At 51.2% G+C, this 57,671-nt stretch carries 51 protein-coding genes, 5 tRNA genes and 1 other RNA gene (1 of these 57 cut by a window edge); 35 read left to right on the forward strand and 22 right to left on the reverse strand.

Going from position 1 to position 57,671, the window contains the following annotated elements:
* The first annotated feature begins 308 nt into the window (after window positions 1-308).
* The 5 genes from sucA (at window position 309) to QMN38_RS07820 (ending at window position 7,626) form a co-directional block, all read left to right on the forward strand.
* On the forward strand, window positions 309-3,110 hold the full coding sequence (gene sucA / locus QMN38_RS07800; protein WP_271442215.1) for a 2-oxoglutarate dehydrogenase E1 component: 2,802 nt from the start codon (window positions 309-311) through the stop codon (window positions 3,108-3,110).
* Between the two features lie 14 nt (window positions 3,111-3,124).
* Complete coding sequence (gene odhB, locus QMN38_RS07805; protein ID WP_271450211.1) at window positions 3,125-4,348, forward strand: 2-oxoglutarate dehydrogenase complex dihydrolipoyllysine-residue succinyltransferase; 1,224 nt, start codon at window positions 3,125-3,127, stop codon at window positions 4,346-4,348.
* Between the two features lie 91 nt (window positions 4,349-4,439).
* Window positions 4,440-5,606, forward strand: coding sequence for an ADP-forming succinate--CoA ligase subunit beta (gene sucC / locus QMN38_RS07810; RefSeq protein ID WP_003022927.1), 1,167 nt, complete (start codon window positions 4,440-4,442; stop codon window positions 5,604-5,606).
* Entirely contained in the window at window positions 5,606-6,475 is an 870-nt protein-coding gene (gene sucD, locus QMN38_RS07815; protein WP_005122544.1) for a succinate--CoA ligase subunit alpha, read from the forward strand. Before sucC ends, sucD begins: the two co-directional genes overlap by 1 nt.
* Window positions 6,476-6,732: 257 nt before the next feature.
* On the forward strand, window positions 6,733-7,626 hold the full coding sequence (locus tag QMN38_RS07820; protein ID WP_323604797.1) for a PocR ligand-binding domain-containing protein: 894 nt from the start codon (window positions 6,733-6,735) through the stop codon (window positions 7,624-7,626).
* Here the strand turns inward: QMN38_RS07820 and cobA are convergent.
* Window positions 7,605-8,393 carry a uroporphyrinogen-III C-methyltransferase gene (gene cobA / locus QMN38_RS07825; protein WP_271456746.1) on the reverse strand — a complete coding sequence of 263 codons (789 nt, stop codon included), beginning with the start codon at window positions 8,391-8,393 and terminating at the stop codon, window positions 7,605-7,607. The two genes, QMN38_RS07820 and cobA, sit on opposite strands and share 22 nt — an antisense overlap.
* A gap of 404 nt (window positions 8,394-8,797) precedes the next feature.
* Here cobA and QMN38_RS07830 point away from each other — a divergent pair, with 404 nt between their 5' ends.
* The gene (locus tag QMN38_RS07830) at window positions 8,798-9,700 is read left to right on the forward strand and encodes a LysR family transcriptional regulator (protein WP_137381339.1); all 903 of its coding nucleotides are present in this window, start codon (window positions 8,798-8,800) and stop codon (window positions 9,698-9,700) included.
* A gap of 71 nt (window positions 9,701-9,771) precedes the next feature.
* Here the strand turns inward: QMN38_RS07830 and cobO are convergent, their stop codons facing one another.
* From cobO to glmS, 10 genes are all read right to left on the reverse strand, one after another.
* The gene (cobO, locus tag QMN38_RS07835) at window positions 9,772-10,374 is read right to left on the reverse strand and encodes a cob(I)yrinic acid a,c-diamide adenosyltransferase (protein ID WP_271450209.1); all 603 of its coding nucleotides are present in this window, start codon (window positions 10,372-10,374) and stop codon (window positions 9,772-9,774) included.
* 9 nt (window positions 10,375-10,383) lie between these two features.
* Window positions 10,384-12,036, reverse strand: a complete 1,653-nt coding sequence (locus tag QMN38_RS07840; protein ID WP_271450208.1) for a class I fumarate hydratase — start codon at window positions 12,034-12,036, stop codon at window positions 10,384-10,386.
* Window positions 12,037-12,129: 93 nt separating this feature from the next.
* Entirely contained in the window at window positions 12,130-13,131 is a 1,002-nt protein-coding gene (glsA, locus tag QMN38_RS07845; RefSeq protein WP_271456745.1) for a glutaminase A, read from the reverse strand.
* A 146-nt stretch (window positions 13,132-13,277) separates the two neighbouring features.
* A complete protein-coding gene (locus QMN38_RS07850; RefSeq protein WP_271450206.1) occupies window positions 13,278-14,582 on the reverse strand; it encodes a dicarboxylate/amino acid:cation symporter in 1,305 nt (434 codons plus the stop codon).
* A 168-nt stretch (window positions 14,583-14,750) separates the two neighbouring features.
* Entirely contained in the window at window positions 14,751-15,068 is a 318-nt protein-coding gene (locus QMN38_RS07855) for a DUF4387 domain-containing protein (RefSeq protein ID WP_005122536.1), read from the reverse strand.
* Window positions 15,065-16,435, reverse strand: a complete 1,371-nt coding sequence (locus QMN38_RS07860) for an acyclic terpene utilization AtuA family protein (protein WP_137381334.1) — start codon at window positions 16,433-16,435, stop codon at window positions 15,065-15,067. Before QMN38_RS07860 ends, QMN38_RS07855 begins: the two co-directional genes overlap by 4 nt.
* A 3-nt stretch (window positions 16,436-16,438) precedes the next feature.
* Complete coding sequence (locus QMN38_RS07865; RefSeq protein ID WP_137381333.1) at window positions 16,439-17,680, reverse strand: methylaspartate ammonia-lyase; 1,242 nt, start codon at window positions 17,678-17,680, stop codon at window positions 16,439-16,441.
* Window positions 17,680-19,125, reverse strand: a complete 1,446-nt coding sequence (locus tag QMN38_RS07870; RefSeq protein WP_271450205.1) for a methylaspartate mutase subunit E — start codon at window positions 19,123-19,125, stop codon at window positions 17,680-17,682. Before QMN38_RS07870 ends, QMN38_RS07865 begins: the two co-directional genes overlap by 1 nt.
* 12 nt (window positions 19,126-19,137) lie before the next feature.
* Window positions 19,138-20,532, reverse strand: a complete 1,395-nt coding sequence (glmL, locus tag QMN38_RS07875) for a methylaspartate mutase accessory protein GlmL (protein WP_271442704.1) — start codon at window positions 20,530-20,532, stop codon at window positions 19,138-19,140.
* The gene (glmS, locus tag QMN38_RS07880) at window positions 20,532-20,981 is read right to left on the reverse strand and encodes a methylaspartate mutase subunit S (RefSeq protein WP_137381330.1); all 450 of its coding nucleotides are present in this window, start codon (window positions 20,979-20,981) and stop codon (window positions 20,532-20,534) included. Before glmS ends, glmL begins: the two co-directional genes overlap by 1 nt.
* Before the next feature lie 1,217 nt (window positions 20,982-22,198).
* Here glmS and cydA point away from each other — a divergent pair.
* The 19 genes from cydA (at window position 22,199) to pnuC (ending at window position 34,213) form a co-directional block, all read left to right on the forward strand.
* Window positions 22,199-23,767 carry a cytochrome ubiquinol oxidase subunit I gene (cydA, locus tag QMN38_RS07885; protein WP_137381347.1) on the forward strand — a complete coding sequence of 523 codons (1,569 nt, stop codon included), beginning with the start codon at window positions 22,199-22,201 and terminating at the stop codon, window positions 23,765-23,767.
* Between the two features lie 15 nt (window positions 23,768-23,782).
* On the forward strand, window positions 23,783-24,922 hold the full coding sequence (cydB, locus tag QMN38_RS07890) for a cytochrome d ubiquinol oxidase subunit II (RefSeq protein ID WP_271441224.1): 1,140 nt from the start codon (window positions 23,783-23,785) through the stop codon (window positions 24,920-24,922).
* Between the two features lie 14 nt (window positions 24,923-24,936).
* Window positions 24,937-25,050, forward strand: a complete 114-nt coding sequence (cydX, locus tag QMN38_RS07895; RefSeq protein ID WP_061381940.1) for a cytochrome bd-I oxidase subunit CydX — start codon at window positions 24,937-24,939, stop codon at window positions 25,048-25,050.
* The gene (gene ybgE / locus QMN38_RS07900) at window positions 25,050-25,343 is read left to right on the forward strand and encodes a cyd operon protein YbgE (RefSeq protein ID WP_149335058.1); all 294 of its coding nucleotides are present in this window, start codon (window positions 25,050-25,052) and stop codon (window positions 25,341-25,343) included. The genes cydX and ybgE overlap by 1 nt, the downstream gene beginning before the upstream one ends.
* A 259-nt stretch (window positions 25,344-25,602) precedes the next feature.
* Complete coding sequence (gene ybgC / locus QMN38_RS07905; protein ID WP_005125439.1) at window positions 25,603-26,007, forward strand: tol-pal system-associated acyl-CoA thioesterase; 405 nt, start codon at window positions 25,603-25,605, stop codon at window positions 26,005-26,007.
* The gene (gene tolQ / locus QMN38_RS07910) at window positions 26,004-26,696 is read left to right on the forward strand and encodes a Tol-Pal system protein TolQ (protein ID WP_003022976.1); all 693 of its coding nucleotides are present in this window, start codon (window positions 26,004-26,006) and stop codon (window positions 26,694-26,696) included. Before ybgC ends, tolQ begins: the two co-directional genes overlap by 4 nt.
* 3 nt (window positions 26,697-26,699) lie before the next feature.
* Window positions 26,700-27,128 carry a colicin uptake protein TolR gene (gene tolR, locus QMN38_RS07915; RefSeq protein ID WP_137381327.1) on the forward strand — a complete coding sequence of 143 codons (429 nt, stop codon included), beginning with the start codon at window positions 26,700-26,702 and terminating at the stop codon, window positions 27,126-27,128.
* 64 nt (window positions 27,129-27,192) lie between these two features.
* Complete coding sequence (gene tolA / locus QMN38_RS07920; RefSeq protein ID WP_271456461.1) at window positions 27,193-28,458, forward strand: cell envelope integrity protein TolA; 1,266 nt, start codon at window positions 27,193-27,195, stop codon at window positions 28,456-28,458.
* Window positions 28,459-28,588: 130 nt separating this feature from the next.
* Window positions 28,589-29,881 carry a Tol-Pal system beta propeller repeat protein TolB gene (tolB, locus tag QMN38_RS07925; protein ID WP_038638949.1) on the forward strand — a complete coding sequence of 431 codons (1,293 nt, stop codon included), beginning with the start codon at window positions 28,589-28,591 and terminating at the stop codon, window positions 29,879-29,881.
* Between the two features lie 34 nt (window positions 29,882-29,915).
* Window positions 29,916-30,434 carry a peptidoglycan-associated lipoprotein Pal gene (gene pal / locus QMN38_RS07930; protein ID WP_003022983.1) on the forward strand — a complete coding sequence of 173 codons (519 nt, stop codon included), beginning with the start codon at window positions 29,916-29,918 and terminating at the stop codon, window positions 30,432-30,434.
* Window positions 30,435-30,443: 9 nt separating this feature from the next.
* A complete protein-coding gene (gene cpoB / locus QMN38_RS07935; RefSeq protein WP_048212240.1) occupies window positions 30,444-31,232 on the forward strand; it encodes a cell division protein CpoB in 789 nt (262 codons plus the stop codon).
* 164 nt (window positions 31,233-31,396) lie between these two features.
* Window positions 31,397-31,472: transfer RNA gene (locus QMN38_RS07940), tRNA-Lys, on the forward strand.
* Window positions 31,473-31,498: 26 nt separating this feature from the next.
* A tRNA-Val gene (locus tag QMN38_RS07945) sits at window positions 31,499-31,574 on the forward strand.
* A 3-nt stretch (window positions 31,575-31,577) separates the two neighbouring features.
* Window positions 31,578-31,653 (forward strand) — tRNA-Lys (locus tag QMN38_RS07950).
* A gap of 149 nt (window positions 31,654-31,802) precedes the next feature.
* Window positions 31,803-31,878, forward strand: a tRNA-Lys gene (locus QMN38_RS07955).
* 32 nt (window positions 31,879-31,910) lie between these two features.
* Window positions 31,911-31,986, forward strand: a tRNA-Lys gene (locus QMN38_RS07960).
* A 22-nt stretch (window positions 31,987-32,008) separates the two neighbouring features.
* A non-coding RNA gene (locus QMN38_RS07965) (RtT sRNA) lies at window positions 32,009-32,141 on the forward strand.
* Between the two features lie 281 nt (window positions 32,142-32,422).
* Window positions 32,423-33,466, forward strand: a complete 1,044-nt coding sequence (gene nadA / locus QMN38_RS07970; RefSeq protein ID WP_271441227.1) for a quinolinate synthase NadA — start codon at window positions 32,423-32,425, stop codon at window positions 33,464-33,466.
* Window positions 33,467-33,493: 27 nt separating this feature from the next.
* The gene (pnuC, locus tag QMN38_RS07975) at window positions 33,494-34,213 is read left to right on the forward strand and encodes a nicotinamide riboside transporter PnuC (RefSeq protein WP_271454197.1); all 720 of its coding nucleotides are present in this window, start codon (window positions 33,494-33,496) and stop codon (window positions 34,211-34,213) included.
* Here pnuC and zitB read toward each other — a convergent pair.
* Window positions 34,210-35,151, reverse strand: coding sequence for a CDF family zinc transporter ZitB (gene zitB / locus QMN38_RS07980; protein WP_202039105.1), 942 nt, complete (start codon window positions 35,149-35,151; stop codon window positions 34,210-34,212). The two genes, pnuC and zitB, sit on opposite strands and share 4 nt — an antisense overlap.
* Before the next feature lie 375 nt (window positions 35,152-35,526).
* On the opposite strand from zitB, the gene aroG reads away from it, so the two are divergent.
* A complete protein-coding gene (aroG, locus tag QMN38_RS07985; RefSeq protein ID WP_323604798.1) occupies window positions 35,527-36,579 on the forward strand; it encodes a 3-deoxy-7-phosphoheptulonate synthase AroG in 1,053 nt (350 codons plus the stop codon).
* 101 nt (window positions 36,580-36,680) lie between these two features.
* Here aroG and gpmA read toward each other — a convergent pair whose 3' ends face one another.
* The 7 genes from gpmA to modE all read right to left on the reverse strand — a co-directional run bounded on the left by gpmA (window position 36,681) and on the right by modE (window position 44,549).
* Entirely contained in the window at window positions 36,681-37,433 is a 753-nt protein-coding gene (gene gpmA, locus QMN38_RS07990; RefSeq protein WP_003022999.1) for a 2,3-diphosphoglycerate-dependent phosphoglycerate mutase, read from the reverse strand.
* 220 nt (window positions 37,434-37,653) lie between these two features.
* Window positions 37,654-38,694, reverse strand: coding sequence for a galactose-1-epimerase (galM, locus tag QMN38_RS07995; RefSeq protein ID WP_323604799.1), 1,041 nt, complete (start codon window positions 38,692-38,694; stop codon window positions 37,654-37,656).
* On the reverse strand, window positions 38,688-39,836 hold the full coding sequence (gene galK / locus QMN38_RS08000; RefSeq protein WP_271441232.1) for a galactokinase: 1,149 nt from the start codon (window positions 39,834-39,836) through the stop codon (window positions 38,688-38,690). The genes galM and galK overlap by 7 nt, the downstream gene beginning before the upstream one ends.
* Before the next feature lie 3 nt (window positions 39,837-39,839).
* Entirely contained in the window at window positions 39,840-40,886 is a 1,047-nt protein-coding gene (galT, locus tag QMN38_RS08005) for a galactose-1-phosphate uridylyltransferase (protein WP_271450200.1), read from the reverse strand.
* Between the two features lie 9 nt (window positions 40,887-40,895).
* Window positions 40,896-41,912: a UDP-glucose 4-epimerase GalE gene (galE, locus tag QMN38_RS08010; protein WP_323604800.1), complete on the reverse strand. Its 1,017-nt coding sequence runs from the start codon at window positions 41,910-41,912 to the stop codon at window positions 40,896-40,898.
* 218 nt (window positions 41,913-42,130) lie between these two features.
* Complete coding sequence (modF, locus tag QMN38_RS08015; RefSeq protein ID WP_323604801.1) at window positions 42,131-43,603, reverse strand: molybdate ABC transporter ATP-binding protein ModF; 1,473 nt, start codon at window positions 43,601-43,603, stop codon at window positions 42,131-42,133.
* Window positions 43,604-43,760: 157 nt separating this feature from the next.
* Window positions 43,761-44,549, reverse strand: coding sequence for a molybdenum-dependent transcriptional regulator (gene modE / locus QMN38_RS08020; RefSeq protein WP_137384363.1), 789 nt, complete (start codon window positions 44,547-44,549; stop codon window positions 43,761-43,763).
* 130 nt (window positions 44,550-44,679) lie between these two features.
* Here modE and QMN38_RS08025 point away from each other — a divergent pair, with 130 nt between their 5' ends.
* The 4 genes from QMN38_RS08025 to modC all read left to right on the forward strand — a co-directional run bounded on the left by QMN38_RS08025 (window position 44,680) and on the right by modC (window position 47,542).
* Window positions 44,680-44,829, forward strand: a complete 150-nt coding sequence (locus tag QMN38_RS08025) for an AcrZ family multidrug efflux pump-associated protein (protein WP_003023026.1) — start codon at window positions 44,680-44,682, stop codon at window positions 44,827-44,829.
* 189 nt (window positions 44,830-45,018) lie between these two features.
* Window positions 45,019-45,792: a molybdate ABC transporter substrate-binding protein gene (gene modA / locus QMN38_RS08030; protein WP_137384362.1), complete on the forward strand. Its 774-nt coding sequence runs from the start codon at window positions 45,019-45,021 to the stop codon at window positions 45,790-45,792.
* The gene (modB, locus tag QMN38_RS08035; RefSeq protein ID WP_005125418.1) at window positions 45,792-46,481 is read left to right on the forward strand and encodes a molybdate ABC transporter permease subunit; all 690 of its coding nucleotides are present in this window, start codon (window positions 45,792-45,794) and stop codon (window positions 46,479-46,481) included. The genes modA and modB overlap by 1 nt, the downstream gene beginning before the upstream one ends.
* A gap of 2 nt (window positions 46,482-46,483) precedes the next feature.
* Window positions 46,484-47,542: a molybdenum ABC transporter ATP-binding protein ModC gene (modC, locus tag QMN38_RS08040; RefSeq protein WP_323604802.1), complete on the forward strand. Its 1,059-nt coding sequence runs from the start codon at window positions 46,484-46,486 to the stop codon at window positions 47,540-47,542.
* Here modC and QMN38_RS08045 read toward each other — a convergent pair whose 3' ends face one another.
* Window positions 47,543-48,361, reverse strand: a complete 819-nt coding sequence (locus tag QMN38_RS08045) for a pyridoxal phosphatase (RefSeq protein ID WP_323604803.1) — start codon at window positions 48,359-48,361, stop codon at window positions 47,543-47,545.
* Between the two features lie 164 nt (window positions 48,362-48,525).
* Here QMN38_RS08045 and pgl point away from each other — a divergent pair, with 164 nt between their 5' ends.
* A complete protein-coding gene (gene pgl / locus QMN38_RS08050; protein ID WP_323604804.1) occupies window positions 48,526-49,521 on the forward strand; it encodes a 6-phosphogluconolactonase in 996 nt (331 codons plus the stop codon).
* Between the two features lie 112 nt (window positions 49,522-49,633).
* Here the strand turns inward: pgl and QMN38_RS08055 are convergent, their stop codons facing one another.
* On the reverse strand, window positions 49,634-50,566 hold the full coding sequence (locus tag QMN38_RS08055) for a LysR family transcriptional regulator (protein ID WP_323604805.1): 933 nt from the start codon (window positions 50,564-50,566) through the stop codon (window positions 49,634-49,636).
* A gap of 180 nt (window positions 50,567-50,746) precedes the next feature.
* Here QMN38_RS08055 and QMN38_RS08060 point away from each other — a divergent pair, with 180 nt between their 5' ends.
* The 3 genes from QMN38_RS08060 (at window position 50,747) to QMN38_RS08070 (ending at window position 55,645) form a co-directional block, all read left to right on the forward strand.
* Window positions 50,747-51,799 (forward strand): 4-oxalomesaconate tautomerase, encoded by a 1,053-nt coding sequence (locus QMN38_RS08060; protein WP_323604806.1) that lies wholly within the window; start codon window positions 50,747-50,749, stop codon window positions 51,797-51,799.
* An 82-nt stretch (window positions 51,800-51,881) separates the two neighbouring features.
* Window positions 51,882-53,315 carry an anion permease gene (locus QMN38_RS08065; protein ID WP_323604807.1) on the forward strand — a complete coding sequence of 478 codons (1,434 nt, stop codon included), beginning with the start codon at window positions 51,882-51,884 and terminating at the stop codon, window positions 53,313-53,315.
* Window positions 53,316-53,383: 68 nt separating this feature from the next.
* On the forward strand, window positions 53,384-55,645 hold the full coding sequence (locus QMN38_RS08070; RefSeq protein ID WP_323604808.1) for a hydratase: 2,262 nt from the start codon (window positions 53,384-53,386) through the stop codon (window positions 55,643-55,645).
* Between the two features lie 99 nt (window positions 55,646-55,744).
* Here QMN38_RS08070 and QMN38_RS08075 read toward each other — a convergent pair whose 3' ends face one another.
* A complete protein-coding gene (locus tag QMN38_RS08075; RefSeq protein WP_323604809.1) occupies window positions 55,745-57,028 on the reverse strand; it encodes a putative acyl-CoA thioester hydrolase in 1,284 nt (427 codons plus the stop codon).
* A gap of 224 nt (window positions 57,029-57,252) precedes the next feature.
* Here QMN38_RS08075 and hutI point away from each other — a divergent pair, with 224 nt between their 5' ends.
* On the forward strand, window positions 57,253-57,671 hold the start of the coding sequence (hutI, locus tag QMN38_RS08080) for an imidazolonepropionase (RefSeq protein WP_318047763.1). The gene runs 805 nt beyond the window's last position; 419 of the gene's 1,224 nt are visible here — the first part of the coding sequence; it begins with the start codon at window positions 57,253-57,255; its stop codon lies beyond the right edge, outside the window.

Here is a 57,671-nt window from a genome sequence, read left to right on the forward strand (position 1 = left end):
ATCCGGCCTACGGGTTATGTACCTTGTAGGCCTGATAAGCGAAGCGCCATCAGGCAATGGTTGCCGGATGCGACGTACCGTCTTATCCGGCCTACGGGTTATGTACCTTGTAGGCCTGATAAGCGAAGCGCCATCAGGCGAATCGTTAATGTAGGAAACCTCTAAAAACTGCCCCTTATCTCTGACAGTTTTTAAAGGTTCCTTCGCGAGCCAAACAAAAAGAGCTCGCAAGTGAACCCCGGCACGCACATCGGTGTGCGTGGTAGTATCCACGGCGAAGTAAGCATACAAATGCTTAAGGGATCACGATGCAGAACAGCGCTTTGAAAGCCTGGTTGGACTCTTCTTACCTCTCCGGTTCTAACCAGAGTTGGATAGAACAGCTCTATGAAGACTTCTTAACCGACCCTGACTCGGTAGATGCTAACTGGCGTTCGACGTTCCAGCAGTTACCTGGTACCGGAGTCAAACCGGATCAACTCCACTCAAAAACACGTGATTATTTCCGTCGACAGGCGTTGATTACCCCACGTTACTCTTCTTCTATTTCCGACCCTGATGCCAATGTGAAGCAGGTTAAAGTCCTGCAGCTCATTAACGCCTATCGTTTCCGCGGTCACCAGCATGCGAACCTCGATCCGCTGGGGCTGTGGCAACAAGAAAATGTGGCCGATCTGGATCCGTCTTTCCACGATTTGACCGACGCTGATTTTCAGGAAAGCTTTAACGTAGGTTCTTTTGCCGGTGGCAAAGACACCATGAAGCTGAGCGACCTGGTTGTCGCACTGAAACAAACCTACTGCGGCCCGATTGGCGCCGAGTATATGCACATCACCAGCACCGAAGAGAAACGCTGGCTTCAGCAGCGTATCGAGTCCGGGCGTGCCGCATTCAGTAGTGAAGAGAAGAAACGCTTCCTCAGTGAACTGACTGCAGCTGAAGGCCTGGAACGCTATCTGGGTGCGAAGTTCCCAGGGGCAAAACGCTTCTCACTGGAAGGTGGCGATGCGTTAATCCCGATGCTTAAAGAAATGATCCGCCACGCCGGTAACAGCGGAACCCGTGAAGTGGTTCTGGGCATGGCGCACCGCGGTCGTTTGAACGTACTGGTTAACGTGCTGGGTAAACGCCCGCAGGAACTGTTCGACGAATTCGCAGGCAAACATAAAGAACACCTCGGCACCGGCGATGTGAAGTACCACATGGGCTTCTCATCAGATATCGAAACCGAAGGCGGTCTGGTGCACCTGGCGCTGGCGTTTAACCCGTCGCACCTTGAAATCGTTAGCCCGGTGGTTATCGGGTCGGTACGTGCGCGTCTGGATCGTCTGGACGAGCCAAGCAGCAATAAAGTATTGCCGATTACGATTCACGGTGATGCGGCAGTGACCGGACAGGGCGTGGTTCAGGAAACCCTGAACATGTCGAAAGCGCGTGGTTACGAAGTGGGCGGTACCGTTCGCATCGTCATCAACAACCAGGTGGGCTTCACCACCTCTAACCCGCTGGACGCACGTTCTACACCATACTGCACCGACATCGGTAAGATGGTTCAGGCGCCGATCTTCCACGTGAATGCGGATGACCCGGAAGCGGTTGCTTTCGTTACCCGTCTGGCGCTGGATTTCCGTAATACCTTTAAACGTGATGTCTTCATTGATCTGGTGTGCTACCGCCGTCACGGCCATAACGAAGCCGATGAGCCGAGCGCAACCCAGCCACTGATGTATCAGAAAATCAAAAAGCATCCGACCCCGCGCAAAATCTACGCTGACAAACTGGAAGCCGATAAAGTTGCCACGCTGGAAGATGCGACCGAAATGGTCAACCTCTATCGTGATGCGCTGGATGCTGGCGAATGTGTCGTGAAAGAGTGGCGTCCAATGAACATGCACTCCTTCACCTGGTCACCGTACCTCAACCACGAGTGGGATGAAAATTACCCAAGCAAGGTTGAAATGAAGCGTTTGCAGGAATTGGCCAAACGCATCAGTACCGTACCAGAAGCGGTTGAAATGCAGTCGCGCGTTGCCAAGATTTATGGCGATCGTCAGGCGATGGCGGCAGGTGAGAAGCTGTTCGACTGGGGTGGCGCAGAGAATTTGGCTTATGCCACGCTGGTAGACGAAGGCATTCCGGTACGTCTGTCGGGTGAAGACTCCGGCCGCGGTACTTTCTTCCACCGTCACGCGGTCATTCATAACCAGGCGAACGGTTCAACCTACACCCCGCTGCAGCATGTGCATAACGGGCAGGGGACGTTCCGCGTATGGGACTCCGTACTGTCTGAAGAAGCGGTGCTGGCATTTGAATACGGTTATGCCACGGCTGAACCGCGTACCCTGACCATCTGGGAAGCGCAGTTTGGTGACTTCGCCAACGGTGCGCAGGTGGTTATCGACCAGTTCATCTCGTCCGGCGAGCAGAAATGGGGCCGCATGTGTGGTCTGGTGATGCTGCTGCCGCATGGCTATGAAGGTCAGGGACCGGAGCACTCCTCTGCGCGTCTGGAACGTTACCTGCAACTTTGTGCTGAGCAAAACATGCAGGTTTGCGTCCCATCTACGCCGGCACAGGTTTACCACATGCTGCGTCGTCAGGCGCTGCGCGGTATGCGTCGTCCGCTGGTGGTGATGTCACCGAAGTCATTGCTGCGTCATCCGCTGGCGGTGTCTACGCTCGACGAACTGGCGAACGGCACATTCCTGCCAGCCATTGGTGAGATTGATGAACTTGATCCACAAGCCGTGAAGCGTGTCGTAATGTGTTCTGGTAAGGTTTATTACGACCTGCTGGAGCAACGCCGTAAGAATGGCCAAAAAGATGTTGCCATTGTACGCATCGAACAGCTCTATCCATTCCCGCATAAAGCGGTGCAGGAAGCGCTGAAACCGTTTGCTCATGTACATGATTTTGTCTGGTGCCAGGAAGAGCCGCTTAACCAAGGCGCATGGTACTGCAGCCAGCATCATTTCCGTGAAGTAATTCCATTTGGGTCAGCTCTGCGTTATGCAGGTCGCCCGGCCTCTGCCTCTCCGGCAGTAGGATATATGTCCGTTCACCAGAAACAGCAACAAGATCTGGTAAATGACGCGCTGAACGTCGATTAAATAAAGGATAAATAATGAGTAGCGTAGATATTCTTGTTCCCGACCTGCCTGAATCCGTAGCGGATGCAACGGTTGCAACCTGGCACAAAAAACCGGGCGATGCAGTACGTCGTGATGAAGTACTGGTAGAAATCGAAACTGACAAAGTGGTACTGGAAGTACCGGCATCAGCGGACGGTATTCTTGATGCGGTCCTGGAAGATGAAGGGACAACGGTAACTTCTCGCCAGATCCTCGGTCGCCTGCGTGAAGGCAACAGCGCCGGTAAAGAGACCAGCGCCAAGTCTGAAGAGAAAGATTCTACTCCGGCGCAGCGCCAGCAGGCGTCCCTCGCCGAGCAGAACAACGATGCCCTGAGCCCGGCAATCCGTCGCCTGTTGGGTGAGCACAACCTCGAAGCCAGCGCTATCAACGGCACAGGCGTCGGTGGACGTATTACGCGTGAAGATGTTGAAAAACATCTGGCTAAAGCGCCGGCGGCGAAAGCTGAAGCGAAAGCACCGGCCGCAGCACCTGCGGCACAGCCTGCACTGGGCGCACGTGGTGAAAAACGCGTTCCGATGACCCGTCTGCGTAAGCGCGTGGCTGAGCGTCTGCTGGAAGCGAAAAACTCTACCGCGATGCTGACAACCTTCAACGAAGTCAACATGAAGCCAATCATGGACCTGCGTAAGCAGTACGGTGACGCGTTTGAGAAACGCCATGGTATCCGTCTGGGCTTTATGTCTTTCTACGTTAAAGCCGTTGTTGAAGCGCTGAAACGCTATCCGGAAGTGAACGCGTCTATCGATGGTGATGACGTGGTTTATCACAATTACTTTGATGTCAGCATGGCGGTTTCCACGCCGCGTGGTCTGGTTACCCCGGTACTGCGTGATGTTGATCTGCTGGGTATGGCCGACATCGAGAAGAATATTAAAGAACTGGCAGTAAAAGGTCGTGACGGCAAGCTGACGGTTGAAGATCTGACGGGCGGTAACTTCACCATCACTAACGGTGGTGTGTTCGGTTCCCTGATGTCTACGCCTATCATCAACCCGCCGCAGAGTGCCATCCTGGGTATGCATGCCATCAAAGACAGACCGATGGCGGTAGACGGTAAGGTTGAAATCCTGCCGATGATGTATCTGGCGCTGTCTTATGACCACCGTCTGATCGATGGTCGTGAGTCAGTAGGTTTCCTGGTAACCATTAAAGAGTTGCTGGAAGATCCAACACGTCTGCTGCTGGACGTGTAACCAAAAAGAGTATCACCTGCCCCGTAGGCCTGGACGCCTTATCAGGCCTACGGGTAAAAGATAACGATTACCTGAAGGATGGACAGAACACATGAACTTACATGAATATCAGGCAAAACAACTTTTTGCCCGCTATGGCTTACCGGCACCGGTGGGTTATGCCTGTACTACTCCGCGTGAAGCCGAAGAAGCCGCATCTAAAATCGGCGCAGGCCCGTGGGTAGTAAAATGTCAGGTTCACGCTGGTGGCCGTGGTAAAGCGGGCGGTGTGAAGGTTGTTAATAGCAAAGAAGACATTCGCGCTTTTGCTGAACACTGGCTGGGTAAACGTCTGGTCACTTACCAGACAGACGCCCATGGCCAACCGGTAAACCAGATTCTGGTTGAAGCCGCGACCGACATTGGTAAAGAACTTTACCTCGGCGCAGTGGTTGACCGTAGCTCCCGTCGCGTGGTCTTCATGGCCTCTACCGAAGGCGGCGTGGAAATCGAAAAAGTAGCGGAAGAAACCCCGCACCTGATCCACAAAGTGGCGCTCGATCCGCTGGCAGGTCCGATGCCTTACCAGGGGCGCGAGCTGGCGTTTAAACTGGGTCTGGAAGGTAAACAGGTTCAGCAGTTCACCAAGATCTTCATGGGTCTGGCGACTATCTTCCTGGAGCGCGATCTGGCGCTGATCGAAATCAACCCGCTGGTTGTGACCAAACAGGGTGATCTGATCTGCCTCGACGGCAAACTGGGCGCTGACGGCAACGCGCTGTTCCGCCAGGCTGACCTGCGTGAAATGCGCGACCAGTCTCAGGAAGATCCGCGTGAAGCGCAGGCTGCACAGTGGGAACTGAACTACGTCGCACTGGACGGCAACATTGGTTGTATGGTTAACGGTGCGGGCCTGGCAATGGGCACCATGGATATCGTTAAACTGCACGGCGGTGAACCAGCGAACTTCCTGGATGTTGGCGGCGGTGCGACCAAAGAGCGTGTAACCGAAGCGTTCAAAATTATCCTCTCTGATGACAATGTTAAAGCCGTACTGGTTAACATCTTCGGCGGTATCGTACGTTGCGACCTGATCGCTGACGGTATCATCGGTGCGGTAGCAGAAGTAGGTGTAAACGTTCCTGTTGTTGTGCGTCTGGAAGGCAACAACGCCGAACTCGGCGCGAAGAAACTGGCTGACAGCGGCCTGAATATTATTGCAGCGAAAAGTCTGACGGATGCAGCTCAGCAGGTTGTTGCCGCAGTGGAGGGGAAATAATGTCAGTTTTAATTAATAAAGATACCAAGGTTATCTGCCAGGGCTTCACCGGTAGCCAGGGGACATTCCACTCTGAACAGGCTATTGCTTACGGTACGCAAATGGTCGGTGGCGTTACACCGGGTAAAGGCGGCACCACGCATCTGGGTCTGCCGGTATTCAATACCGTACGTGAAGCCGTAGAAGCGACCGGCGCAACCGCCACCGTTATCTACGTTCCGGCACCGTTTTGCAAAGATTCCATCCTGGAAGCTATCGATGCAGGCATCAAACTGATCATTACCATCACCGAAGGTATCCCAACGCTGGATATGCTGACCGTGAAAGTGAAACTGGATGAAGCTGGCGTACGCATGATCGGCCCGAACTGCCCAGGTGTTATCACCCCGGGCGAATGTAAAATCGGCATCATGCCGGGCCACATTCATAAACCGGGTAAAGTGGGCATTGTTTCCCGTTCCGGTACGCTGACCTATGAAGCGGTTAAGCAGACCACCGACTACGGTTTTGGCCAGTCAACCTGTGTCGGTATCGGCGGTGACCCGATCCCAGGCTCTAACTTTATCGACATCCTGAAACTGTTCCAGGAAGATCCGCAGACTGAAGCGATCGTGATGATCGGTGAGATCGGCGGTAGCGCAGAAGAAGAAGCGGCTGCGTACATTAAAGATCACGTGACTAAGCCGGTTGTGGGTTACATCGCAGGTGTGACCGCGCCGAAAGGCAAACGTATGGGGCACGCGGGCGCAATCATCGCGGGTGGTAAAGGGACAGCGGATGAGAAATTCGCTGCGCTGGAAGCTGCTGGTGTGAAAACCGTGCGTAGTCTGGCCGATATCGGCGAAGCGCTGAAAGCGGTAATTAAGTAATTCTCAAAAAGCAGTATAAGGTCCGACTCTTTCGCGTAGCAGAAAACTGCTGTTACGCGAAGGAAGCAAGACTGATTCGTTTTCGACATGGTTGGCCATCTATTGATGGCCTTTTTTATTTTCTGTCATCCCGCATCATGCAATTTGATCACATTCATCTTCACAAATGAGATTATTTTTTGCGGCGAGCATCATTCTTTCTTTTGCCTGGATTTTGCATATTACCGCCTTTAGTCATATTAAGGTTGGAGGATGATGTGTCGCTGAAAATTCAGGATGATTACTTACCATGTTTTTTCTCTATAGCAGAAGTTTTCTCCAATGCGACGGGGTTAGCAACGGTAGTCGTTGATGTTACAGGCAGAGCACTCTCTGATTGCCATAACTTTAATTCATTCTGTAAGCTGATGAGAGCGAATAAACGTTACAGTGTTGGTTGCCAGGCATGCGATAAACAGTGTGCTTTTGAGGCACTGAAACAGTGTAAACCCAGAATATTCAGCTGCCATGCAGGGTTAAGTTTATTCTCCATGCCATTAATTTATGAGGGGAATCTGCATGGTTTTATTATCTGTGGTCAGGTTCGGACTAAGTACCAGGAATATAAAACCATCGTCGTTGAAGATGAATTACGGTGGATGGGCGATCCTGAAATAAAAACCGAGTGGGATCAGCTTGTTGCGGTTGAGAATAATACGCTGGTGGCATCGGCTAATTTATTGCATTTTATTGTTAATAATTTTGAGAGAGAAGAAAAACAATCTGAAGTGGTATTTGATAAACCGGTAAGTAGCGTCCGGCACTATTTAACGGAGCTTTCTCGTCATGAGAAAAAACTACTGGCGGCACTGCGATATATTGATGAAAACTTGTATAGTGACTTATCCCTGGAGTCTGTGGCAGCACATGTCTGTTTAAGTGCAAATTATTTTAGTCGATTTTTTAAGAAGCGTCAGGGTGTTAATTTTAAAACCTGGGTAAATCAGAAAAAAATGCAAAAGGCGGGGGAGTTATTACATGATCCTGTTCATTCAATAGACAGTATTGCCCGGAAACTTCAGTACGCACAAACCAGTTATTTTTGTCGCGTTTTCCGGGCGGCGCATCAAACATCACCCCAGTCTTTTCGTCACGCCAGACTCTCGCAGTAAAGATGTTCAGGGAGTTCGATAGCGGCAGGAATGAAAGACAAACGATCGCTCAGCGTGACGACATCGCCAATGACGACCAGTGCAGGCGGCGTAATGTTGGCTTCCTGCGCATTGCTCAGTAACGATCCGAGAGTACAGGTCAGTCGGCGCTGATTCTCCCGGGTCGCGGACATGATAATGGCCGCGGGTGTCTCCGCCGGTTTTCCGCCCATCAGTAGCTCTTCACAGATGAATGCCAGATTCGCGATACCCATGACGATAACCAATGTACCGTTCAGTTTGGCCAGCTGGCGCCAGTCCTGTTGCTGGTTACCTTCGCGTGTATGGCCGGTCACCACGTGAAAACCAGAGGCGTAATCGCGATGTGTTACCGGGATCCCGGCACAGGTTAATCCCCCAATGGTTGAACTGATACCGGGGACGACTTCAAAAGGAATCCCCGGCTCGATAAGCCCTTCAGCTTCTTCGGCACCACGACCAAATACGTAAGGATCGCCGCCTTTTAAGCGCACGATATTGTGATGCGTCTGGGCATACTGAACGAGAAGCGCATTGATTTCATCCTGCGGAACGCAATGAAATCCTGGATTCTTACCGACATTGATAAGCTCACAGTCAGCGGATGCCCATTCCAGAATCTTAGGATTGACCAACCTGTCGTAAATAATGACATCCGCTTGTTTAATGCACATCACTGCTTTGAGGGTGAGTAATGAAATATCACCGGGACCTGCGCCAACGAGCCAGACCTTTCCGAAAGTTTTCACATTGTGTCCTTTATCACGTCTAACAAAAAAAGGCAGAACCACCCCGGAGAATGATTAAAAGCAGTCGTTTGCCTGTAAGTTATAACGCTAAATTTTCCTAAATTATCGCAAGGATAATATTGATTAATCTCGCAAAGTTTTTTCCACAATAAACAAGATGACTTGAAAAATTATTAAGAACTTATTGGCGCTATGTGTCTGAATTTAACCTTAATTAAATTGTGTTTATTGTTGTGCTTGAGTATTATTGGTTAATATTTATCCGCCATCAGTATGAACAAATCATGGATTGGATCAATGACATCAATGCCTGAAATAAAATATAACACTCGATGTTTACTCGGGTGACATGAATTATTTTTTATAAATTAAACTATTTTTGTACGCTGCATATGGAAGAGGTTATGAGAGGAAAAATACCCAAAACGGAGTTGCTGGTAACTTTTGAAGTGGTTGCGCGTCACGAAAGTTATACCCGGGCAGCTGAAGAGCTGGCTTTAACACAAAGTGCTGTTTTCCGCCAGGTGAATGCGCTAGAGGATTTTCTTAATACAGCGCTATTTAATCATGCCAAAAAACGCATTTTTTTAAATGCGGCAGGCAAACACTATTTAACTATCGTTAAAGAGACACTGAACAAGCTTGAACGAGACACGACGACGATCATGACATGGCAGCCGACCGTACAAGTGATCGAACTGGCGGTTAACCCGACGTTCAGTACGCACTGGCTGATCCCAAACCTGCGTGAGTTCAATAAACTCAATCCGGATATTATCGTTAACATTCATTCTCTGGCGAATATTGGCGATTTTCTTAACCGGGAATATGACGCAGCGATCATGCGGGAAGATTTTTACTCTCCGTGGTCGGGGGTCGAGTACCTGTTCGAAGAGGAAATTCTGCCCGTGTGCAGCCGTTGCCTGCTTGCCGAACCGGACCGGAAGCTGTCCGTCGATGAACTGCTGAACGAATACCCGCTATTGCATCAAAGCACCCGCATCAAAGGCTGGCAGGAATGGTTTGCGCTGTCCGATGTCAGCAGTCCGCTGGTGAATAAAGGTCCGCGATTTGATCTCTTGTCGATGCTGATTGCGGCGGTACGCTCCAACCTTGGTGTCGCATTGCTACCCCGTTTTGCCATTCAGCACGATCTGGATAGTGGAGATATGGTGATTCCTTGCGATGTTCCAATGCGTACCGGGAATCGATTTATCATGACGTGGCGGGAGGAGAAATCAGAGTCCCTGCATTTGGAGATCTTCCGCAACTGGTTGCTAAATAAATCCGTGGTGTCGGCTGCCTGATAGCGGCTTGCACCTTATCAGGCCTACAGGTATTTGCCCGATACGCGTATCGGTATCGGGCAAAGGAGCGATTACCAGTCGATACCTGGCTGTGCCTGAATGCCGCTATCAAAAGCGTGTTTAACCGGGCGAAGCTCGCTGACCGTATCGGCAAGTTCAAGTAACAGCGCATGGCAACCGCGCCCGGTGACTATCACACTCTGGTCGGCAGGGCGATTTTCGATGGCGCTGATAACCTCCTGAGTATCCAGATAGTGATAAGCCAACATGTAAGTGAGTTCGTCCAGTACGACCAGATCATAATGCGCATCGGCTAGCATGCGCTTACTTTCCTGCCACACTGCCGTGGCCGCCTCGATATCGGCTTCCCGGTTCTGGGTTTCCCAGGTAAAACCGGTACCCATAATATGAAACTCCACGCCGAGAGGGTGCAGTGTGTTGTACTCGCCATTATCCCACTGGCCTTTAATAAACTGCGCGACGCCAACGGTTTTTCCGTGACCAACCGCGCGCGTCGCCGTGCCGAAGGCTGCGGTGGATTTCCCTTTACCATTGCCGGTGAAGACAATCAGAATCCCTTTTTTCTCGGTTGCTGCCGCCACGCGGGTATCGACCTGCGTTTTTAGCTTCTGCTGACGCTGACGATGTCGGTCATTGTTGGCTCGCGCTTCCATGATAGCTCCTTAATGCCCCGCCGGGCAGGTTGCGCAGCGATGCTGCTGCTCAAACTGACTGAAGAAGTTATTGCCCTTGTCATCCACTAAGACGAAGGCCGGCATATTTTTAACTTCCATCATCCAGACCGCTTCCATGCCCAGTTCGGGATACTCAAGGCAGTGCAGGCTCTTCACATATTGCTGTGCCAGCAGAGCCGCTGCGCCGCCGATGCTGCCGAGGCTAAATCCACCGTGTTTGTGGCAGGCATCAGTAACCTGCTGGCTGCGGTTACCCTTGGTGAGCATAATGAGGCTGCCGCCTTGTGCCTGGAAAGCATCGACATACCCATCCATACGCCCGCCGGTGGTCGGACCCATTGATCCACAGGCCTGATTTTCCGGGGTTTTGGCGGGACCTGCGTAATAAACGATATGCTTTTTCATGTATTCCGGCATCGGTTCGCCGTTATCCAGACGCGCTTTAATGTTTGCGTGGGCGATATCGCGAGCGACAACAATCGGGCCGCTAAGCGACAGGCGGGTACCAATGGGCAGAGCTGACAAATCATTAAGAATGTCACGCAACGGGCGATCGAGGTTGAGCTGTACCGTCTGGGCGGTGTTTTCAACGCGGTGAGAGTCGGGAATAAACTTACCTGGGTTATGTTCGAGTTTCTCCAGCCAGATACCGTGTTTATTAATTTTAGCCTTGATGTTGCGGTCAGCCGAGCAGGAGAGCGCCATGGCGATAGGGCAGGAGCCACCGTGGCGCGGCAGACGAATAACACGAATGTCGTGGGCAAAGTATTTGCCACCAAACTGCGCGCCGATGCCAAATTCGCGGCTGGCATTGAGCAGTTCGGCTTCCAGTGCTGTATCGCGGAATGCCTGGCCCAGTTCATTCCCGCTGGTGGGCAGGTTATCGTAATATTTGGTCGATGCCAGCTTCGCAACTTTTAGCGACTGATCGGCAGATAATCCGCCAACCACAAAGGCGATGTGGTACGGCGGACAAGCGGCAGTGCCCAGCGATTTCATTTTTTCGATCAGGAAAGCCGTCAATTTCTCCGGCTGCAGAATAGATTTGGTTTCCTGGAACAGCGCGGCTTTGTTAGCAGAGCCACCACCTTTGTTGACGAACAGGAAACGGTATTCGCTACCCGGCGTCGCGCTGATGTCGATTTGTGCAGGCAGGTTGGTCTGGGTATTGACCTCGTTATACATGTCCAGCGGGGCATTTTGTGAATAGCGCAGGTTACTTTCCGTAAAGGTGGTATATACACCCTTGCTTAATGCTTCGGCATCATCGCCACCGGTCCAGACCTGCTGGCCTTTGCTGGCGACAATGGTGGCGGTACCGGTGTCCTGGCAGTTTGGTAGTACGCCTTTGGCTGAGACTTCGGCATTGCGCAGCAGCTGTAATGCGACATACTTGTCATTACTGCTGGCCTGTGGATCGTGCAAAATGCTGGCAATCTGTTTCAAATGTCCGGCGCGCAGGAAAAATGAGGCCTCATAAAATGCCTGCTGTGCTAACAAGGTTAACGCTTCCGGCGCAACCTTAATAACTTCCTCTCCGTCTAACTCCGTCACAGTAATGTGTTGATTACTGAGCAATTCATATTCGGTATTATCTTTACTCTGAACAAAGAGTTCCTGCCAGACAAATGGTTTAGACATGTTTACTTCTCACCTCTTCATTTTTGCCGGATGACGGCGTAAATAAATGTGCTAATCGTAGGCCGGATAAGCGAAGCGCCATCCGGCATAGAGTTATTTTGCTAAAAAGACATTGGCTTTGGTCTCGTCAGCGACATATTCGATAGTTTTCTGGGCACGAACGCTGTTACCGGCTTCGTCCAACGGCGGAGAATAGACGGCAATCGCATATTTGCCGGGCACTACCGCAACCATTCCGCCGCCAACGCCGCTTTTCGCCGGAATACCGACGCTGTACAGCCATTTGCCGCTGCCGTCGTACAGCCCGGCAATTGCCATTTCAGCCAGCACCTGTGGCACATAGCGTTCATTCAGCAACTGCTTACCGTTGAAGGGCGACTTGCCTTTGTTCGCGAGTACGGCACCCATTTTGGCCAGTTGCTCAACGGTGATGTCCACTGAGCATTGGCGGGTATAAATTTCTACCGCTTCCTCTGTGTTGCCGTAGAAACTGTTGTAGGACTCCATCAGCTTCGCCAGTGCCTGGTTGTGCTGATTGGTTTCCATCTCGGACTTGAATACCGGTTCGTTGACCGTCAGTGAGGCATCCGCCCAGACATTCAGGTTGTTGAGGATTTTGTTCCAGCGATCGGTTTTGTCTTTGGCTTCAATCAGGCTAACGGTGCTCATTGCGCCAGCGTTAACCAGCGGGTTTTCCGGCGCGCCTTTGGTCAGTTCAACGGCTAAGCCTGAGTTGAATGGCATACCGGTAGCATTGGCCCCGAGTTTATCCAGAACAACCTGAGGACCATGCTGTTCCATGGCGAGCGCCATGGTGAAGACTTTACTCAGGGATTCCATCGGGAAGGGCTTTTTAACATCACCCACCTGGTAGATTTTTCCGTCTACTGTGGCAATGGTGATGGCAAAATTATTGGGACTGTAGCTCGCCAGGGCAGGGATATAGTCGGCGACTTTTCCATCATTGTTACTTTTGTATTTCTGATGTGCCTGCTCTATTAGCTTTGCGTAGTCCGGCGTGGTTTGCGCGAATGAGGCAGAGCTAAACAAGACGCTGAAAGCAAAGAGACTCACGCCGATAATTGTTTTGTTCATTGTGCGTTCCTGTTGATGTTGTTGGGAAAACTATCCTGTAGGCCGGATAAGGCGTTCACGCCGCCATCCGGCGTTAACACGGTATAATTGCCGGATGGCAACGCTGGCGCGTTTTATCCGGCCTACGACTAGTCGTCCTTCTGCTATCAGGACAACGCGACCTCTGTTTCGGTAACCGGGCGGTCTTGCTCCGGTGTTTTGACTGGCGCTGTTCCGCGGCAGCCTGAACCAAAGTGTTCACCTTCCCAGCGACCTACAATGGCAGCACCCATGGCATTACTCATGACGTTAGTGGCTGAACGCCCCATATCGAGGAACGGATCGACGCCCATCAGCAGGATCAGACCGGCTTCCGGAATGTTGAACTGGTTCAGCGTAGCGGCAATAACCACCATGGATGCACGTGGCACACCCGCCATCCCTTTTGAGGTCAGCATCAGGATTAGCAGCATGGTGATTTGCTCGCCCATGCTCAGCTCAATGTTGCACGCCTGGGCAATAAAGACGGTGGCAAAGGAGCAATAGGCCATGGAACCGACGAGGTTAAAGGAGTAACCAATCGGCAAAACGAAGCTGGCAATTTTTGACGATACGCCGAATTTTTCCAGCTTATCCAGCGTGCCAGGGAAGGCCGCTTCAGAACTGGACGTGGTAAAGGCCAACAGCGCCGGTTCGAAGATTGATTTGGTGAGACGTGCGATGCAAGGCCCGACTATCATGCTTGACAGGCCAATCAGAATTGCCCACAGCATACCCAGTGTCAGGTAGAACTCGCCCATAAAGATACCGGCACTGACCATTACACCCAGACCACGCTCGGCAATCAGACCGGAAATAGCCGCGAAAACGGTCAGTGGGGCAAACAGCATGACGTAGCCTGTCAACTTCAGCATGACGTGTACCAGCGAATCCAGAACCTTAACGATAGGCTCGGCTTTTTCACCGATGGCGGCCAGGCTGCAACCGAGGAAAATGGAGAACACCACGATCTGCAGAATTTCGTTACGCGCCATTGCGTCAACGATACTGGTTGGTACGGCATGTGAGATAAAGACTTTCAGCGTGAACGGCTCTGACTTAACAGCGGCAACAGCGCCTGCGTCATGAGCAACAAAGTTGATGCCTGCGCCCGGCTGGAAGATATTAACGATAACCAGACCCAATGCGATCGACAGCAGTGAGGCACAAATAAACAGGAAAAAGGTTTTAGAAAATATACGACCCAGCGTTTTGGCATCGCCCATCTTGGCAATACCGACAACCAGAGTTGAAATAACCAATGGCGCAATAATCATCTTCACCATACGTAAGAATATAGTGGTGAAAATGGAAATATCCTGTGCATATGATTTTGCTGTTTCAGCCGCGGCCATATTATTAATGGCCACCCCGGCAATCATGCCGAGTATCAGGCCTAATATGATCATCTTCGTTAAACTAATTTTCTTCATGTGTACTCCATCGGATAAAGGCTGGTAATTGGAATAATGTAGGGTGGCGTGTGCCTGAGCCCGGACAGCAGTTCAGACGCACGCCTGTTGTGACCAACCGCATGAATATTCGAAGCACTGTGATACCGCTGAACTCTGTGCTCCAATGGCTGTTATTGTGTTTTTTTGTTACAGATCGAATTCAATACTTAATAATGGTGCGTGTTGCTGCGCGCCATAAACATCATTGTCACCGACATTGCCGGAAATAATATCGCGCGGCATGACAATTTTTACTGCGTTAGCGGGATCAAACCAGACAATATTGTGAATAAAATCAGGTTCAACATTATATAACCCAGCAATAAGTTGCGGAGTTAATTGCTCCGAACGCTTTACCCGCTGATAGTCTTCCCGGGTTTTAAACAAAATATCTAAAACCAGTTCGTACGGTCCGGCATTTTTGGAGCGAATGACCTGCGCCAGTGAACAAATTGATTGTTTCATGCCTGAACTCCTTCTGGCGTCACCTGCTCAATGTGGAAATCAAACCGCAGTGCATCGCTGGCTTCAATCAGGTGATAGATCGAGAACTCATACACCGGCCCACTCTGAATATCAGATGGCGAGAATGGGAAAGCGAGGTTGCCCGCGGTCGCAATACGATTTTCATAGCCGTAGTGCAGTAGGGTAGAGCGCACCAGCGAGCAAACGCTGTTGGCGATATCCTGCGTTGGCGCGACAACGTCCAGTAAAATCCCCAGTTCATGACCGGCGGTTTTCATCGGTTCATGATTGCCCATCACGCCATTCTTACCGTAAAGGTGGAACGTCATGCGGATACTGTCATCATTCAGTGAGAGGTTACGTGCCACGCTTGCCTGTACTTCTTCGAGAATGGTGTCGATACCGGCAATCATTATCGGGTCGCGCGTCCCGGCGATAGTCAGGCAGCGGAAGCCAACCTGACGTGCGCCTTCCAGTTTCAGTGCATACGGCGTTTCTTCATGACGCGAACCGCTGACATACACTTCACCTTCGTTAACTGCGGTGAAAGTACATGCCTTCAGATTCAGTACACCGCCGGGTCCCGGCAGGAAGTACGGGTCGGACTTCTCGTACAAGGTATGCGCCGCAGCGGAGGTTTCGGTGAACTTACGCTTTGGATTGAACGCCTTCAGCGTAAAGCCGTTGTCGTCGATGATCCCCATTGCGCAATCCGAGCCGGAGCCAGGGGTTGCTGCAATGGCAGCACACTCAAGGATCTTACCGCAGTGCAGCGCCAGACCTTCATCAAAGCCTTGCATAATCGGCAGCGCCGCGAAGCAGGCTGGATCGTAAGCGCGTCCGCCCAGAACAACCTGTGCACCCGCTTTCAGTGCACGCTGGAAAGGTTCGACCCCCATCTGCGCGACGATGTAGGTGCTGTCTTCGATGGCTTCGTGCGTTAACTCAGGCACGAAATCCAGCGCGGTGATTTTGCCGTTATCCAGCGCCTGGTGAACCACGTCTTTATCAACATCAGACGGAATCAGCGCCATGGAGAAAGACAGTTTTTCTTCCTGGGCAATCTCATGGATTATCTGGCGGCACCACTCCAAATGCGGAGCAGCACCGGAACCACCGGCGGTGCCGATAACCACAGGGATGTTGTTCTTAACGCCCGCCACGATCATATAGCGCAGATCGCGTTTTACCCCAGCCCTGTCAGTGAAGGGTTTACCTGCCCCCAGGTAGTGGGGGCCAGGATCGGAGGAACCTGCGTCAACAGCAATAAGATCCGGTGACTCTTCCATGGCTTTACGAAAACTCTCTTCCGGGAAGCCATAACCCAGGATAGCCGTAGGCGATAAGATCTTAAATGTGCGTGCCATCTCTTAATCCTTAGTTTGCAACAGCGCGATGGTGCGGTTCATTTCGTTAAACACGATGTTGAGACCTTCATCGAATCCCATACCCGGTTTTACCAGCATGCGCATTGGGCGTGCGGCCAGTGCGACGTGGACACAGGTGCGAGCACTGATCTCGGTTTCGTTACAGGTACCGCCCTGATAGGCTTCCATGGCGTGTTTGTTGCAATACAGCACCGCATCAACGATGTTGTGAATACCGCCCAGGTCCGGGGTTTTGATCTGCACCATGTGGCAGCTGCCCGCGTCGGTGAAGTCCACGATGTCCTGGTAGGTGTTACACCATTCATCAGCCACGATTTTCACGCCGGAGCCCAGACGGGTCAGCTCTTTGGTGATGGCGGTCAACATGCGGATCTGATCCGGTTTGTTGCCGGCATCAACCGGACCTTCAATGTACAGCGGCAGGCCTTGCGCTTCGGCTTCCAGGCTGGCGATGTATTCGGCGCAACGCACCGGGTCCATATCAAAAATCAGGCCGATCGTGCCGTACACATCGATATGCAGCGTCGGGTGATAACGCTCGCTGGTGCGCAGGCTTAAGATACGGTCAGACAGCCAACGCACATACTCACGCAGTTTTTCGCCTTTAAAGCCCAGCTTCTCTTCAACGTTATTGATCAGCGCATGCGGCAGGACATCCACACCTTTGAGGATCATTTTGTCGACGGCGATATAGCGGTCGTCACCACTCTGACCAAATAATGGAATGGCTTCTGGTACGCACGGCAGTTGCCACTCGTCGCATACCACTTCAGTTTTCAGACGACCGGTGGCCAGTGCCGCCGCGTCAAGCAGTGCCTGAGACAGACCATAACGAACGGCGGTATGCAGCAGGTGGCCGTCAATACGCAGTTGGTCAAAGAAACGGGCATTCGGCAGGAATGCATCAACGTCACGACCTTCCAGCAGCGGTTTGATGTGATCGTTGAGGAATGGAATGAAGTTCTCAGCCAGGAACAGCGGATCACGGCCGCCGGCACCTGAATATTGCACCGCAGCGCAATCACCCACTGCGACCGCGCCGTTTTCCAGAACCAGCTGGACGGATACGCATTCACCAGCCTGACGCACGGAGGTAAAGCCTGGCGTTACCGGATCGCCGGTATAGATAAAGCCGTCATGACCTGCGCCGTTTTTGATGGCCTGCTGATCGTCAAAATAAAATGAGGAGTAGCCAGCGGTGAAAAGGGCCTGTTTGATTTTCATTATGGTCTTCCTATTAATTTACTGTGGGATACGGCGTTGATGTCATCAATGACCATCTGGAAAGAAGGTTTGCGACCTTCAAAATGTGCGCGCTCTGAGACGTAGTCGTGGTGCAGCGCGAGAATGTCTTTCGGCAGTGGAACTGCACCGGCTTCGAGAATACGGATAGCACCTGTGTTATCGCGCACCGGCAGAATTTTGCCTGCGTTGCAAGCGGCTGGGGCGAAGGGGACATCCAGAACACCGGCTTCAAAAGCCAGTACCGTACCGCGTGCAATGTCGCCATTACCCAGCTCGAAGACTTTTTTCAGTACTGCGCGGACTTCACTCTTAATCAGTTCGACTTCCTGTTCCACGGCAGCGCACTGTGGGAATTTCTGGTCGCTAACCATGTTAAGCATCTGGCGTGACGCTTTAAGACCCTGAGCATTAGCCGCGGCGGTTGGGATGCCGAAGGCTTCATGCGGGCTCTTGGTAATGACTTTTGTGGCACCGGACATGCCAGCAACCGCAGCGCCCCAGGCGATAACGGAGAAGGCTTTTGCTTCATCTTCCGGGAATCCGCCCATCCACTGGTGGAATACGGTACTCAGCTCATAATCATCGAAGCCGTGGTTATGGAAGTATTCGTGGGACAGTTCGCGCAGTGCCTGAATGGCGGCGATATCCTGCGTCAAACTACCGACCTGGCCGTAACCGACGGTAATGGACTTCACGCCTTGTTCCAGTGCCAGCAGACCTTCGATAATCGCCACCGAGTGGGACATAAACGGCGGGATCAGGGTGCCGGTCAACGGACCAAACGGTTCACGGTTGATGCGAATACCATTTTCTTCGTACAGTCCCATCAGGCGATCGCAGTACTGCCAGTCACGAATGGATTTTTCCAGAGTGACGCGTTTGGCGTAAGGGATGTTGTAGGAGATACCGCCACCTTCGTAGCTGGTAAAGCCACTGGCCATGGCGATTTCTGCCAGCAGACGTGCATCTGGCGTACCGTGGCGGACCTGGATTGGTTTCTCCAGCGACTCAGTCATACGGCGGCAGGCAGCAACCCCATGATTGACGACGGGTAAACCATTCAGTTTGGAGGTGCCCGCCTCGATAGATTTTTGGATCCCGACAGCCGCTTCTTCATAGCGGTTCAGACGGGTATAGGCATCGATTGTACTTGGCAGGAGGTCACATTCTTCCTGCAATGTTTTAAGCAGCTCAATGTGCTCATCCATGAGTGCGACGCCCGCACGCGGTTGGCTCAGCGTTTTACCTTCCTGGTCGGCCTTCAACAGCGCGAGGGAGAAGCGTTTTGAATCTGGAATTGATTGCTGGTACTTCACGCCATCTTCGAAGTTCTCAACGTCTTTGCCGGTTTCCCAGGTTTGCAATACCTGATGCCTTTCGGTCATGAATTCGTCGTGGGTCAATTTTTTATTTCGAAGTTCCATTCGTAGCTGCCTTTAGTTTTGTAGGGTTAAACACTGAATGCTGGTGCGAGCAGCGGCTTGCGGGTACAGCCTGGCGACGTTTGCCAGTAGAGGGAGCAGGCCATATGAATCGCGGTAATACTCAAACTGATTCGGTAACAGAATTCTTTTACCCTGGTCGTCCAGCTCCCGGTATTTGAGCCAGTTATGAATATCGAACTGGCTGGCGCGAGAGAGCCATCCACCTGAACCGACAACTTTCCGTACGGTGGTGAGATCGCGACCCATCTGTAAATCCACGTTACCGACGCAGGTGCAAACCTGCTTCTTAGTGCCCGCGTGGCGCTCAGCGGCATAGCCCACGCACAAACCGGCTAACAGAGTGTCGAAATATTTCTCTTCCTCGTTGACCGGCAGGTAGTCCGGCTGCCCAACCAGATGGCGCAGGTAGCGATAAAACGCCTCCTCACGTTGTGGCTGTTGGGCGAAAACAACTTTCACCATATCCTGCGTGCTTTCTCCCACCACGACGGCGGAAACGCGCATGCCCAAATCACCTTCAACGGTACGTTTGACGAAAGGTTCAGGGACACCATGCAGGACAGTATCGGGGGAGAGGGTATTCGCGCTGGCTGAATAGACATCCGTGGTGGCGCCACCCATATCGATCAGCATGAATTCCTTCCATGCGCTGTCGTAATCGCTAATTGCTTTTACCAGTTCATACACCGTCCACGGCGTCGGCATGGGGTCTTCGCCTGTTTCACCCACGATGACGTCAAGACCTTTACCTTTTACGATGCGTGACAAGAACACATCGCAAATGGCCTGACGAGCGGCAAACGGATTCGGGTGATCGAGATCCGGCAGGATGTTGTCTACCGTGGTCAGATCTTTGTGACCCAGAATCGTTTGTATTTCGTCCTGAATATCACGGTTTCCGGCATAGATGATGGCGCAATCAAGCTTCGAATTCGCCAGTGCACGCGCATTGGCCAATCCATAGCTTTCTTCACCGCCATCTGTACCCCCTGTAAACAACAGGATATCTGGCGGTACGGATTCCAGCTCCTGGATGTCATGACGGTTCAGCTTGTACGAATAATATTGCGCGATTTTCGCTCCTGCCGAGTGAGCGGTAACTTTCGCCGATTCCAGCGTAATGGAAGGCACCAGCCCCATTGCTGCAACGGCGAGTCCACCTTTGGCTGAGGAGGAGTACTTCAACTGCACTTCACCACTTTTCAGTAACGGGCGAGCATCGGCAACATTCAGCACCTGATTCAGGCTGGCAAAAAAACCGTCTGCCAGATGATGTGTGGTGGTTGGGGTCAGGACATGATTGACCAGCGTTAACACCTCTCCTTCCTGTGCGAAGAGGGCTGCCTTGGTCCATGTCGAGCCGATATCGACAGAAACTGTTTGCATCAGATGGCCTCTTCCAGGCAACGCTGTTCGAGGCCATTGTGTTGGTGAATATCGTTAGTGATAAGCGAGCAGACATCTTCCAGGTCGTGGCTGGGGGCGAAAACGCGGTTGAAGCCCATTTCTTTAAACTTCACTTCGACATCGGCAAAATCGTGTTTGCCCACGACAAGGTTACCGCCGACATACAGCAGAATGTCGCCCAGGCCGCGTTCAATGCAGCGCTCACGTAAGCCGAGGCAGTCAATGTCGCCGTGGCCGTAGATGGAGGACACCACGATGGCATCGGCGCCTGTTTCAATTGCGGCATCAATATATTCATCCTGGCTCACCATCACCCCGAGGTTGATTACGTGAAAATCATGAGCAGTAAAAACGCGATCCAGAACTTTATTGCCTACTGCATGGCAGTCAGCACCGATGACGCCAATAACAAGTGTAGATTTCTTCATGGGTAATCCTCTGTAGGGCTGATGGTCAATAAGTAAAGAATATTTCTAATATTTAGAACATGGATTGTGACAACCTCTTAATAGGGTTGGAGTTTCTGTGGAAGCGAAAAAGGAAGCAATTGATCTATTTTCAAAATATCCTGCATAAAATGATTGTTATATTTCTATTTTATAAAAATCTATTTAAATCAGTATGTTATAAACTAGTTTCTATTGGTTATTTTATTTATTAGCGAATTGCGTAATAAACAACTTGCCATGTTTGTGATCGAAATCTTATTTTGTGTGGCGGGCTTTATCTGGGGTGTTTTTAATAATTTCAAAAATGATATTCGCTAAATAACTTGTGAACGACATAACGGTTTTTTATTTATTAATCTTATATGCCGTAAATGTTTTTGTTAAATTTAAGATAAAAATGATAATGAATTGTTCGTAATATAGTTATTCTTTGGCGTAGAGGTGATGTTGTGGAGGGAGTGATAACTTATAGTGATGTTTTAAGCGAAACGGTGGGTCTCTGCGGGGCGATCGCCAAGCCTCAGGGCACCGGTCAATGTTTGCCGCTTCGCTTCCAGTTGAGATAGTTACATTGTGGTGTTAATTATAAGTAAAATTAAAATGAATAATTTGTATTAAATAATGATTGCAGGACTTGCTAAACAAAAAACTGTGAGCTACCCGGCAATAGTGACTCTTTATCTGTCCATAATTTTGTCCCGCCGACTGGTTAAAAGATCGTGTAGATTTAAATAAATATCCTATCATTTGTAGTAACGGCAATTACTCATTGAAAAACATATCGTTAACATGGTGTTCACTAGTCGCACTAGCGATAAACACTATTAACATTAAAATTGAAAGTTGATTTAAATCAATGTTTAAAACTTGGTAAACATCACCAAATGAGGTTAAATTGCTGCAGATCAAATTGGTCTGAAAGTGATAAATTAGCTATAAATTGATCACTATCGAAAAATGCAAATTTACCTCGATAAAAACCTGTTTATTGTAAGGATTTTACGGCGTAATATAATTGCGGGATCAATTTGAGTGTTTTATTAACATGTTTGTAACTTTTCATCATTGTCCTTTCTTCAAATGAGAAGAAAGAGCAGCGGGGGAAGGAAGCAAATAAATTTGTATTGGGGCATGCGTGTGACCCTTTCTAACGGGGTTCACTCTCGGAGTCTTCATGCGATGAGCAAGGAGTCATGATGTTAGATATAGTCGAACTGTCGCGCTTACAGTTTGCCTTGACCGCGATGTACCACTTCCTGTTTGTGCCACTGACGCTCGGTATGGCGTTCTTGTTGGCCATCATGGAAACGGTCTACGTCCTTTCCGGCAAACAGATTTATAAAGATATGACCAAGTTCTGGGGCAAGTTGTTTGGTATCAACTTCGCTCTGGGTGTGGCAACCGGTCTGACCATGGAGTTCCAGTTCGGGACTAACTGGTCTTACTATTCCCACTATGTCGGGGATATTTTCGGTGCACCGCTGGCGATTGAAGGTTTGATGGCCTTCTTCCTCGAATCCACCTTTGTAGGTCTGTTCTTCTTCGGCTGGGACCGTTTGGGTAAAGTCCAGCATATGTGTGTCACCTGGCTGGTGGCGCTGGGTTCTAACCTGTCCGCACTGTGGATTCTGGTTGCGAACGGCTGGATGCAAAACCCAATCGCTGCGGATTTCAACTTTGAAACCATGCGTATGGAGATGCTGAGCTTCTCTGAACTGGTGCTCAACCCGGTTGCTCAGGTGAAATTTGTTCACACTGTGGCTTCTGGTTATGTTTGTGGCGCGATGTTCGTTCTGGGTATCAGCTCCTACTATATGCTGCGCGGCCGTGACTTCGCGTTTGCTAAACGTTCTTTTGCTATCGCTGCCAGCTTTGGTATGGCTGCCATTCTGTCTGTTATCGTTCTGGGTGATGAATCTGGTTACGAAATGGGCGACGTGCAGAAAACCAAACTTGCTGCTATTGAAGCCGAGTGGGAAACCCAACCTGCACCGGCATCCTTTACGCTGTTCGGTATTCCGGACCAGGATGCGCAGGAAAACCATTTTGCGATTCAAATTCCTTATGCGCTGGGCATCATCGCTACCCGCTCTGTTGATACACCGGTCATTGGTCTGAAAGATCTGATGGTGCAGCACGAAGAGCGTATCCGTAACGGGATGAAAGCGTATCAGCTGCTGGAAGAACTGCGCGCAGGCTCTACCGATCAGGCTGTTCGCGACCAGTTCAACAGCATGAAGAAAGATCTGGGATATGGTCTGCTGCTGAAACGTTATACAGATAAAGTGACTGATGCGACTGAAGCGCAAATCCAGCAAGCCACGAAAGACTCTATTCCTCGTGTTGCGCCGCTGTACTTCGCATTCCGTATTATGGTGGCGTGCGGCATCCTGATGCTGGCTATCATTGCTGTGTCCTTCTGGACCGTGATTCGTAATCGTATCGGCGAGAAAAAATGGCTGCTGCGCACAGCGCTGTATGCTATTCCGCTGCCGTGGATTGCCATTGAATCTGGCTGGTTTGTCGCAGAATATGGCCGTCAACCGTGGGCGATAGGTGAAGTGTTACCGACAGCCGTGGCGAACTCTTCGCTGACTGCGGGTGATCTCATCTTCTCGATGCTGTTGATTTGCGGCCTGTATACCCTGTTCCTGGTGGCTGAACTGTACCTGATGTTCAAGTTCGCACGCCTTGGGCCGAGTAGCCTGAAAACCGGTCGTTATCACTACGAGCAGTCTACTGTGACTACTCAGCCGGCACGCTAAGACAGGAGTCGTCAAATGATCGATTATGAAGTATTGCGTTTTATCTGGTGGCTGCTGGTTGGCATTCTGCTGATTGGTTTTGCGGTCACTGATGGCTTCGACATGGGGGTGGGCATGCTCACCCGTTTCCTCGGTCGTAATGATACCGAGCGTCGAATTATGATTAACTCCATCGCCCCGCACTGGGACGGTAACCAGGTATGGCTTATCACCGCGGGTGGCGCATTGTTCGCTGCGTGGCCGATGGTGTACGCTGCTGCGTTCTCCGGTTTCTACGTGGCGATGATCCTGGTACTGGCGTCATTGTTCTTCCGTCCGGTCGGTTTCGATTACCGCTCCAAGATTGAAGATATGCGCTGGCGCAACATGTGGGACTGGGGCATCTTCATTGGTAGCTTCGTTCCGCCGCTGGTTATCGGCGTTGCGTTTGGCAACCTGCTGCAAGGTGTTCCGTTCCACATGGATGAGTACATGCGTTTGTACTACACCGGTAACTTCTTCCAGTTGCTGAATCCGTTTGGTCTGCTGGCAGGGATTGTGAGCGTAGGGATGATCATCACTCAGGGCGCAACCTATCTGCAGATGCGTACCGTAGGTGAACTACACCTGCGTGCACGTACCACCTCACAGGTTGCGGCGCTGGTGACTCTGGTTTGCTTCGCACTGGCCGGTGTTTGGGTTATTTACGGGATTGATGGTTATGTGGTGACTTCCGCACTGGATCACCACGCGGCCTCTAACCCGATGACCAAAGAAGTGGTGCGTGAAGCGGGCGCCTGGATGGTGAACTTTAACAATGCACCTATCCTGTGGCTGGTTCCTGCGTTGGGCGTGGTTCTGCCGCTGTTGACCATTCTGACTTCTCGTATGGAGAAAGGGGCCTGGGCGTTCATCTTCTCCTCACTGACGTTAGCCTGCATCATCCTGACTGCCGGTATCGCAATGTTCCCGTTTGTGATGCCGTCCAGCACCATGATGAACGCAAGTCTGACCATGTGGGATGCCACCTCCAGCCAGAGAACATTGAACCTAATGACCTGGGTTGCGGCGGTGTTTGTACCGATTATTCTGCTCTACACCAGCTGGTGTTACTGGAAGATGTTCGGTCGCATCACAAAAGAAGATATTGAAAGCAACACCCACTCTCTGTACTAAGTAAGGAGCTAAAAATGTGGTATTTCGCATGGATTTTGGGAACGCTTCTTGCCTGTGCATTTGGGATAATCACAGCACTGGCGCTTGAGCACGTTGAATCAGGCAAAGCCGGACAAGAAGAAAGTTGATGACCAACATTATCGCGATGGTATACAACGCGATGGATAAGCGCCCCTTGCGGGCGCTTTCCTTTGTGCTGGCAATCGTGTTGGCTGGTTGCATATTCTGGGATCCGTCACGTTTCGCGGCCAAAACCAGTGAGCTTGAGATCTGGCATGGCTTCCTGCTGATGTGGGCGGTCTGCACTGGCATCATTCATGGCGTTGGATTTCGTCCTCGTGCGGTGCACTGGCAGGGCATCTTCTGCCCGCTTATCGCAGATATCGTCCTCGTTGTTGGTCTTATTTTCTTCTTCTTTTGAATAAGAAACATCCTTAAATATTTATGGGCTTGCATAAGCCCATAATTTTTTACTCTCCGTTTACTTTCCCCCATTCCAAAGCATCATTCCCGCGCGTATAGTAGCGAAGTTTGAAAGCACTACCGGGATGTACAGTGAAGACAGCGCGATATACAACGACATTCTTGATGCATCGCGGCGGCAAGAACGCGAGTCACCAGGCGTTTACAAAGATAAGCGACTGGTGTGAGTGGACGAAGCCAACAAAGAGGCAGTAAGAATGAATAAGTATATATTTCGATGGCCGGTTCGTGTCTATTATGAAGACACCGATGCCGGTGGGGTGGTTTACCACGCCAGCTATGTTGCTTTTTATGAGCGAGCACGCACAGAGATGCTGCGTCATCATCACTTCAGTCAGCAGGTGCTGTTGGCAGAACGTGTAGCCTTTGTGGTGCGCAAGATGACCCTGGAATATTTTGCGCCAGCCCGGCTCGACGATATGCTCGAAGTCCAAACCGAAATTACGTCAATGCGTGGCACCTCATTGGTTTTCACGCAACGCATTGTCAACGCAGAGAACGTCGTGCTGAATGAAGCCGAAGTTCTGATTGTTTGCGTTGATCCACTCAAAATGAAGCCTCGTGCGCTTCCCAAGTCTATTGTCGCGGAGTTTAAGCAGTGACTGACATGAATATCCTTGATTTGTTCCTGAAGGCAAGCCTTCTGGTTAAACTTATCATGTTGATTTTGATTGGTTTCTCAATCGCATCCTGGGCCATTATTATCCAGCGGACCCGTATTTTGAATGCCGCCTCACGTGAAGCAGAAGCGTTTGAAGATAAGTTTTGGTCTGGTATCGAATTATCGCGTTTGTACCAGGAAAGCCAGGGGCGCCGGGATAATCTGGCCGGTTCGGAACAAATTTTCTACAGTGGATTCAAAGAATTTGCGCGCCTGCATCGGGCAAATAGCCACGCGCCGGAAGCGGTTGTTGAGGGGGCATCCCGTGCGATGCGTATCTCTATGAACCGCGAACTGGAAACGCTGGAAACGCATATTCCGTTCCTGGGAACCGTCGGCTCCATCAGCCCATACATTGGTCTGTTCGGTACCGTTTGGGGGATCATGCACGCATTTATCGCGCTGGGCGCGGTAAAACAGGCAACCCTGCAAATGGTTGCACCGGGTATCGCGGAAGCGTTGATTGCAACAGCCATTGGCCTGTTTGCGGCAATCCCGGCGGTTATGGCTTACAACCGACTGAATCAGCGCGTGAACAAGCTGGAACTGAATTACGACAACTTTATGGAAGAGTTCACCGCGATTCTGCACCGCCAGGCGTTTACCGTTAGCGAGAGCAACAAGGGGTAAACCATGGCCAGAACGCGTGGACGAGGTCGTCGCGAACTCAAGTCCGAAATCAATATTGTACCGTTGCTCGACGTACTGCTGGTCCTGCTGCTGATCTTTATGGCAACAGCGCCAATCATTACACAGAGCGTGGAAGTCGACCTGCCGGATGCGACTGAGTCGCAAGCCGTCAGTAGCAACGACGAACCTCCGGTCATTATTGAAGTTTCCGGTGTTGGACAATACAGCGTGGTGGTTGAAAAAGACAGGATGGATCAACTACCACCAGAGCAGGTTATCGCGGAAGCGAAGAGCCGTCTGCAGGCCAACCCGAAAACGGTCTTTTTAATCGGTGGTGCGAAAGACGTGCCTTATGATGAAATAATTAAAGCGCTGAACTTGTTACACAGTGCAGGCGTGAAATCGGTTGGCTTAATGACGCAGCCAATCTGATGTCTGCGTATTCCTGGCTTGAAAGATAGCGCGTAACAGGCGAACAGTTTTTTGGGAACCGAGAGTGTCAAAGGCAACCGAACAAAACGACAAGCTCAAAAGGGCGATAATTATTTCAGCGGTGCTGCATGTCATTTTATTTGCGGCACTGATCTGGAGTTCGTTCGATGAGCACATTGATGCTTCAGCCGGCGGTGGTGGTGGCTCGTCCATCGACGCCGTTATGGTCGATCCTGGTGCTGTTGTTCAACAGTACGACAGGCAGCAGCAACAGCAGGCAAGTGCGAAACGTGCAGAAGAACAGCGTGAGAAACAGGCGCAGCAGCAGGCCGAGGAGCTTCGTGAGAAGCAGGCGGCAGAGCAAGAGCGTCTGAAACAGCTGGAGAAAGAACGTTTAGCGGCGCAGGAAAAAGTGCGCGAGCAGGCGGAACAGCAGAAACAGGCTGAAGCCGCTGCGGCGAAAGCACAGGAGCAACAGAAGCAGGCTGAAGAAGCTGCGGCGAAGGCTGCAGCAGACGCGAAAGCCAAAGCAGATGCTCAGGCGAAACAAGCGGCAGATGCTGCGAAGAAAGCCGCTGCTGATGCCCAGAAAAAAGCTGAAGCTGAAGCTGCAAAAGCGGCTGCCGATGCTAAGAAGGTTGCTGAGGCGCAGGCTGCCAAGGCCGCCGCAGACGCCGCGAAGAAAGCGCAGGCTGAAGCCGCTAAACAAGCTGCGGCTGAAAAAGCTGCCGCTGAGAAAGCCGCTGCTGCTGCCGAAAAAGCGGCTGCCGCGAAAGCTGCCGCTGCTGAAAAAGCGGCTGCAGAGAAGAAAGCCGCCGCCGAAAAAGCCGCTGCAGATAAAAAAGCTGCTGCAGAGAAAGCCGCTGCCGATAAGAAAGCAGCAGCCGATAAAGCCGCCGCTGCGAAAAAAGCGGCCGCTGAAAAAGCTGCTGCCGCTTCGGGTGTTGACGACTTATTAGGTGACTTAAGCTCCGGTAAGAATGCGCCGAAATCAGGCGGTGGGGCGAAAGGAAACAATGCTTCCCCGGCGGGGAGTGGTAATACTAAAAATAATGGCGCATCAGGCGCGGACATCAGCAATTACGCCGGGCAGATTAAATCTGCTATTGAAAGTAAGTTCTATGACGCATCGTCCTATGCAGGCAAAACCTGTACGCTGCGGATAAAACTGGCTTCTGATGGCATGTTGCTGGATATTCAGTCTGAAGGTGGCGATCCCGCACTGTGTCAGGCAGCGCTTGCCGCAGCCCGACAGGCGAAGATTCCAAAACCACCAAGCCAGGCGGTATACGAAGTGTTTAAAAACGCACCTCTGGACTTTAAACCGTAAGCCAGGTTTCCCCGTTACGGCGGGGAAAACAATCTTCGGGAGTCGCTGAGTTCTGGTAGTTTTGTGTATTTGAGTTTGTTAACATTCTGCTAAATTATCGTGGGCGTTCCGTCCAGATAAGGGAGATATGATGAAGCAGGCATTACGAGTAGCATTTGGTTTTCTGATGCTGTGGGCAGCAGTGCTGCATGCAGAAGTACGTATCGAGATCACCCAAGGGGTAGACTCGGCACGCCCGATTGGTGTTGTCCCGTTCCAGTGGGCAGGGCCGGGCGCTGCACCTGAAGATATCGGTGGTATCGTAGGTGCTGACCTGCGTAACAGCGGTAAATTTAACCCACTAGACAGATCTCGTCTGCCTCAGCAGCCGGGGACTGCAGCTGAAGTTCAGCCTGCTGCATGGTCCGCTCTGGGTATTGATGCCGTCGTGGTAGGCCAGGTTACGCCAAACCCGGATGGTTCCTATAGCGTTGCATATCAACTGGTTGATACCGGTGGCGCACCAGGTACCGTACTGGCACAGAACACCTATAAAGTGAACAAGCAGTGGCTGCGTTATGCGGGGCATACTGCAAGTGACGAAGTATTTGAAAAACTGACCGGTATTAAGGGCGCATTCCGTACCCGTATCGCGTATGTTGTTCAGACGAACGGTGGTCAGTTCCCGTACGAATTACGTGTGTCTGACTACGATGGTTACAACCAGTTTGTCGTTCACCGCTCTCCGCAGCCGTTGATGTCTCCGGCGTGGTCTCCGGACGGTTCTAAACTGGCCTACGTTACCTTCGAAAGCGGTCGTTCAGCGCTGGTTATTCAGACGTTGTCCAACGGCGCAGTGCGTCAGGTTGCTTCGTTCCCGCGTCACAACGGTGCACCTGCGTTTTCTCCGGATGGCAGCAAACTGGCGTTTGCCCTGTCTAAAACCGGTAGCCTGAACCTGTACGTTATGGACATCGGTTCCGGTCAGATCCGTCAGGTCACTGATGGTCGTAGCAACAACACGGAACCTACCTGGTTCCCGGACAGCCAAAACCTGGCCTTTACGTCTGACCAGGCCGGTCGTCCGCAGGTGTATAAAGTTAACGTCAACGGCGGTGCTCCGCAGCGTATTACCTGGGAAGGTTCGCAAAACCAGGATGCTGATGTCAGCAGCGACGGTAAGTTTATGGTAATGGTAAGCTCGGCGAATGGTCAGCAGCACATTGCCAAACAAGATCTGGTAGCGGGTGGCGTACAAGTTCTGTCGTCAACGTTCCTGGACGAAACGCCAAGTCTGGCACCTAACGGCACTATGGTAATCTACAGCTCTTCTCAGGGGATGGGATCCGTGCTGAATTTGGTTTCTACAGATGGGCGTTTCAAAGCGCGTCTTCCGGCAACTGATGGACAGGTTAAATTCCCTGCCTGGTCGCCGTATCTGTGATAATAAATAATTGATTAATAAAGGAATCATTGAAATGCAACTGAACAAAGTGCTGAAAGGGCTGATGATTGCTCTGCCTGTTATGGCTATTGCGGCATGTTCTTCTAACAAGAACGCCAGCAATGACGGCAGCGAAGGCATGCTGGGTGCCGGCACTGGTATGGATGCAAACGGTAGCGGCAACATGTCCTCCGAAGAGCAAGCGCGTCTGCAGATGCAACAGCTGCAGCAGAACAACATCGTTTACTTCGATCTGGATAAGTACGATATCCGTTCTGACTTCGCTGCAATGCTGGATGCGCACGCTAACTTCCTGCGTAGCAACCCGTCTTACAAAGTCACCGTAGAAGGTCATGCGGACGAACGTGGTACTCCTGAGTACAACATCTCCCTGGGTGAACGTCGTGCTAACGCCGTTAAGATGTACCTGCAGGGTAAAGGCGTTTCTGCGGACCAGATCTCCATCGTTTCTTACGGTAAAGAAAAACCTGCAGTACTGGGTCATGACGAAGCGGCTTACGCCAAAAACCGTCGCGCCGTACTGGTTTACTAAGAGAATTGCATGAGCAGTAACTTCAGACATCACCTGTTGAGTCTGTCGTTACTGGTTGGCATAGCGGCCCCCTGGGCCGCTTTTGCTCAGGCGCCAATCAGTAGTGTCGGCTCTGGCTCGGTCGAAGACCGCGTCACTCAACTCGAGCGTATTTCTAACGCTCACAGTCAGCTTTTAACCCAACTCCAGCAACAACTCTCCGATAATCAGTCCGATATTGATGCCCTGCGTGGTCAAATTCAGGAAAGTCAGTACCAGCTGAATCAGGTTGTTGAACGCCAAAAACAGATATTGCTGCAGATGAATAATCTCGGCAGCGGTAGCGCGCCTGCGGCGCAATCTGCGGCTGGTGATCAGAGTGGGGCGGCAACCCCAGCACCCGATGCGGGTGCTGCAGCCTCGTCAGGCGCTCCGGCGCAAACTGGCGATGCGAATACTGATTACAATGCGGCAATCGCTCTGGTGCAGGATAAATCCCGCCAGGATGATGCGATCGTTGCATTTCAGAACTTCATCAAAAAGTACCCGGATTCTACTTACCTGCCAAATGCGAATTACTGGCTCGGTCAGTTGAATTACAACAAGGGTAAAAAAGATGATGCAGCGTTCTATTTTGCATCCGTAGTTAAAAACTTCCCAAAATCACCGAAGGCTGCAGACGCGATGTATAAAGTCGGCGTCATCATGCAGGACAAAGGTGACACAGCAAAAGCGAAAGCCGTTTATCAGCAGGTTATCACTAAATACCCTGGTACTGATGGCGCGAAACAAGCGCAAAAACGTCTTGGCGCGATGTAATGCACACCATGCGACCAGAAATCGTGTTATTTCTGGTCGCGTCGTGTGATTCCTAAGCAGTTGAGTTATTTACATCGAAATTTTTGTTGCGCTAAAATCTGAAATCAGTAATATATGCCGCCGTTGCCAAGGGATATCAAACAAACCAAAAGCAGCGCAAAAGTGGGTCGTTAGCTCAGTTGGTAGAGCAGTTGACTTTTAATCAATTGGTCGCAGGTTCGAATCCTGCACGACCCACCACTTAATGCAGTATCCAGCGCAGTAACGGGTGATTAGCTCAGCTGGGAGAGCACCTCCCTTACAAGGAGGGGGTCGGCGGTTCGATCCCGTCATCACCCACCACTCGGGGCGTTAGCTCAGTTGGTAGAGCAGTTGACTTTTAATCAATTGGTCGCAGGTTCGAATCCTGCACGCCCCACCAACTTTAACATCGTACTCAGATGTTAAACGTGAAGGATAACGTTGCTTTAGCAACGGCCCGCTAGGGCGAGACGAAGTCGAGTCATCCTGCACGCCCCACCAATTCTTATATTGGTGTCGAGTAAAAAATTTTTCAGGTGACATCCGAGCGGGTCGTTAGCTCAGTTGGTAGAGCAGTTGACTTTTAATCAATTGGTCGCAGGTTCGAATCCTGCACGACCCACCATCCTGAATAATTGAAGCAGTAAACCCCATATGGGGGCGTTAGCTCAGTTGGTAGAGCAGTTGACTTTTAATCAATTGGTCGCAGGTTCGAATCCTGCACGCCCCACCAGTGTAAAAAGGCGCCCTAAAGGCGCCTTTTTGCTATGCACAGAATTAACGATTCGAACCTGCAGCAGGTTCGGGTCGAACGTAGTGAGACAACGGAGCCGTTTACGGCGACGGCCCGGAGGGCGAGCGAAGCGAGTCATCCTGCACGCCCCACCAGTGTAAAAGAGGGCGCTGGCGGCGCCTTTTTGCTATCTGCGATTTATAAGATTCGAATCTGCTTGCCTGATGCGCTTCGCTTATCAGGCCTACTGACGACACGACTCATGTAGGCCGGATAAGACGCCAGTCGCCATCCGGCATTCATCACTCGCAATTCTTGTGACTTTTCGACACCAATCCGCTATCTTGTTTAGCATACAAAACAATTCTAACCGAATATAGCGTATGTCACGCTTCTACTCGGTTATTTCGTTAAGCCAGTAAAACGAGAAAGCAAGATGAGCGTGATGTTTGATCCTGAAGCAGCAATCTACCCGTTTCCGCCAAAACCTGCGCCGTTGAGTGTGGATGAAAAGCAATTTTATCGAGAGAAAATTAAACGTCTGCTGAAAGAGCGTGATGCCGTCATGGTTGCGCACTATTACACCGATCCTGAAATACAGCAGTTGGCCGAAGAAACCGGAGGCTGTATCTCTGACTCGCTGGAGATGGCGCGGTTCGGATCAAAACATCCTGCCTCTACGTTGCTGGTTGCGGGAGTCCGGTTTATGGGCGAAACAGCCAAAATTCTGAGCCCGGAAAAAACCATACTGATGCCAACCTTACAGGCTGAATGCTCACTAGATCTGGGGTGCCCGATTGAGTCGTTTAGCGCATTTTGCGATGCGCATCCGGATCGCACTGTCGTGGTTTACGCCAACACTTCAGCCGCCGTTAAAGCACGTGCGGACTGGGTCGTGACGTCCAGTATTGCCGTCGAACTGATTGAACACCTTGATAGCTTGGGGGAAAAAATCATTTGGGCTCCTGACAAGCACCTGGGTAATTACGTACAAAAACAGACCGGGGCGGATGTTCTCTGCTGGCAGGGTGCCTGTATCGTTCATGATGAATTTAAAACCCAGGCATTAACACGCATGAAAGGGCTGTATCCTGACGCTGCCGTACTTGTGCACCCTGAATCTCCCCAGTCTATCGTTGATATGGCTGATGCGGTGGGATCAACCAGCCAGCTAATCAGCGCCGCTAAATCGTTACCGCACAAGCAACTGATTGTGGCGACCGATCGGGGTATTTTTTACAAAATGCAGCAAGCTGTTCCGGATAAAGAGCTGCTTGAAGCCCCGACAGCGGGTGAAGGTGCAACGTGTCGTAGCTGTGCGCACTGTCCGTGGATGGCAATGAACGGCCTTAAAGCGATTGCTGAGGGACTTGAGCAGGGTGGTGTGGCTCATGAGATACATGTTGATGCTGCGCTGCGAGAAGGCGCATTGCTGCCGTTAAACCGCATGCTGGAATTTGCGGCTACACTACGAGCTTAATTACGGCGTTTCGCTCTGGGGGAAAAGATGGATTTTTTTAGCACGCAGAACATTCTGGTACATATTCCAATCGGTGCAGGCGGGTACGATCTGTCGTGGATTGAAGCGGTGGGGACTATCGCCGGGTTACTGTGTATTGGCCTCGCCAGTATGGAGAAAATCAGTAATTACTTCTTTGGTCTGATAAACGTCACGCTGTTTGCGATTATCTTCTTTCAGATCCAACTTTACGCCAGCTTGTTGCTGCAGGTGTTCTTTTTTGCCGCCAATATCTATGGCTGGTACGCCTGGTCCCGGCAAACCAGCCAGCATGAGGCTGAACTTAAAATTCGCTGGCTGCCGTTGCCAAAAGCGTTGGGCTGGCTGGCGGCTTGTGTGGTGGCAATTGGTCTGATGACAGTGTACATCGACCCGGTGTTTGCGTTTCTCACCCGTATTGCGGTGACTATCATGCAAGGACTGGGATTACAGGTTGCATTACCTGAATTGCAACCGGATGCGTTCCCGTTTTGGGATTCCTGCATGATGGTGCTATCGATTGTGGCGATGATCCTGATGACGCGCAAATACGTCGAGAACTGGCTATTGTGGGTGCTCATTAACATCATCAGCGTCGTGATCTTTGCCCTGCAAGGGGTGTATGCCATGTCGCTGGAATACATGATTCTGACTGTGATCGCGTTGAACGGCAGCAGGATGTGGATTAACAGCGCGCGCGAACGGGGTTCACGCGCGTTTTCCCATTAGTGATGGTGATGTGAATGGCCGGACAGTCCCTCATACAGGTGACAGTCCGGCCCATTGCACGGCTGATATTCCATCTGAATCGTCGCGTGTTCAATCTGATAGTGATGAATAAGAAAGTGCTGAATGCGTTCCAGCAACGCATCGTGATCGTGCGGCGGGACGACCTGAACATGCAGTGTCATGACCGGTTTTTCACCCACCATCCAGACGTGAACATGGTGTACATTGCGAACTTCGGGGATATCCCGGCTGAGATGTCGCTGTAGAGCGGCGATATCCAGCGCATGGGGCGCGCCCTCGAGTAATTCATTCACACTGTCTTTCAGTAAGCGCCAGGCGCTACGCAACACCAGAACAGAAACCAGAATAGAGAGAATAGGGTCTGCAGGGGTCCAGCCCGTCCAGATAATGATCAGTGCCGCAATGATCGCGCCGACCGAGCCCAGCAAATCGCCCATCACATGCAGCGCTGCGGCACGAACGTTGAGGTTTTTCTCTTCGCTGCCGCGATGTAAAACCCAGAAGGCAAGGACGTTAGCCAGTAAACCCGCAACGGCGATGACCATCATCATCCCGCCGGCGACCGGACGGGGCGTATGGAAGCGCTCAATCGCTTCCCAGACGATTAAAATCGTGATCACCACCAACGCAATAGCGTTCACAAATGCGGCCAGCGTCGTGAGCCTCAGCCAGCCGAAAGTGTGTCGGATGGTCGGCGGTCGACGGGAAAATTGAACGGCCAGCAGAGCAAAAAGCAGCGCTGCGGCATCAGTGAGCATATGTCCGGCATCCGCCAGCAGCGCCAGCGAGCCTGAAAGTATCCCTCCTACCACTTCGACCAGCATGAACCCCGCTGTAATGCAGAAGGCGAACAGCAGTCGACGGGCATTATTATCTTTTGGCTGGTCGGGGGAAGTATGAGTATGTGAGTGCGCCATTGTGCCATCCCTTTGTTATTCTCACCTTTACTGTATGACATCATACCGTTTTTGGGGGGATAAAATTAAAAAGGAGAGCTTCTATTCTCCCTTTATCAGCCACGTAAATAGTGGGCGTTGCCTTACCGTACAGTGGGTAAAGATCCACGATGTGTATCGATAGTCAGCACAGAATTTTGAAAATAATAATAAAAGCCGCAATTACAGTTGGGATTTGCGGTCTGGATCTCACTATTCGCTACATTCTTGCGTTTTTTTGCTTAATCCCGGGATAACACGGTTCGTACTGTAAAACCCCGTTTACACTTTATGACTGAAGATATAGATTGGGGGGATTGCATTCATTTATATAAGTATGGCTACGCTGGAATAATCATGAATTATCAGAACGACGATTTACGCATTAAAGAGATCAACGAGTTATTACCCCCGGTTGCACTGCTGGAAAAATTCCCCGCTACTGAAAATGCCGCAAATACGGTTGCGCATGCCCGTAAGGCGATTCATAAAATTCTGAAAGGGAATGACGATCGCCTGTTGGTTGTTATTGGACCGTGCTCAATTCATGATCCGGCTGCCGCTAAAGAGTATGCCGCACGTCTTCTGGCGCTGCGCGAAGAGCTGAAAGGCGAGCTTGAAATCGTCATGCGCGTTTACTTTGAAAAACCGCGTACCACCGTCGGCTGGAAAGGGCTTATCAACGATCCACATATGGACAACAGCTTCCAGATCAACGATGGCCTGCGCATCGCACGTAAATTGCTGCTGGATATCAACGACAGCGGATTGCCGGCTGCGGGTGAGTTTCTGGATATGATCACCCCGCAATATCTTGCGGATCTGATGAGCTGGGGCGCAATTGGCGCGCGTACCACTGAGTCTCAGGTGCACCGTGAGCTGGCGTCTGGTCTTTCCTGTCCGGTTGGTTTTAAAAACGGTACTGATGGCACCATCAAAGTTGCCATTGATGCCATTAACGCCGCAGGCGCACCACACTGCTTCCTGTCCGTGACCAAATGGGGTCACTCCGCAATTGTGAATACCAGTGGTAACGGTGATTGTCATATCATTCTGCGTGGTGGCAAAGAGCCAAACTACAGCGCTCAGCACGTCGCAGACGTAAAAGAAGGTCTGGTCAAAGCGGGTCTGTCTCCGCAGGTGATGATCGACTTTAGCCATGCCAACTCCAGCAAGCAGTTCAAAAAGCAGATGGATGTAGCCAGCGATGTTTGTGGACAGGTTGCCGGCGGCGAGAAAGCCATTATTGGTGTGATGATCGAAAGCCATCTGGTCGAAGGTAATCAGAACCCGGATAGCGGTGAACCGCTGACCTACGGCAAGAGCATCACTGATGCCTGCATTGGTTGGGAAGATACCGATGCTGTGCTGCGCCAGCTGGCGGATGCGGTAAAATCACGTCGCGGGTGAGGGCGATGCCTTATCCGGCCTACATTTGATGTGGTCCCGGCCGTGGCGAAACAAAAAAGCGTGGAAAATTCCACGCTTTATTATTGACCCAGCCGCGAAAATTACTTCGCTTTACCCTGGTTGGCTACCGCTGCGGCTTTTGCTGCGATCTCGTCAGCGTTACCCAGATAGTAATGTTTGATCGGCTTGAAGTTTTCGTCGAACTCATACACCAGCGGTACACCCGTCGGGATGTTCAGTTCAAGAATTTCATCTTCACCCATATTATCCAGGTATTTCACCAGCGCACGCAGGGAGTTACCGTGAGCGGCAATAATGACGCGCTCACCGCTTTTCATGCGCGGCAGAATGGTTTCATTCCAGTAAGGGATAACGCGATCGATAGTCAGCGCCAGGCTTTCGGTGACCGGAAGTTCTTTGTCCGTCAGTTTGGCATAACGCGGATCGTGACCCGGATAGCGCTCGTCATCTTTAGTCAGTTCCGGCGGGGTTACCGCAAAACCACGACGCCATTGCTTAACCTGCTCGTCACCATATTTCTCAGCGGTTTCGGCTTTGTTCAGCCCCTGTAGCGCACCGTAATGACGTTCGTTCAGTTTCCAGGATTTCTCAACGGGCAGCCAGGCCTGATCCAGTTCGTCCAGGACATTCCACAGGGTGTGGATGGCACGTTTCAGCACAGAGGTATAAGCAAAATCGAAGCTGTAGCCTTCCTCTTTCAGCAGTTTACCTGCCGCCTTTGCTTCGCCCACGCCTTTCTCAGACAGGTCAACATCATACCAACCGGTAAAACGGTTTTCGTTGTTCCACTGACTTTCACCGTGACGTACCAGAACCAGCTTAGTTACAGCCATACACTCACTCCTATGAATCATATTGAATGATAATAATTATCATTATATTGCCGTAATGCACCAGCGGCAATGCTTACGCATAACCATAGCGAAAATAGCGGCGCAGTGTAAGGTTCTTGTGAACTCAAGGTTGCGATTTTGTCTTTGAGTGGTGTGGTTTTGAGCGGATCCCGAGAGGGAATAAATGACGAGCCGGGTATCAGCTCGTCACGGTAAACTGTCAGGCAGGAATAAACCGGTATTCGGTCAGGCTGGTGTACTCTTCACCCGGTCGCAGAAAGCAATCTGGTTGCGGCCATTCTGGATGATTTGGGCTGTCAGGCAGAAATTCACTTTCCAGCGCCAGTCCTTGCCAGTCGGCATAGACTTCAGGTCCACGGGAGGGCGTGCCGCCGAGGAAGTTACCGGAATAGAACTGCAATGCCGGGGCAGAGGTGTATACCTCCATTTGCAGTTTTTCATCCTGGGACCAGACCATAGCGACCGGTTTGCGGGCATCGCCTTGCGCCTGCAACAAGAAAGCGTGATCGTAACCTTTCACCTTGCGCTGATCGTCATCGGCCAGAAATTCGCTGGCGATGCGTTTAGGTGCCCGGAAATCGAACGAGGTGCCAGCCACGGGTTTCAGTCCGTCATGCGGGATACCCATTTCATCAACCGGCAGGTACGTATCGGCCAGAATCTGCAACGTATGCTGACGGATATCCGTTTTGTCGCCGTCAAGATTGAAATAAACGTGATTCGTCAAATTTACCGGGCAGGGCTTATCCACCGTCGCACGGTAGGTAATCGAAATACGGTTATCATCGGTCAGGCGATATTGCGCGGTGGCGCAGAGGTGACCCGGAAAACCCTGGTCGCCATCGTCAGAGGTTAAGGCAAACAGCACCTGACGATCATTTTGATCCACTATCTGCCAGCGGCGTTTATCGAAACCGTCCGGCCCACCATGCAACTGGTTGTCACCCTGGCTTGGCAGTAACGCAACGGTTTCACCGGCATAGGTATAACGGCTGTCTGCGATACGGTTAGCATAGCGGCCGATGGATGCGCCTAAAAATGCGGCCTGTTGTGGGTATTGCTCCGGGCTGGCGCAGCCGAGTAATGCTTCTCGCACGCTACCATCGCTAAGCGGGATACGGGCAGAAAGCAGCGTCGCGCCCCAGTCCATCAGCGTGACTACCATCCCCGCGTCATTACGCAGGGTGAGCAGGCGAAACGGTTGGCCGTCGGGCGCCATTACGGGAATTTCGTTTAGCACTGTCCGGCTCCTTGTGAAGGTTTGCAGACGTAAAAGGTTTCCTTGATACCGGTTTTCGCTTCGTATTGTTCAGCGACAGCCTGCTGTACGGCAGGAACCAAATCTTGTGGGATCAACGCCACGATGCAGCCGCCGAAGCCGCCACCGGTCATACGTACACCGCCTTTATCGCCGATAGTTGCTTTAACAATCTCGACCAGCGTATCAATTTGTGGCACGGTGATTTCGAAGTCATCGCGCATTGAAACGTGAGATTCAGCCATCAGCTGACCCATACGTTGCAGATCGCCTTTCTCCAGAGCCGCTGCGGCTTCAACCGTGCGGGCGTTTTCCGTGATCACATGGCGAACACGTTTGGCAACGATGGGATCCAGTTCATGTGCGACCGCGTTAAAGGCCTCAAGGCTGACATCACGCAGCGCGGGTTGTTGGAAGAAGCGCGCACCGGTTTCACACTGTTCGCGACGGGTGTTGTACTCACTGCCAACCAATGTACGTTTAAAGTTGCTGTTGATGATCACTACCGCCACACCTTCCGGCATGGAAACAGCTTTGGTGCCCAGCGTACGGCAGTCGATCAGAAGCGCATGGTCTTTCTTGCCTAGTGCAGAGATGAGTTGGTCCATAATGCCGCAGTTGCAGCCGACAAACTGGTTTTCCGCTTCCTGGCCATTCAGGGCAATCTGTGCGCCGTCGAGTGGCATGTGATAAAGCTGTTGGAACACAGTACCTACGGCCACTTCCAGCGAGGCAGAAGAGCTTAAGCCCGCACCTTGCGGCACATTGCCGCTGATCACCAGATCCGCGCCGCCAAAGGCGTTATTGCGCTTTTGTAGATGCTTCACGACGCCGCGCACGTAGTTTGACCACTGCTGGGTTTCGTGGGCGATAATCGGCGCATCAAGAGAGAATTCATCTATCTGATTGTCGTAATCCGCCGCAATCACACGAACGGTGCGATCATCGCGGGGGGCACAACTGATAACCGTTTGATAGTCGATGGCGCACGGCAGGACGAAGCCGTCATTATAATCAGTGTGTTCGCCGATCAGGTTTACACGACCGGGTGCCTGAATAGTATGGGTGGCAGGGTAGCCAAACGATTCAGCAAACAGAGATTGTGTTTTTTCTTTCAGACTCATTATTTAAACTCCGGACTCGCGAAAATGGGTGTCGCTGACCGCACGCAGACGGTCTGCCGCTTGTTCTGCTGTCAGATCGCGTTGGGTCTCCGCCAGCATTTCGTAACCAACCATAAACTTACGTACGGTCGCGGAACGCAGCAGCGGTGGATAAAAGTGTGCGTGCAACTGCCAGTGGTCATTCTCTTCGCCGTTAAACGGTGCGCCGTGCCAGCCCATAGAGTAGGGGAAAGAGCACTGGAACAGGTTGTCATAACGACTGGTCAGTTTTTTCAACGCCAGCGCCAGGTCAGTTCGCTGTTCGTCGGTCAAATCGGTAATTCGCAGGACATGTGCTTTCGGCAGCAGCAGTGTTTCGAATGGCCATGCCGCCCAATAGGGCACTACTGCCAGCCAGTGTTCGGTTTCTACTACCGTACGGCTGCCGTCTGCCTGTTCACGCCGGACATAATCCAGCAGCATTGGCGTGCCCTGCTCGGCAAAGTACGCTTTTTGCAGACGGTCTTCACGTTCGGCTTCGTTGGGCAGGAAACTGTTGGCCCAAATCTGTCCGTGCGGGTGCGGGTTTGAACATCCCATCGCCGCACCTTTGTTTTCAAATACCTGCACCCAGGGATAGGTTTTCCCTAAATCTGCGGTTTGTTCCTGCCACGTTTTCACGATTTCGGTCAGCGCGGGTACGCTGAGCTCTGGCAGTGTTTTGCTGTGATCGGGCGAAAAGCAAATCACGCGGCTGGTACCGCGTGCGCTCTGGCAACGCATTAATGGATCATGGCTGTCGGGAGCGTCCGGGGTATCGGACATCAGCGCGGCAAAGTCGTTAGTAAAAACATAGGTCCCGGTGTAATCAGGGTTTTTATCGCCGGTAACACGTGTATTGCCTGCACACAGGAAGCAGTCCGGATCATGCGCGGGCAGAACCTGTTTAGATGGCGTTTCCTGCGCCCCTTGCCAGGGACGTTTTGCACGATGCGGTGAGACGAGGATCCACTGCCCGGTGAGCGGGTTAAAACGGCGGTGTGGATGATCGACAGGATTGAATTGCGTCATGATTGATCCTTAATCCGTATATCCCTGCGGATGGCGTGATTGCCAGTGCCAGGTGTCTTGCGCCATTTCATCCAGGGTGCGAGTTACGCGCCAGTTGAGCTCGCGATCGGCTTTACTGGCATCTGCCCAGTAGGCCGGAAGATCGCCATCACGACGCGGGGCAAAATGGTAATTCACCGGTTTACCGCAGGCTTTACTGAAGGCGTTGACCACATCCAGTACGCTGCTACCAACGCCAGCGCCAAGGTTGTAAATATGTACCCCTTGCTTGCCTGCCAGTTTTTCCATGGCGACAACGTGACCGTCGGCAAGATCCATCACGTGGATGTAATCGCGAACGCCGGTACCGTCTACGGTAGGGTAGTCATTACCAAAAATGGCCAGAGACTCACGGCGGCCCACGGCAACCTGCGCGATGTAAGGCATCAGATTGTTAGGGATGCCTTGCGGGTCTTCGCCCATGTCCCCTGACGGGTGTGCGCCAACCGGATTGAAATAGCGTAGCAACGCAATGCTCCACTCAGGTTGTGCTTTTTGCAGATCGGTCAGGATCTGCTCGACCATCAGCTTACTTTTTCCGTATGGACTTTGTGGTGTGCCGGTCGGGAAGCTTTCAACGTAAGGAATTTGCGGCTGATCGCCATAGACTGTGGCGGAGGAGCTGAATATGAAGTTTTTCACGTTGGCGGCGCGCATCGCATTGACCAGACGCAGAGTGCCGTTGACGTTGTTGTCATAGTACTCCAGCGGCTTAGCAACGGATTCGCCGACGGCCTTCAGACCAGCAAAGTGGATGACCGTATCGATGGCATGATCGTGCAGGATTTCGGTGATCAGCGCTTCGTTACGGATATCACCTTCGACGAAGGTCGGATGTTTTCCACCTAAACGCTCAATAACGGGCAGTACGCTGCGCTTACTGTTGCAGAGGTTATCAAGGATCACGACGTCGTGGCCATTCTTAAGCAACTGTACACAAGTGTGGCTCCCAATGTAACCGCTACCACCTGTAACCAATACTCTCATAATTCGCTCCGTTATGCCTATATCATGTAATGAAGATAGCATAACAAAGTTGTGAAAAGTGTGACATGGAATAAATTAGTGGAATCGTTTACACATGCTGATTTTCAACGCCTGGATTGTATTTTTTATTTTAAATCATTATGTTATTTAATGATTGCAGATTTTATCTGAAAAATCAGGCCTAAAAAAGGGCGCATTAACGCGCCCAGGTATGAAAACTAACGCAGGGATGATTGCCGATAGGTGTAGATATCGTTTTCTGGTACGAACTCCAGTCGGTGGGTAATGCAGGCGGGTGCATCTTCAGCATGGTGAGAAACAAACAGCAATTGGGTTTCGCCTTCACCGATCAGAACATCAACGAAGCGGCGGATCAACTGGCGGTTTAGCGGGTCCAGGCCTTGTAAGGGTTCATCAAGGATCAATAGCGTAGGGTGTTTCACTAACGCGCGGACGATCAGCGCCAGGCGCTGCTGCCCCCAGGAAAGGCTGTGGAAAGGGGCGTCAGCAGTGCGCTTATCCATTCCCAGAATATCCAGCCACTGTTGCACCAGCTTGTGTTGTCTGTCTGATACGGCCTGATAAATACCGATTGAATCGAAGTAGCCTGAGAGAATGACGTTACGCACCGTGGTACTGACCCGGTAATCCAGATGCAGGCTGCTGCTGACGTAGCCAATGTGCTTTTTAATATCCCAGATAGTTTCGCCGCTCCCCCGACGACGGCCAAACAGCGTCAAATCATTGCTATAGCCCTGCGGATGATCGCCGGTAATTAAACTGAGTAGCGTTGATTTTCCCGCCCCGTTGGGACCGACAATCTGCCAGTGTTCCCCTGGGTTTACCCGCCAGCTCAGATGATGGAGAATAGGGCGATCGTTATAGGAAACGACCCCGTCGTTGAGCATAATCCGCGGTTCGTTCTCAGACAATATGCGGCGTACGGAAGGTTCATCCGGTTCGGGGAGGGTAATACCATCAAGCCGTTCACTATGCGCAAGTTGGGCGATTAACGCTTGTTGCAGAAGACCCGTTTTTTCACCGGTTTCTGTCAATGTGCAATCGGCGAGTACGCCAGCATATTGCACAAAATCGGGGATCTCATCAAAGCGGTTTAGCACCAGCACTAACGTAAAACCGGCCTGATGTAACGCTGCGAGCAGCTCTGCCAACTGGTGACGTGAAGCCACATCCAGCCCGTCAAACGGTTCATCAAGGATCAGTAAATCGGGTTCAGACATCAGTGCCTGACAGAGCAGAGTTTTCCGCGTTTCGCCAGTGGAAAGATATTTGAAACGTCTGCTGAGCAGTGAGGTAATACCAAACTGCTGCGCCAGAGCGGCACAGCGAGCAGGGTCGCTGACCTCATCCTGAATAATTTCCGCGGTGGTGCGCCCGGTATCGTCTTCACCTGGGCTCAGAAGATCGGTGTTGTTACGCTGCCATTCGTCGCTGACCAGCTTTTGTAGCTGCTCAAAGGAGAGACGGGTTATACGCGTGAACTGGCTGTGGCGTTCGCCTTTTAGTAACGGCAATTCTCCGGCGAGCGCACGCGCCAGTGCGGATTTTCCGCTGCCGTTAGACCCCACAAACGCCCAGCTATCACCTGCGTTTAACGTCAACGAATTCAGCTGAAGCGTTTTGGTATCATTCAGACGAAACGTGCCTTGCGAAATTTGCAACGATGACATTTTGCATCCCATTTTTTGCAGCGATGAATGACAGGGATACGTTGTCCGGGCGGGAATGTCAATGCAGTTTGTTGCCGGATGGCGGCGCGGGTACCTTATCCGGCCTGAACGTGGGCCTGATAAGCGCAGCGCCATCAGGCGAAGCGGGCTTAAAGATTTAGCACAGTGTGGCGATAATCACTCTGTCCGCGTTGAAATAGGCAGTGACATTCGCGCCTTCTTGCAGTGATAGCGCATCGTCAGTCGGCACGGTGGCGCACAGTGTTTGTCCATCCGGCAAGGTCATTAACACTTCACACTGCTCGCTCCCGCGTTCAATATGGCTGATGGTGCCTTGCAATTGGTTATCGGCGGCCTGAGCAATAGCATCATCCTGGGTGATCCCCACCCACGGCGCTTTCAACAGGATCAAGACTTCTTTGCCTTCATCAAGCCCCAGACGTTCACCGCTTTGCGCGGTAATCGCGACTTTCAGCCGGGTTTCGCCATCGGCCAGCAGGACGTCAACATGCTGTTGCACCTGGTCGTGGTCGCGTGCGGTGATGGTGCCAAACCATTGGTTACGCGCACTGGTTTGCAGTGAGAAGCGGGAGATGGCCGCCAGCAAGCTATTCAGTGGAACCGCATCGTCATCGCTCAGGACATCGAAGGCTTTTTGCTGAATTTGCGCCAGCAGATCGTATAACTGAATCAGGCGCTGGCCGTAGCGGGTTAACACTGCACCGCCGCCGCCTTTGCCACCGGTGGCGCGCTCTACCAGTGTCTGCTCACTCAGCTGGTTCATTTCGTTAATCGCGTCCCAGGCGCTTTTATAACTGATACCTGCATCCTTCGCGCCCTGACTGATGGAGCCGGAAAGCGCAATGTGCTTAAGCAGAGAAATGCGGCGGGGATCGGCAAACAGTTTTTGCTGAAGTTTCAGTGTAAGTAGGATTTCGGCCTGCATAACAAGCTCCTGGCAAAAAAGGGTATTGTGACGGAAAACCGCGCCCGAGCAAAGCCGACCGCACAAAAGGGGAGTGCTTTTCTGTGTTATGTGGTTAGAATACAACTAAGGACTATATCTGGAGTTGACCATGTTAGAGTTATTGAAAAGTCTGGTATTCGCCGTAATCATGGTACCTGTGGTAATGGCCATCATTCTGGGACTGATTTACGGACTGGGTGAAGTGTTCAACATTTTTTCCGGTATCGGTCAGAAAGACCAATCCAGACAGAACCATTGATTCCCCGAACGCCCGCTTAGCCGGGCGTTTTTTATTGCTCATTATCAAACTGCGTTAGTTCCTCAAGATCCTGCTTTCCCTGCCGATATTTTCTTTGTGTAACCTCTAATTGGTAGTAATAACCACTGGGAAAATCCTGATTTAATCGTTATATTTGCGCCTACATAACGAAACTCAAAGGAGTTACAGATGGCACGTACATGGTTACGCTTGTTTGCAGGGGCAACACTTTCTCTTTCTGTTGCCGGACATGCACTGGCGGATGAAGGTAAAATCACAGTGTTTGCAGCGGCGTCGTTAACGAACGCGATGCAGGACATTGCCGCAGAATATAAAAAAGAGAAGAATGTTGATGTTGTCTCCTCTTTTGCCTCTTCTTCTACGCTGGCACGCCAGATTGAAGCAGGTGCTCCGGCCGATCTGTTTATTTCAGCCGATCAGAAATGGATGGATTACGCGGTAGATAAAAAGTCTATCGATACCGCAACGCGCAAAACGCTGCTCGGTAACAGTCTGGTCGTTGTCGCGCCGAAAGCCAGTGCACAGAAAGACTTCACCATCGACAGCAAAACCAACTGGACCAGCCTGTTGAACGGCGGGCGTCTGGCCGTAGGCGACCCGGAACATGTTCCGGCAGGTATTTACGCCAAAGAAGCGCTGCAAAAATTGGGTGCATGGGATACCCTGGCGCCGAAACTGGCACCGGCTGAAGATGTTCGTGGCGCATTGGCGCTGGTTGAACGCAACGAAGCCCCGCTGGGCATTGTCTACGGTTCTGATGCCGTAGCCAGCAAAGGCGTAAAAGTTGTGGCGACCTTCCCGGAAGACTCACATAAAAAAGTGGAATACCCCATCGCGGTTGTTGATGGGCACGCCAACGCAACGGTCAGCGCGTTCTATGATTACCTGAAGGGACCGCAGGCTTCTGAAATCTTCAAACGTTATGGATTTACGACCAAGTAATGATACTGACTGATCCAGAATGGCAGGCTGTCTTACTGAGCCTGAAAGTTTCTTCCCTGGCCGTGTTGTTTAGCCTGCCGTTTGGGATCTTCTTTGCCTGGTTACTGGTACGCTGTAAGTTCCCGGGCAAAGCGTTGCTCGACAGCGTATTGCACTTGCCGCTGGTACTGCCTCCGGTCGTGGTGGGGTACCTGCTGCTGGTGGCTATGGGGCGGCGCGGATTTATTGGCGAGTGGTTATATGACTGGTTCGGTATCACGTTTGCGTTTAGCTGGCGTGGTGCGGTTCTGGCCGCAGCGGTAATGTCTTTTCCTCTTATGGTGCGGGCAATACGTCTGGCGCTTGAAGGCGTAGACGTCAAGCTGGAGCAAGCGGCCCGCACACTGGGGGCCGGGCGCTGGCGCGTATTCATGACCATTACCTTACCGTTGATGCTGCCTGGCATAATTGTCGGTACGGTGCTGGCGTTCGCGCGTTCACTCGGTGAATTCGGCGCAACCATTACTTTTGTTTCAAATATCCCTGGCGAAACGCGCACTATTCCTTCGGCAATGTACACCCTTATCCAGACGCCGGGCGGCGAAAGTGCGGCGGCAAGGTTATGCATTATTTCTATTGTGCTGGCGCTGATTTCGCTGCTCATTTCTGAGTGGCTGGCGCGAATTAGCCGTGAGCGGACGGGGCGATAATTATGCTGGAACTTAATTTCTCCCAGACGCTGGGAACCCACTGTCTGACGCTCAACGAAACGCTGCCAGCCAGCGGTATCACCGCTATTTTTGGTGTCTCTGGTGCGGGCAAAACATCGCTGATTAATGCTATCAGTGGCCTGACCCAACCACAGTCCGGGCGCATTGTGCTCAACGGTCGGGTACTGAATGACGTTGAAAACGGTATCTGCCTGACGCCTGAAAAACGCCGGGTGGGCTATGTTTTTCAGGATGCGCGTCTGTTCCCGCATTACAAAGTGCGCGGTAATCTGCGTTATGGTATGGCGAAAAGCATGGCCGGACAGTTTGATAAGCTGGTGGCATTGCTGGGCATAGAGCCTTTGCTCGACCGTCTACCTGGCGGCCTGTCTGGTGGCGAAAAGCAGCGTGTTGCTATTGGTCGCGCGTTACTGACCGCACCCGAATTGTTGCTGCTCGATGAGCCGTTAGCCTCGCTGGACATTCCACGTAAACGTGAGTTGTTGCCTTATCTGCAGCGGCTGGCGCGCGAAATTAATATTCCCATGCTGTATGTCAGCCACTCGCTCGATGAAATTTTGCATCTGGCGGACAAAGTGATGGTGCTGGAAAACGGGCAGGTCAAAGCCTTTGGTTCGCTGGAAGATGTCTGGGGGAGTAGCATGATGCATCCCTGGCTACCGAAAGAGCAGCAGAGCAGCATACTGAAAGTTAACGTACTGGAGCATCATCCGCATTATGCGATGACCGCGCTGGCGCTCGGCGATCAACATCTGTGGGTCAATAAGCTGGATCAACCGCTGCAAACCGCGCTGCGTATCCGGATTCAGGCATCTGATGTCTCGCTGGTATTACAACCGCCGCAGCAGACCAGTATTCGTAACGTACTACGGGCAAAGGTGGCGTCATGCTATGACGACAACGGACAGGTAGAAGTACAGCTTGAGGTCGGTGGGAAAACGTTGTGGGCGAGGATCAGCCCATGGGCCAGGGATGAACTGGGTATCAAACCTGGCCTGTGGCTGTACGCCCAAATTAAGAGTGTATCGATTACCGCCTGATCACAGCAGGTGCGAGTAGATAAATTTGGCGATGCTGTCGGTGGTATTGTCACCAATCACGATGTTGGCGCGGGCTTTGACTGCATTATCGGCATTGCCCATCGCCACGCCGGTTCCCGCAGCTTCCAGCATACTGATATCGTTGAAGTTGTCGCCAAAGGCGATCACGTTTTCCATTGTTCCACCTTGCGCTTCAATCCACTGGGCAAGGCGTCGTCCTTTGCTGTTGCCTTTACGGGCTACGTCAACCTGATCGTGCCAGGACCACTCACACTCCAGCCCCAACTGCTGTTCAACATGTTTACCAAATTGCTGCAGCTTTGGAATATCTTCGTCAGTCAGGGCAAATTTCCACACGGCATTCACGTCATGCGCGGCCTGTGCCAGAGACGGTACCTGAGTGAAGGTAGGACGCTGTTCCGGCGGCAGAGTTTGCGCCCAGTTTGCGGTACGCTCGACATGCCCGGTCGGGCGTTCATACAGCATGGCCTCGTCAACATACATCAGCCCGTGGATCTGGTGTTCATTCAGCATATCAATCAACTGCAACGCCTGGTTAACCGGAAGGGGATCGGATTCCAGTACCTTTTTCGCCTGATAATCATACAAATAGGTACCGTTGCAGCAAATTGCAGGTGTATCCAGCGCCAGTGCCTGATAAAAAGGATGAATAGCAACGTGATGGCGACCCGTGACAATGATAAGTTGGTAGCCTGCTTCTCTGGCGCGAGAGAGCGCCTCGAGAGAGGATGGCAGCAAGGTTTTTTTCGGGGTCAGCAACGTACCGTCTAAATCCAGGGCAATCACGCGTGCGGTCATAGGTTTTTCCAGATGAAGGTTGAGAATTTTGTCTGTCAGAATGGTACACCGAGTCGGGGGCCGGACAAAATTCTGAGCCTTAATTAAGCATTCACCGATAAAAGCGTCTACCTTAGGCGTGTGTCAGGCCATTGCAGCCACCTGCCAAAAGCAAAGGAGTTTTCATGAAGCAAACCGTTTATACCGCCAGCCCTGAGAGTCAGCAAATTCACGTCTGGGGCCTGAATCACGATGGTTCACTGACGCTGACGCAGGTGGTTGATGTACCGGGTCAGGTACAGCCGATGGTTGTCAGCCCGGATAAACGCTACCTCTATGTCGGTGTGCGTCCGGAGTTTCGGGTGCTGGCATACCGTATCGCACCTGATGACGGTGCACTGACATTCGCTGCGGAATCTGCATTGCCGGGGAGCCCGACGCATATTTCGACCGATCATCAAGGGCGTTTCGTATTCGTCGGCTCTTATAACGCGGGCAGTGTGAGCGTCACGCGTCTGGAGGATGGCCTGCCGGTGGAATTGGTTGACGTGGTTGAAGGTCTGGATGGCTGTCACTCGGCCAATATCTCGCCAGATAACCGTACGTTGTGGGTTCCTGCGTTGAAACAGGATCGTATCTGCCTGTTCACCGTCAGTGATGATGGCCATTTGGTTGCACAGGAACCCGCGGAAGTGACTACCGTTGAAGGTGCAGGTCCGCGTCATATGGTGTTCCATCCGAATCAGCAATATACCTACTGCGTGAATGAGTTGAACAGTTCAGTCGATGTTTGGGAACTGAAAGATCCGTACGGCAAAATTGAGTGTGTACAGACGCTGGATATGATGCCTGCTGATTTCTCTGATACCCGCTGGGCGGCAGATATCCATATTACGCCAGATGGTCGTCATCTGTATGCCTGTGACCGTACCGCCAGCCTGATTACGGTATTCAGCGTATCAGAAGACGGAAGTGTGCTGACGAAAGAAGGCTTCCAGCCTACTGAAACACAGCCGCGCGGTTTTAATATCGACCACAGCGGGAAATACCTGATTGCCGCAGGGCAGAAGTCCCACCATATTGCGGTGTATGAAATTGCGGGTGAGCAGGGATTGCTGGCAGAGAAAGGACGCTATGCGGTAGGACAGGGCCCAATGTGGGTGGTGGTTAACGCGTACTAATTCGTTATTCGTTTTGTAGGCCGGACAGGGCATGTAAACCACTGTCCGGCACACTGCCCGGTCGGCGGATATACTCACCGGGCGTACGAAAGGGTTGCGTATTTGATTGCCATCATGACTGAAGTTCGGAAATTGGTGTCCAAAGATTATCTGTGTTATCAGCCCATGAATTAATCAGCAACGTAAAGAAGCGCTCCGCTGACGGAGACATAACGGCATGCTTACGGCGAATAACCCCCAGCGTGCGTCTAATGACCGGTTCAACCAGTGGGATCCCGATCAGTGTTGGATGCGGCGTTTGTGGCATTGCCAACCCTGGCAACGCGGAAACACCCAGTCCGGCCTCAACCAGGCCCAGCGAGGTGGACAGATGACGAACCTCGTAAAACCAGTTCAACTTCCACGATCTATCGGCCAAATGTTGCTCGATCAATAATCGGTTACCGCTTGAGGAGCGAACGCCTATCAATTTGTAATTCAGCAGTTCCTGCCACTCCACCAACTGTTTATTCGCGAGCGGATGATCGCGCCGACAAGCCAAAACAAACGGTTCATTAACCAGTGGGGTGAACTCGATAGAGGAATTTGTGATGTTGTTCATGTTTATTCCAAAATCAGCCTCGTTACAAAGTACGGATTCCATACAATTATTCGTACCTTGTTCAATTATTCGCACTTTGATATTGGGATACTGCTCATTAAATTTTCCAATTACCAATGGTAAGAAATAGAAAACCGCGGTAGGGATGCAGGATAATGTCACCATGCCATGATGGTGAGTATTCATATCACTGATATTAAAAATGGTTTCATCTAAACACCTAATTAATTCTTTGGCTTCAGGTAATAGCATTTTCCCCGCTTTTGTTAATGTGACTTTACGAGTTGTTCTTTCAAAGAGTTGAGTGTGTAAATACTCTTCCATTTTTTTAATTCTGCGCGTTAATGCAGGTTGCGTAATATTAAGTAATTTGGCGGCTTTGTTAAAAGAATCGGACTCTGCCAGTGTGACAAATGCCTTCATGCTCGATAGTTCGTGTTTCATGCTTCCCTCGCACTAAACCAGTAGATACCCTTTCTTAGTGTAAAGCGGTTAGTTTACCTGCCATTCTTAAATTTCAATTAATAAAAAAAAGTCACTAATCGAGGAAATAAAGTCATTAGTCTCTTTATTTTTAGCATGTAACCATGCCCTCAGTAGGAATAATACATTGAGGGCATTGTTGTGAAGAAAATACCTTGCGTTATGATGCGTGGAGGAACCTCCAGAGGCGCATTTTTATTAGCCGAACATCTACCAGAAGAGTTGGCTCAGCGTGATAATATTTTGATAAAAATAATGGGTTCCGGAAACACTCTGGAAATTGATGGTATTGGCGGTGGTAATCCATTGACCAGTAAAGTTGCGATTGTGAGCCGCTCGAATGATCCTCTGGCAGATATCGATTATTTATTTGCTCAGGTATTGGTACATGAACAACGTGTCGATACAACGCCGAATTGTGGCAATATGCTTTCTGCCGTTGGCGCGTTCGCTATCGAAAATGAGTTGATTCCAGTTTCTACACCAACAACCCGTGTACGTATTCGTAATGTAAATACGAATACCTATATCGAAGCTGATGTGTATACGCCGAATGGTCGTGTTGAGTATGAAGGAACTGCAAGAATAGATGGTGTACCAGGAACCGCTGCACCTGTTGGGTTAACATTTATGAATGCCGCAGGTTCTAAAACCGGTCATATTTTTCCGACGGGCCAGCAGATCGATTATATCGACTCCATTCCGGTGACCTGTATGGATATGGCGACACCAGTGGTAATTATCCCTGCCGAATATCTGGGAAAAACCGGATATGAGTTACCGGAAAATTTGGATGCCGACAGCGAATTATTATCGCGTATTGAGTCTATTCGTTTACAGGCAGGTAAGGCGATGGGGCTGGGTGATGTCAGTAATAAGGTTATCCCAAAACCGATTCTCATCTCCGCACCTCAATACGATGGCGAAATTAATGTTCGTTATTTTATGCCGCACTCTTGCCATAAAGCGCTGGCGATTACCGGGGCGATAGCTATCGCCAGTAGCTGTGTCATTAACGGTACTGTTTCGCGTCAGGTAACGGCAGGCGCGCATTATGGGAATATCACTATCGAACATCCTGGCGGCACTCTTGATATTCATTTAACCAATGAAGGGGATGAGCCTGAAACTATCAGAGCTTCGGTTATTCGTACCGCCAGAAAAATATTCGCTGGTGACGTTTACCTTCCCTGACAGCATTGGCCTCATTTTGCTGTGATTACGGAAAATCGAGAAACATTCTGTATTGCCTGTACAGATTATCCAGGATTCAAAAATGAACGTTAAATCATTATGGAAGCTAATATTAATATTAGTTATCCCCTGTATTATAGGATTTATTCCTGCCCCTGCGGGATTAAGTGAACTGGCATGGGTGCTGTTTGGTATTTATCTTGCCGCCATTGTCGGATTAGTGATCAAGCCTTTTCCTGAACCTGTCGTGTTATTAATTGCCGTTGCCGCGTCAATGGTGGTTGTCGGCAATTTAGGGCACGGGGTACTGAAAACCAGCAGTGTCTTGAGCGGCTATGCTTCCGGCACCACGTGGTTGGTTTTCTCGGCGTTTACCTTAAGCGCCGCCTTTGTGACTACAGGACTGGGCAAGCGCATTGCTTATATCCTGATCGGTAAAATAGGCAATACCACGCTTGGTCTTGGCTATGTGACCGTGTTTCTTGACCTGGTATTGGCCCCAGCCACACCGTCAAATACCGCGCGAGCAGGAGGAATCGTATTACCCATCATCAATAGCGTGGCGGTGGCGTTGGGTTCTGAACCAGACAAGAGTCCACGACGTGTAGGCCACTATCTGATGATGACGGTCTATATGGTGACCAAAACAACCAGCTATATGTTTTTTACCGCGATGGCAGGCAATATTCTGGCATTGAAAATGATCAATGATATCTGCCACTTGCAACTGAGCTGGGGAGGGTGGGCGCTTGCTGCGAGTTTGCCTGGCTTGGTTATGCTGCTGGCGACGCCGTTAGTCATCTATTTTATGTATCCACCTGAAATTAAAAAGGTTGATAACAAAACTATCGCTAAGGCCGGGCTTGAGGATTTGGGGCCCATGAAGGTACGAGAAAAAATGCTGCTGGGCATTTTTGTCCTCGCGCTATTGGGGTGGATCTTCAGTAAAACGCTCGGCGTTGATGAATCAACGGTGGCTATTGTCGTAATGGGTATGATGCTCTTGTTAGGCGTCGTAACCTGGGATGACGTCGTTAAAAATAAGGGGGGCTGGAATACCTTAATCTGGTACGGCGGTATTATCGGCTTAAGTTCATTATTATCAAAAGTGAAGTTTTTTGATTGGTTAGCTGAACTCTTCAAAAATAACCTGGACTTTGGCAATCACGGCAACGTCGCATTCTTTGTTATTCTCTTTTTGAGCATTATCGTTCGTTATTTCTTTGCCTCAGGCAGCGCGTATATTGTGGCGATGATGCCGGTGTTTGCCATGCTGGCGAATGTCTCCGGCGCACCGCTGATGTTAACCGCACTGGCATTACTCTTCTCTAACTCGTATGGCGGAATGGTCACCCATTATGGCGGCGCTGCTGGACCGGTCATTTTTGGTGTCGGATATAACGATATCAAATCGTGGTGGCTGGTGGGGGGCATGCTGACCTTACTGACCTTTATTGTCCATATCACCCTGGGCGTGTGGTGGTGGAGCATGTTGATTAACTGGAACATGCTGTAAACCATAAGACAGATTCAAATTATTAATTGACCGCGCACAAATATAAGTACAGGACTAGGGAGTATCAAATGATTACGTTGTATGAAAAAGGAGTTTATCTCTCCGATAATAATGAAATTGTCGCTGAGGAGTCTTTTCCTGGGCATATCTGCAAAGAGGACGCGAAAAAAGGAACCATCGCGTGGTCGATTCTCGCCGCGCATAATACGTCCGGTGATATGAATAAGCTTAAAATTAAGTTTGATTCATTAGCTTCACACGATATTACCTTTGTCGGTATTATTCAGACCGCAAAAGCCTCTGGCATGGAGCGGTTTCCGCTGCCGTATGTTCTGACTAACTGCCATAACTCATTATGTGCAGTAGGGGGAACTATTAACGGTGACGATCATATGTTTGGTCTGTCTGCGGCACAGCGTTACGGCGGAATCTTTGTGCCGCCACATATTGCTGTTATCCATCAATACATGCGTGAAATGATGGCAGGCGGCGGCAAAATGATCCTTGGCTCAGACAGTCATACTCGTTACGGCGCATTAGGCACGATGGCGGTAGGAGAAGGGGGCGGTGAGTTGGTCAAGCAGCTGTTAAACGACACCTGGGACATTGATTATCCAGGCGTTGTTGCGGTTTATCTGACCGGCAAGCCTGTTGCGGGCGTTGGCCCACAGGATGTGGCGTTAGCGATCATTGGCGCGGTATTTAAAAATGGCTACGTCAAAAACAAGGTCATGGAGTTTGTCGGCCCTGGTATTCGCCATCTCTCAACGGATTTTCGTAACAGCGTTGATGTGATGACCACCGAAACCACCTGTCTGAGCTCCGTCTGGCAAACGGATGACGAAACTCGCAGTTGGCTGGCATTACACGGTCGCGAACAAGACTATCGCCAGCTCAACCCGCAGCCGATGGCCTGGTACGATGGTTGTATTCATGTTGATTTGAGTGCGATTAAGCCGATGATTGCGCTGCCATTCCATCCAAGTAATGTCTATGAGATTGATACACTCAATGAGAATCTCACTGATATTCTCCGGGAGATTGAAGTTGAGTCTGCACGTATCGCGCAGGGTAAAGCCAGCCTCTCGTTGTTGGACAAGGTAGAAAATGGCCGCTTAAAAGTACAGCAGGGGATCATTGCCGGATGCTCGGGCGGCAACTATGAAAACGTGATTGCTGCGGCGCAGGCATTGCGCGGTCAATCCTGCGGTAATGATGCTTTCTCGCTGGCGGTCTACCCTTCGTCACAGCCGGTGTTTATGGATTTAGCGCAGAAAGGTGTCGTTACAAATTTACTGGGTGCGGGGGCCGTCATCAGAACCGCATTCTGCGGTCCATGCTTTGGCGCGGGCGATACGCCTATCAACAATGGTCTTAGCATCCGCCATACCACGCGTAACTTCCCTAACCGTGAAGGTTCGAAACCGGGCAATGGGCAAATGTCCGCCGTTGCACTGATGGATGCGCGTTCGATAGCGGCGACGGCGGCCAGTGGAGGATACCTCACCGCCGCGACCGAACTGGACTGCTGGGATAAGGTGCCGGACTATGCGTTTAATCCTGCGCCTTATCAAAGCCGCGTTTATCAGGGGTATGTCAAAGGGGCCACGCAGCAGCCGTTAATTTATGGCCCGAATATCAAAGACTGGCCGGAAATGGGGGTGCTTACGCATAATATTCTGCTGAAAGTGGCCTCAAAGATCCTGGATGAGGTGACGACGACGGATGAGCTGATACCGTCCGGAGAAACCTCTTCATATCGCTCTAACCCTTTGGGACTGGCGGAATTTACCCTTTCCCGCCGCGATCCCGGGTATGTGGCGAGAAGTAAAGCCACTGCTGAGCTGGAAAAAAGGCGCCTCGCAGGTGATGTCAGTGAACTGGCGCCAGTCTTCGAACGCATCCGACAGATTGCTGGTCACGAAAATGTGCAACCGCTGGACACTGAGATTGGCAGCATGATTTATGCCGTGAAGCCTGGAGATGGTTCTGCACGCGAGCAGGCGGCAAGCTGTCAGCGAGTGATTGGCGGTTTGGCGAATATCGCCCAGGAATATGCCACTAAGCGTTACCGCTCCAATGTGATCAACTGGGGTATGTTGCCGCTCCAAATGGCAGAGCAACCCTCATTTGAGGTCGGGGACTACATCTACATTCCTGGTATCCGCCACGCGTTGGATCAATGCAGTAGCACGATCAAAGCGTACATCCTTCATGATGATGGTGCGGTGAGTGAAATCAGTTTGTATATGGAAAGTCTGACCGCAGAAGAGCGTGAAATTATTAAGGCAGGGAGTTTGATTAACTTTAATAAAGCGCGTTTGGCGTAAAGCGACATGTAGGCCGGGTGAGGCGGTTGTCTCCGCCCTCCGGCATATTGCCCGGTGGCGCTCCAATGCGCTTACCGGGCGTACGAAAGGGAATGACGTTTACTGCTTAGGTACTGCAACCACTTTGCTGCCAATACCGCGGTTGTTGTACTCCCACATGCGGTTGAAGTTGGTGTCGTTCAGGTTGCGCTGAATTTCACCTTTGTCATCTTCCGCACCGGTGTTCCCGGCAAACGGACGTTTTGAGATAACGCTGTCAGCCCAGGGTTTTGCCATGTTAAAGCCTTCGTTGATCACGCTGTCGCGAATAACCACCTGACCGTTAGTGTTGGAATCGACATCCAGCGAGCGGCCCAACTGCGCGACGCCATCGCCTGCTGCGGTAAAGCGGCTATTGGTGGCGAGGAAACCGTAGTAAATATTCGACAGGGTTGCTGGCGCAAATACGTAGGCTTCCTGCTGGGTGCGGGAGTTTACTACGCGGAAATCGGTGTTATCGAACACTACAGCACCGCGACCAGAAACCATATCCACATCGCCTTCAATGTAGCTGTTCGTTACCAGCGTACGCGGCTGACGATCGTTTTCCAGACGGTTTTGCACGCCGCTATTGGTTACGAAGAAGGTGTTCTGACGTCCCAGAATATTGACCTTGTCGATCTGCACTTTATCGCCATCGGTACGCAGTGCGACGGCCGGGTGGTTACCCGCATCAACGCTGTCACCGAGGTTATTTTCGATGGTCAGGTTCTGCAACTGCAGACCATTGTTTTGCGACCAGACAACCGCAGAACACATCACGCCGATGTTTGTGCCACGCTTATTCTGGCAATTATCATACATATACCACGCAGGTTTACCCGGCATATATTTTCCGCCAGGGTTCACCGTACGACGCCAGTCTGCGGTACTCATTTCGCCATCAATCGCCTGGCCAATTTTCACATCAAGCGGTTTTTCGCCCATGCCGTAGAGCGTCAGGCTTCCTGTCGCGGCCGGAATATAGACCGTGCCCTGATACTCGCCAGGCATGATGGCGATGTACTGACGCTTATTGGTGCGTTTGATGATTGCCGCATCAACTGCCGCCTGAATACTGGTATGGGTAACGCCTTGAGTTCCTGCTGGGCCAACGACAAAGTCAGGCTGGGCGGGCAGGGAAATAGCGGAAGGACTCCATGGCGCAGTGTTTGGCGTCAGAGCTGAAAAATAATGTGCAGCGACAAAATTTTTCGCTTCATTTGCCGACAGAATCGGGCGCATAGACGTTCCTGGCGCGGTCTGATCGGAAGGACGTTGATCGGGCGGTGTAGAGCTACAGGCTGTCAGCGTCACGCCAAAAGCCATTGCCAGCGCCAGACGGGAAACTGATGAAATGTTCACAGGTTGCTCCGGGCTTTGAAAGTTATCCATTGAAGCCTGCTTTTTTATACTAAGTTGAGCGAAACGGGAAGGTGAAAAGGTAAAAAGTTGTTTTTTATAGCAGCAATGTCGGGTGTAGAGAGTCCTTATATCACAATTAGATAACAATTTTGGTCCTTCAGGTTGACAACATCCACAGGATGCAAAATAAATGTCTATACAACCTATGACAAGTGGTGAGTCGAATGCAGCAATTTTTCCCTGATGATGCTATCTGGCGTAATGTCCGCCTGGCGACCATGGATCCTGAACGTGATACTCCGTATGGGCTGGTGGATGGCCATGCGCTGATCGTCCGTCAGGGTAAGATTCGGGACATTGTGCCTGAGTCGTCGTTATACCTTACACACGATAATACCCTTGATATGCAAGGACGATTGATTACGCCGGGTCTGATTGATTGCCATACGCATCTGGTGTTTGGGGGGAATCGCGCAGGTGAATGGGAACAGCGGCTAAACGGCGTTTCCTACCAACAGATCAGTGCTCAGGGAGGCGGTATTAATGCCACCGTGTCGGCGACCCGTAGCGCCACGGATGAACAACTTCTTCATATAGCGCATCAGCGAATGGAGCGGCTAATAAAAGAAGGTGTTACGTTGCT

It is taken from the genome of Citrobacter sp. R-1.5.2, assembly GCF_035064245.1.
Classification (GTDB): Bacteria; Pseudomonadota; Gammaproteobacteria; order Enterobacterales; family Enterobacteriaceae; genus Citrobacter.

Excerpts from the sequence above, each read along its gene's own strand:
- glmL (WP_271442704.1), bottom strand. The coding sequence starts at position 20,532 with ATGCAAACAGTTTCTGTCGATATCGGCTCGACATGGACCAAGGCAGCC.
- QMN38_RS08025 (WP_003023026.1), top strand. The coding sequence starts at position 44,680 with ATGTTAGAGTTATTGAAAAGTCTGGTATTCGCCGTAATCATGGTACCT.
- modC (WP_323604802.1), top strand. The coding sequence starts at position 46,484 with ATGCTGGAACTTAATTTCTCCCAGACGCTGGGAACCCACTGTCTGACG.
- modE (WP_137384363.1), bottom strand. The coding sequence starts at position 44,549 with ATGCAGGCCGAAATCCTACTTACACTGAAACTTCAGCAAAAACTGTTT.
- QMN38_RS07840 (WP_271450208.1), bottom strand. The coding sequence starts at position 12,036 with ATGTCTAAACCATTTGTCTGGCAGGAACTCTTTGTTCAGAGTAAAGAT.
- QMN38_RS07860 (WP_137381334.1), bottom strand. The coding sequence starts at position 16,435 with ATGGCACGCACATTTAAGATCTTATCGCCTACGGCTATCCTGGGTTAT.
- ybgE (WP_149335058.1), top strand. The coding sequence starts at position 25,050 with ATGACCAACATTATCGCGATGGTATACAACGCGATGGATAAGCGCCCC.
- pal (WP_003022983.1), top strand. The coding sequence starts at position 29,916 with ATGCAACTGAACAAAGTGCTGAAAGGGCTGATGATTGCTCTGCCTGTT.
- QMN38_RS07850 (WP_271450206.1), bottom strand. The coding sequence starts at position 14,582 with ATGAAGAAAATTAGTTTAACGAAGATGATCATATTAGGCCTGATACTC.
- QMN38_RS07855 (WP_005122536.1), bottom strand. The coding sequence starts at position 15,068 with ATGAAACAATCAATTTGTTCACTGGCGCAGGTCATTCGCTCCAAAAAT.
- odhB (WP_271450211.1), top strand. The coding sequence starts at position 3,125 with ATGAGTAGCGTAGATATTCTTGTTCCCGACCTGCCTGAATCCGTAGCG.
- nadA (WP_271441227.1), top strand. The coding sequence starts at position 32,423 with ATGAGCGTGATGTTTGATCCTGAAGCAGCAATCTACCCGTTTCCGCCA.
- modF (WP_323604801.1), bottom strand. The coding sequence starts at position 43,603 with ATGTCATCGTTGCAAATTTCGCAAGGCACGTTTCGTCTGAATGATACC.
- cpoB (WP_048212240.1), top strand. The coding sequence starts at position 30,444 with ATGAGCAGTAACTTCAGACATCACCTGTTGAGTCTGTCGTTACTGGTT.
- QMN38_RS07830 (WP_137381339.1), top strand. The coding sequence starts at position 8,798 with ATGAGAGGAAAAATACCCAAAACGGAGTTGCTGGTAACTTTTGAAGTG.
- gpmA (WP_003022999.1), bottom strand. The coding sequence starts at position 37,433 with ATGGCTGTAACTAAGCTGGTTCTGGTACGTCACGGTGAAAGTCAGTGG.
- sucD (WP_005122544.1), top strand. The coding sequence starts at position 5,606 with ATGTCAGTTTTAATTAATAAAGATACCAAGGTTATCTGCCAGGGCTTC.
- cydB (WP_271441224.1), top strand. The coding sequence starts at position 23,783 with ATGATCGATTATGAAGTATTGCGTTTTATCTGGTGGCTGCTGGTTGGC.
- modB (WP_005125418.1), top strand. The coding sequence starts at position 45,792 with ATGATACTGACTGATCCAGAATGGCAGGCTGTCTTACTGAGCCTGAAA.
- aroG (WP_323604798.1), top strand. The coding sequence starts at position 35,527 with ATGAATTATCAGAACGACGATTTACGCATTAAAGAGATCAACGAGTTA.
- modA (WP_137384362.1), top strand. The coding sequence starts at position 45,019 with ATGGCACGTACATGGTTACGCTTGTTTGCAGGGGCAACACTTTCTCTT.
- galE (WP_323604800.1), bottom strand. The coding sequence starts at position 41,912 with ATGAGAGTATTGGTTACAGGTGGTAGCGGTTACATTGGGAGCCACACT.
- QMN38_RS08055 (WP_323604805.1), bottom strand. The coding sequence starts at position 50,566 with ATGAAACACGAACTATCGAGCATGAAGGCATTTGTCACACTGGCAGAG.
- tolR (WP_137381327.1), top strand. The coding sequence starts at position 26,700 with ATGGCCAGAACGCGTGGACGAGGTCGTCGCGAACTCAAGTCCGAAATC.
- QMN38_RS08070 (WP_323604808.1), top strand. The coding sequence starts at position 53,384 with ATGATTACGTTGTATGAAAAAGGAGTTTATCTCTCCGATAATAATGAA.
- pnuC (WP_271454197.1), top strand. The coding sequence starts at position 33,494 with ATGGATTTTTTTAGCACGCAGAACATTCTGGTACATATTCCAATCGGT.
- sucC (WP_003022927.1), top strand. The coding sequence starts at position 4,440 with ATGAACTTACATGAATATCAGGCAAAACAACTTTTTGCCCGCTATGGC.
- cobO (WP_271450209.1), bottom strand. The coding sequence starts at position 10,374 with ATGGAAGCGCGAGCCAACAATGACCGACATCGTCAGCGTCAGCAGAAG.
- tolB (WP_038638949.1), top strand. The coding sequence starts at position 28,589 with ATGAAGCAGGCATTACGAGTAGCATTTGGTTTTCTGATGCTGTGGGCA.
- QMN38_RS08065 (WP_323604807.1), top strand. The coding sequence starts at position 51,882 with ATGAACGTTAAATCATTATGGAAGCTAATATTAATATTAGTTATCCCC.
- zitB (WP_202039105.1), bottom strand. The coding sequence starts at position 35,151 with ATGGCGCACTCACATACTCATACTTCCCCCGACCAGCCAAAAGATAAT.
- QMN38_RS08045 (WP_323604803.1), bottom strand. The coding sequence starts at position 48,361 with ATGACCGCACGCGTGATTGCCCTGGATTTAGACGGTACGTTGCTGACC.
- galT (WP_271450200.1), bottom strand. The coding sequence starts at position 40,886 with ATGACGCAATTCAATCCTGTCGATCATCCACACCGCCGTTTTAACCCG.
- ybgC (WP_005125439.1), top strand. The coding sequence starts at position 25,603 with ATGAATAAGTATATATTTCGATGGCCGGTTCGTGTCTATTATGAAGAC.
- galK (WP_271441232.1), bottom strand. The coding sequence starts at position 39,836 with ATGAGTCTGAAAGAAAAAACACAATCTCTGTTTGCTGAATCGTTTGGC.
- QMN38_RS07870 (WP_271450205.1), bottom strand. The coding sequence starts at position 19,125 with ATGGAACTTCGAAATAAAAAATTGACCCACGACGAATTCATGACCGAA.
- glmS (WP_137381330.1), bottom strand. The coding sequence starts at position 20,981 with ATGAAGAAATCTACACTTGTTATTGGCGTCATCGGTGCTGACTGCCAT.
- sucA (WP_271442215.1), top strand. The coding sequence starts at position 309 with ATGCAGAACAGCGCTTTGAAAGCCTGGTTGGACTCTTCTTACCTCTCC.
- cydA (WP_137381347.1), top strand. The coding sequence starts at position 22,199 with ATGTTAGATATAGTCGAACTGTCGCGCTTACAGTTTGCCTTGACCGCG.
- QMN38_RS07865 (WP_137381333.1), bottom strand. The coding sequence starts at position 17,680 with ATGAAAATCAAACAGGCCCTTTTCACCGCTGGCTACTCCTCATTTTAT.
- cydX (WP_061381940.1), top strand. The coding sequence starts at position 24,937 with ATGTGGTATTTCGCATGGATTTTGGGAACGCTTCTTGCCTGTGCATTT.
- pgl (WP_323604804.1), top strand. The coding sequence starts at position 48,526 with ATGAAGCAAACCGTTTATACCGCCAGCCCTGAGAGTCAGCAAATTCAC.
- glsA (WP_271456745.1), bottom strand. The coding sequence starts at position 13,131 with ATGAACAAAACAATTATCGGCGTGAGTCTCTTTGCTTTCAGCGTCTTG.